The following is a 57,671-nucleotide window of genomic DNA, read 5'->3' as shown; positions in this document are numbered from 1 at the left end:
CAGATGCAACGAATGCCTATCGCGATGCCATTAGTAAGTTTTTAATCCAGCCAAGTAAAGTGGCTAGTGAAGTCGTTAAAGCAATCGAAACGAAGCCGCGCGAAGTAAATTTACCACGTATATTAGGCGTAACGAGCAAAATGTATGCAGTAGCACCGAAAGTTGTGGAATTTTTCGGAAGTAGTTTTTTTAATAAAAAATAATAGGTCATTTAATTTTAAAAGATACATAGTATGTATGATGCAGTAACCAACTTAATTGAAACGGAAATTTTCAATATGTAAAGGCATTCACGTGTAAGAAGCCATTTCTTCAAATGTAGCGGTGTCTTTGTAAAACTTGTAATAAGCCAATGTAAGTTTAGAAAAGTCGTATTTTAGGGAAGAAGTCAAACATATAATCTTAAAGAGAGAAGGTAAATACCGAAATGAAAAAAAGCGTTATAATCGGAATTATTGTCGCTATGCTTACAATTGGAGGAGGGGCAACAGCCTTTTTCATGTTTAATAAATCAGCGAAGCAACAATATTTTCTTGCAGAAACAAAAACAATGGAAAAATCAATTGAGCTTTTCCAACAGAAATATGCCAACGAATTTGAGTGGTATGATAAGTCGAAAAATGACAAAACGGAATATGTGATGGACCTATCAGCGAGTCCTGGTGAAGAGCTATCTGCCTTTTTAGATCCACAAATGCTTAATATTATTGAAAACTCTTCAATAAAAATGACGACACAATCGGATATGAAAAAAGGCGAAATCAAGGCAAAACTAGATGCAAATGTGATGGATATTGAATTAAATGATTTTATCGTGTACTTAACGGCTGAAAAATTATTGGTGTCAGTACCATTTTTACAAGATACTATTCAATTGAATGACAAAGATTTTGGAAACGTGATGCGTATGACCGATCCAAACTATGAAGGTCAAGAAACATTAGGACTCGATCAAATGGTAGGGCAAAACCCTGTATATTCAGACGAAATATCAGAGCATTTGAAAAAGGAATATTTGATGTATTTCTATAAGGAACTTCCTGAAGATGCCTTTACAGTTGGTAAAAAGGAAGAAATAAAAGTTGGTGAGAAAAAGTTAACGGGTGAAAAGGTTACAATGAAGTTAACAGAGCAACAAGTGAAAGACCTTTTCGTTAAAGTGTTAGAAAAAGCGAAAAAAGATGACAAATTAGATGAATTATTGAAAACGATGTATGAGCAAAGTACGGGCATGGCTGTAACGACGCTTGATATGGACTTCTCAGGTGAAATGGATACAATGTTTGACGAAATGATTCAAGGAATGAAAGATTCAAGCATGCCAAATGGTTTAACTTCAGAAATTTGGCACCAAAAAGATATAATTGTTCAACGTCATTTTGAGATGACATTTGGAGAAGAAACGGTTGTCATTGATGGCAAACAGTCAGTAGAAGATGCACAACAAATTTTTGAATATGAAATGGGCGATCAAACGGATAAAGTGGTGATTTCAGGTGATTTATCTTGGAAAGACCAAAAAGCGTTAGATACAATCACTGTCAAAGTGGATGGTGATGCGTCAATCCTGCAATACAATGGCGATGAAACATTAAAAGGTGATACACGTACGTTTACAAGAAAGGTTTCATTTAAAGATGAATATTCAAATTTTGCAATGGATTGGTCAGGAGAAGCAACACATGAAAAGGATCAGATGGCAGTGGATCATCAGTTTGCCATTGCAATGGATGAGAGCGAGCTATTCGGCTTAAATGTCAACCAAACGGCAAAAGTGATTAAAGAAGTGAAATTCGATGCAGGTGACAACGTAATCAATATTGGTGAAATGGACCAAGAGGCGTTCGACCAGTATTTTAACGAAACATTATTAGATCAATCAGAAACATGGTTAATGGAAAAGTCCATGGAATTTGAAAATTTGTTCAATTAAAGGAATCAGGTGATGACGATGAAAAACTTTGTATTTTTCACACATCAATACTTGAAACAAATGAAGAAGAAGTGGTGGAAGCTGCTTCTTCTTTTCGTGTTTCCATTGGTGATAATCGCACTTTCCTTCATGGCTCTATCATCAATTTTTGTGCAGAGTGAACAGCAAAAATTGTCGATTGCCATTGTGAATGAAGATACTTCAAGTGAAAGTCAGCTTTTAACACAATTGATTGTAACGATTTTGAAAGAAAATACATATATACAGGCAGAGCTTCTTTCAATGGAAGAAGCGGAAGAGCAGATAGAGCAAAATGACAGCACAGCCGCGATTGTTTTTCCAAGTCATTTTGCCGCGGATTTATATAAAGGCACTTCTGTAAAGCTTCACGTGCTCGGCAATCCACAGCAAAAAACGCAAAGTATGGTCGTCAATGAACTTGTAGAAACAATTGCCCGCTATATTGCATCTGCGCAGGCGAATATTTTGACGGTGTATCATTATGCAAAAGATACATCCATTTCACCTGAAGAACTGGAAAGCTTAAAGTTGGAGCTCCTAATGGATTTTACATTTTATACAATGGGGAAAAGCAAAATTTTACGCGAATATGAATGGATATTGCAGCCATTTGCAAACCCATTGCATTATTATTCCATTGCCATTTTATTTAGTTTAACAATCATTTGGTCGATTTTGCTGTTCGTATTTTTATCGAAGCAAACATCAAAAAGCTTACAAATGCGCTTGAAATTAGCGGGTGTTGCATTTTGGCAGGAGCATGCAGCGCGGATTTTCACGACATTTATGACGGTGCTTATCCTTTCAAGTGTCCTTTTTGCTATCGCACTATTGCAATTGGATATACAGTATTATGCGCTTGATTACTTAAGAATGTTCCTATTTGTTAGCTTGCTTATCTTATTAACGATCGTTGTATGTGCTATTTTCGATGTTATTTTCCATTCGGATAAAGTGAAATTACTCATGACATTCCTATTATGTGTAGTGCTTATTGCAGGAAGTGGCGCGGTTTTCCCGACGATTTATTTCCCATATAGCATGCAACAATTATTCCCGAATTTTTATACATTCGACATTTGGAAATGGCTGACGGATCTTATTTTTGAAGAACGTAATTATGCATCGTATACAAAAAGTGGACTGATGCTCATGTTGGCATTCGCTTTGTATAGTAGCATCATTTACGTAAAGGGGAGGTGGGCGCGTTGAAAACATTCCTTTTTACAAGAATGCTCCTGTTGAAAAGGCAGTCGGTTTCTATTTTACTTTGGCTATTGATGCCACTGATTTTAACGGTTGTGGTCGTACAATGGGGGAATGCTGCGGCCCGGGATGCGCAAATACCCATCGCGATTGTGGATGAAGATAATAGTGAGTTATCTCAAGCATTCATACAAGAACTACAGCAAATGGACCTTTTAGCCATACAATTAATGAGCAAACAAAAAGCGCTCTATGCATTAGAGAAAAATCAGCTGGATAGTGTATTTATTATCAAGCACAATTTTGAAATGCAATTGCGAAATAATAAACGCAACCAGTTGATCGAGGCCTATTCAACGAACCGTTCGTATTTTTACTTTGCAGTTAAAGAAAATATTAGTTCTCTTGCACAACGCAAGGCGACACAAGCAAAAGCAGCGCATGAAGTGAAAAACTTATTAAACAAATATGACAGTGATATCGAGTGGTCATTCGATGAAATCGTAGCACAAGGGCAAAAGCGTGAGGAACGCTATGAATTATTAACGGTGGATTTTTCCTATTATAATGAAAATGAATCTTCTACCCCTACCGAAAAACCCAATTTACTGGCTTCATGGGGCATTTGGGCATTTTTCACACTCATTTCAACCTTCTATTTATTCGATTGGGTCATAAAAGAATCGAATCATCCAGTCGTTGTGCGCTGGTTGCAAAGTAAAATTTCATACATCACGTATTTTTTCAGTACGCTAGCTGTTTATTTACTCGTTATGCTTGTTATTGATTTTTTGACGTATCGAATAATTGAAACGCAATTTATATGGTCGCAAGTTTTAGCGATTGTCGTTTTCCGATTGAGTTGTGTTGCGTTAGCTTTTTTCGTCGCTGTTCATTTAAAACAGGTGTTGAGCTATTATTTCATCACTCCAATACTTGCGCTACTACTTGCACTTCTTGGTGGTGCATTTATCCCAATGGAAAGGTTCTTTGCGAAATGGCCTATAATGAGTGAACTGAGTCCCGTTTATGCACTATTACAATGGGATGTTTCGCTCGTTTGGAGTGTTTTCATAGTGCTCATATGCATGTATGTGTATCGAAAGGAGTCGAACCGATTTGCTTGAAGTGAAAAATATTTCAAAAAAATACAGCAATCATGAAATTTTACTAAATGTTTCGATGCATATTGCTCGAGGTGAAGTGGTCGGGCTTGTTGGACAAAATGGGGCAGGGAAATCGACCTTTTTACAAATTGTCGCAACAGCAATGAGTGCCAATTCGGGTGATTTGATGCTAGATGGCCTTTCTTATAAGGACAATTTAAAAGTCATACGTCGCCAAATCGGCTATGTGCCACAAGAAGTTGCATTGTGGGAGCAGTTGACAGTTCGAGAAAATATGTCGTTCTTTGCAAAGCTTAGCTGGACTAAATTATCCGAGGAGCAGTGTCGTGCTATTTGTGTAAATATGCAATTACATGAATGGGATAAGCAAGTGAGTGCATTGTCTGGTGGCATGAAACGCAAGCTCAATATCGCATTAAGCCTTATTGACGATCCGCAACTTCTATTATTAGATGAGCCGACAGTAGGCATTGATTTAAAATCAAAAACAGAAATTGCACGCTTCCTCTCGCAGCAAGCAAAAGAACATCAAAAAATGATTCTTTACACGTCCCATGATATGGAGGAAATTACGACCTACTGTGACCGCGTTTATATAATGGGAGAAGACTCATTTTATTATGACTATTTGCAGGAGAAGGGGATTGCCATCGAAAAAATGTGAAATATCTTCACCCTCGATGACAAATAGCATGTAGCGTGATTGCTCAAATTTTAGAAAAAAGTGGATTAAAAGAGTGTTCTGAAAACGATTCAGAAAAACTGTTTTCAGATATAGCGAAAAAGTTAAAAAATTTATATAAATACAGTTGCGTTTATTTTTATTCCATGTTACTATTTGTGTATAAACAATTAAATTAATGTATAAACATACATAAAGGTGGAGGCAATTAACATGGCAAACAAAAAAGTAGTTCTTGCATATTCAGGTGGTCTTGATACATCGGTAGCAATTCCATGGTTAACAGAGCAAGGTTGGGACGTTATCGCAGTATGTCTAGACGTTGGTGAAGGGAAAGACCTAGAGTTCATTAAAAATAAAGCGCTTCAAGTAGGTGCTGTTGAATCATATATGGTAGATGCGAAAGATGAATTTGCAGAAGATTACGCATTAATTTCATTACAAGGGCACACTTGGTACGAGCAAAAGTATCCATTAGTATCGGCTTTATCTCGTCCATTAATTTCAAAAAAATTAGTTGAAATTGCAAATGAAGTAAATGCAGATGCAGTAGCACACGGTTGTACAGGTAAAGGAAATGACCAAGTTCGTTTTGAAGTTTCAATTAAAGCATTAAACCCAGATTTAGAAGTTTTAGCACCTGTACGTGAGTGGGGCTGGAGCCGTGATGAGGAAATCGAATATGCACAAAAGCATGGTGTTCCGATTCCTGCAACGCTTGACTCACCATTCTCAATTGATCAAAACTTATGGGGTCGTGCAAATGAAGCAGGCGTAATGGAAGATCCTTGGGTAGCACCACCAGAAGAAGCTTACGGTTTAACAGTTGCACTTGAAAACACACCGGATCAAGCTGAAATCATTGAAATTGAATTTGTAGAAGGTAAACCAGTTTCATTAAATGGTACAGCTATGAAACTAGCAGACTTAATTGAGAAATTAAATGAAGTAGCGGGTGCGCACGGTATTGGACGTATCGACCATGTAGAAAACCGTTTAGTTGGGATTAAATCTCGTGAAGTATACGAAATTCCAGGTGCACAAGTGTTACTAACAGCACATAAAGAATTAGAAGATATTACGCTTGTAAAAGAGCTTGCACACTTCAAACCAATGATTGAGCATAAACTATCTGAAATTATTTACAACGGTTTATGGTTCAACCCAATCCGTACTGCTTTAGAAGCATTCTTAAAAGAAACGCAAAAGTATGTAAATGGTACAGTGCGCGTGAAGTTATTTAAAGGACATGCGATTGTTGAAGGACGTAAATCACCAAATTCTTTATACTCTGAGGAATTAGCAACGTATTCAAAACATGACAAGTTCAATCACGCATCAGCAGTAGGTTTTATCGAGTTATGGGGTATGCCAACAGTTGTCGCGTCAGAAGTAGCAAAAAATAAATAACTTGATTCAGCCCTGGCTGAATCAAGTTAAGCCCCGGCGGATGTCACAGATTTTTAGAGGAGTTTTTTCGAGCGAGCTCGAAAAAATCTGGACACAATTACGCCGAGGCGTAATTGATTAAGTGAGTGAGCGATTCGCATGTCGAGTCGCTCTTACTTTTAAATAGGAGTGTATTGATATGGCAAAATTATGGGGCGGTCGTTTCCAAAAATCCGCAGAAGCTTGGGTAGATGAATTTGGCGCGTCAATTGGCTTTGACCAACAATTAGTGCTGGAAGATCTTGAAGGTTCAGTAGCACACGTTACGATGCTAGGTATACAAGAGATTTTACCGCATGAAGATGTCGAGAAAATATTATCGGGCTTGGCGCAATTAAAAGTAAAGGCAGAAGCAGGGGAGCTAGAATTTTCTGTTGCCAATGAAGATATCCATTTAAATTTAGAAAAAATGTTAATTGATTTAATTGGTCCAGTAGGTGGAAAATTACATACAGGGCGTTCTCGTAACGACCAAGTGGCGACGGATATGCATTTATTCTTAAAAAAACGTGTGCCTGAAGTAATTGGTTTAATTGAAAACTTCCAAAAAACAATTATTGAGCAAGCACAGCAACATGTTGAAACGATTGCACCAGGCTATACGCATTTACAACGTGCGCAGCCGATTTCGTTTGCGCATCATTTAATGGTTTATTTCTGGCAGCTAGAGCGCGATAAAGAGCGTTTCGGTGAGTCGATGAAGCGTATTGATATTTTACCATTAGGTGCAGGCGCGATGGCGGGTACAACTTTCCCAATTGATCGCTTAAAATCAGCGGAATTACTTGGCTTTAGTGAAGTGTATGCAAACTCTATGGATGCGGTAAGTGACCGTGACTTTATCGTGGAGTTTTTATCGAATTCAGCGCTGTTAATGACGCATTTATCACGCTTTGCGGAAGAGATCATCATTTGGTCTACGGATGAATTTAAATTTATCGAGCTAGATGATGCATTTTCTACAGGTTCATCAATTATGCCACAAAAGAAAAACCCAGATATGGCGGAGTTGATTCGTGGGAAGGCGGGTCGTGCGTTTGGTAATTTAGTCGGTTTACTAACGGTTTTAAAAGGGACACCACTTACGTATAACAAAGATATGCAAGAGGACAAAGAGGGCATGTTCGATACGATGGAAACGGTTCTCGGCTCGCTTAAAATTTTCGAAGGTATGGTGCGCACAATGACGGTCAATACGGCGCGTTTACATAGCGCGGTACATTCGGACTTCTCAAATGCGACAGAGCTTGCGGATTATTTAGCAACAAAAGGCATGCCATTCCGTGAAGCCCATGAAGTAACTGGGAAGTTAGTATTCACATGCATTCAGCAAGGCATTTACTTACTAGATTTACCGTTAGAGGAAATGCAGAAGGAATCGGATTTAATCGAGCAAGATATTTACGATGTGCTTGCACCAGAAGCTGCGGTAAGTCGTCGTAATTCACTTGGCGGTACAGGCTTTGCGCAAGTGAACATTCAATTACAAAAAGCAACCGATTTATTAGGTTAATTATGAAATCCCGTTCTGTATACGTTGGCAGAGCGGGATTTTTTTCATTTGACGGATAGCCGCAAAATTCGTGCGCGTACATATGACATAATAGAAAAAATTGAACTCCATTTGAACGATTTGGAAAAAATATGCGTCTAATGAGTAAGGGGGCGAAAATATGGAGCAGGATCTAGTGAAAAAGGCTGTTCGAGGTGATCAAGACGCGATTTTACAGCTCATTGCAAACGATGAAGACATCTTCTATCGCATGGCTTTTACGTATGTGAAAAATGAACAAGATGCACTTGATGTGATGCAGGACTTCACGTATAAAGCATTAAAAAAGATGCATACCGTCAAAAATCCAGAGTTTGCAAGAACATGGCTTGTGCGCGTGTTAATACATAGCTGCATCGACTTTTTAAGGAAGCGGCCACAAACCGTTCCATTGGAGGAGCGACATTTAGTTGAAAATGCTGTGCACTATGATGTGGAAAGGATGCTTACCCAGCTAACATTGCCTGAGCAGCAACTCGTTTATTTAAAGTATTTTGAGCAGCTGAGAAATAAAGAAATAGCGGAAATTCAACAAATTCCTGAGGGCACAGTGAAATCGAAAATTCATTATATTTTGAGAAAGTTACGCAAGCATGCAGGGGAAAGGGAGGATTGGCTATGAATGAGCAGCAAGATATTCCAGTACCGAAAGCGCAACTTCAACAAATCAGACAGGATATGCGTCAAAAAGTGAAAAAAGAGAAAAATCGTCGGCAAAGAATGCTATCATCCACTTTGTTATTTGTTGTGTTGTTTAGCTTCGTATTGAGTATTCGTATGTCACCGACCATTGCAGGCTATGTGTCGAAAATTCCGGGTTTTGAACCGATTGTCAGGATGATTGCATATGACAAAGGAATCGAAGCGATTATGAAAAATGAATATTTTGAAGAAATCCATTCAACGGCCAGTGCAAATGGTTTAATGGTATCAGTTATAGGCGTAATTGCTGACAAGTCGGGAATGTCAATTTTCTATGAAGTAGATGCACCGTTTGATATTGCGAAGGTGAAAACGAAGGAAGTGAATCTTCTCCAAGACGGAAAAGAGATTTTAGCTAGCAAGACGTATGGATGGTTTGAAAATGAACCAACTCAGCATGTAGAGGGCGTAATCGAGATTTCAAATAAAGCAGGTATGTCCTACAAATCAAAGGAATTTGAACTTATTTTCCAATTTGATGATGAAAAGCAAACGAAAATTCAACTCCCTTTTACATTAAAAAACAATATTCAACCAGAAAAAGTCATTGCTTACAATAAAGAAATAGATATCAATGGACAAAAGTTTACAATTGAAAATGTAAGAACTTCTCCTTTGCGCATTGCATTGGATATTGCAATTGATCGGTCCAATACGATGCAACTTTTAAAATTAGAGGATTTAAATTTAATTGATGAAAATGGCGATGTGTGGGGCACAATTCAAAATGGATTTAGTGCATCAGGCCATATTCGAGATGGCCGCTTTACAGTTTATATGCAAAGTAATTATTTTGAACAGCCGAAACAATTGACGCTTGCGATTGGCTCTGTATATGCCGTTCCGAAAGGGCAAGATTTTATAGAGGTAGATTTTACAAAGCAGAAGGTTGTTTCGAAGCCAGACTATTACGATTGGCCAATAGACGTTAACGGAAAAGAAGTGTCTATTCAAGGAGAGACGTTAGATCCTTATAGGGGAGGATTATTATACAAAGCTTCAAGTCATGGGGAAATTAACTATCCTTCTAGTGAAACATTTCGTTATGGTGAAGAACACTTTGAATCAACTTATACGTATGAAGAAGCAGAAGGATTAACGAAAATCGACATTAACTTTTATTCGAATATCATTGGAGAAAATATCGAAATTCCGATACCATTAAATGAATAGACATGCCGTTTTCCATTCAAAAAGCACGCTTACCCTTGAACTATTTCCAATAACACTTTAAGCTTAGAGCAAGTCTTGATTGGAAATGAGGAAAAAAATGATTTCACTAATTGTAGCACATGATAAAAACTATGTAATCGGCTATGAAAACGCGATGCCGTGGCATTTACCAGGAGATTTGCAATATTTCAAGGATATGACGATGGGCAAACCGATTATTATGGGAAGAAAAACATTTGAATCGATCGGTCGTCCATTACCAGGTCGTCGCAATATCGTCATTACACGCAATGCGGATTACCAAGCAGAGGGCATTGAAGTAGTAGGGAGCCTTGAAGCAGCACTGGCACTCGTAAAAGATGTAGAGGAAATTATGATTATCGGCGGTGCTCAAATATTCGAGCAATCCATGGCTATAGCTGATAAATTATACATTACAGAAATTCATCACGAGTTTAACGGGGATACGTTTTTCCCGAAATATGAAGCTTGGCACCGTACGTCTTGTCAGGAGCCAATCACTGCAAAAGAAGGCTACACATTCCGATATTGTATTTTTGAAAAATAATAAAACAGCTGCCCCAATCGTCGTATTAAACGAATGGGACAGCTGTTTTTATTTAAGGCTCAATCGCCGGTTTTTCTTCAAGATGTGCATTTAGCTTGGAGCTAATTTCTTGAAGCTCTTCGTCATCGAAAATATAGTACCACAAGCCATCTTTTTTTCGAACGCCATCACCTTTTTCGAATTGGAGTTGCTCAATATTTTTATCGAGTTTGCCATATAACTTTTGTAAATTTAAAATTTGTTTTTGAGAGAAGTTCATCGAAACATTATCACCTAGTACCTCGAAAATATCGTCAAGTTTCAATAGGATTGTCGGATTTTTGGCTTTTGCAAAAAGTGCCTCCAATAATTGCTTTTGACGAAGCTGGCGACCAAAATCACCGCGCGGATCCTCGTAGCGAATACGAGAGAATATTAACGCTTCATCACCGTTTAGCGAAATTTCTCCTTTTGGGAATTTATATTCATTACGGATTAATTCCATATCGTTATTCACTTCGATATTCCCAAGTACGTCGATGATGGATAAAAAGCCTTCCATATTGACCCCCACATAAAAATCGATTGGAATATCCAATGCTTCTTCAACTGTTGCAATGGACATCGGAATGCCACCACGCGCATAAGCATGATTGATTTTTTCTGTTGTACCGTTTCCGACAATTTCCACACGAGAATCACGAGGGATACTCAGCATTTTCATCGTACCTAAATCCGGATTGACCGTTACGACAATCATTGTATCTGTTCGACCTGTGTCATTTTCACGCTCATCAATGCCAAGTAATAAAACAGAGAATGGATCGATATGCGGTAAAATATCTGGGATTTCCTTAGCGATAGAATCTCCTGTAGGGTTCATTTTTGACATCGCATTTTGGAATGAATTGTAATAATAAAATACCGTTCCACCGAGCACAATGGCTAGTATTAAAACTGTCCATAATATAATTTTGGTCATTTTCGACCTTTTTTTATGGGTAGTACGCAATTTTTTTTCAGTCATTATCAGACAAAACCTTTCTACATTGAAATAAATTTTCACCTGTTAAAGACGAAATTTATTCGGCTAGGTTGCAGGCGCACGATATCCCGCTTACTATGCCGTATGTTTGATTATCCGATAAATCATTTAAATTGGAAAGGAATACACATTGAATCTTGTCTTTTTTCTTGAAACTAGCTGTATTCACTATAAATAATAATAAATACAACTGACCATACAACCACAGCCCATAATGACAAACAAATGCCAAATTGCATGATTATATGGCAAGCGCGTCCATGCATAAAAAATCGCACCGAATGTAAAAAATAATCCGCCTGCTAATAGCAGTAAAAAGCCATCCCATTGTAAATAGGCATAAATCGGTTTCACAGCAAAAATGATGAGCCAGCCCATTACTAAATACAGCAGCAGTGAAACGCGTTCAAAACGATGAATAAATAAACATTTAAACACAACGCCAAAAATTGCGAGCCCCCAAATAATACAAAGCAGCACAATACCTAAAGTGCCACCAATTGCGATTAATAAAAAAGGTGTATATGTCCCAGCAATTAATAAATAAATGGAAGAGTGATCCAATATAGCAAAAATTCGTTTGTACTTTTGAGGTGCACTATGTAAAAGTGTGGACATTAAAAAGAGGATGATTAATGTTGCACCAAAAATAGAATAAGAAACAACATGCATAGCTGTGCCATGTTGAGCAGCATATATAATTAATAATACACATGCTGGAATACTTAAAATGAACCCAAATCCATGTGTGATGGCATTCCAAAGTTCCTCTTTAAAATTTTTATAATCAAATGCGTTTTCATAGTGCATTTGCTTTCACGCTCCTTTTTTCGTTTCATCCAATAGGTGTTCAAATACATTTGATTTCATTTTAATATAAGAAACGGAGAGTAAATATTGTAATTTGTCATATTGTTATACTAGAATATGTCATGACGTAACTATGATAAATCATGGGTTTATTGAGTGACAAATGTCATCTTGGTAAATAATTGATTATTAATTATAATTAGGTGAAGAAATAAAAAGGATGTGTAAAAATTGGGACAAATTCATTTCGTAACGGATTCAACTTGTGATTTAACGGATGAGGAAATTAAGAAACATGGAATCCATATCGTTCCATTAACAGTACAAATTAATCGGGAAACGTATAGAGACCGCATTGATTTACAACCAGATACATTTATGGACTTGATGAACAGTGCAGAGGAGCTTCCAAAAAGCTCGCAGCCAGCTCCAGGAGTTTTTAAAGAAATTTATGATGAATTAGGAAAAGACGGCGCTCAAATCATTTCGATACATATGACAGGGAGCATGAGTGGGACAGTCCAGTCAGCTCGTCAAGCATCGGAAATGTCGGATTCAGATGTAACGGTTATTGACTCGCGTTATATTGCTTTTGCCTTAGCCTTCCAATTACGTGAAGCGATTCGTCTACGCGATGCAGGGGCAACGGTTGAAGAAATCGTAACAGCAGTAAATGAAGTACGTGAAAAATCTCGTTTATTTGTTGTGTTGAACACACTTGATAACATGGTAAAAGGCGGTCGTATTGGCAAAGGGAAAGCGGCAGTCAGTTCGTTATTAAATATTAAGCCAATCGGGCATTTAGATGCGGGAGAAGTAACAATCTGCGCAAAACCACGCAGTTATAAGCAAGTAATCAAATTTTTAATGGGCGAGTTTGAAAAAGATACGGCTGGCAAAACGGTCAAATCAATCGGAATTTCTCATGCAAATGCGATTGAAACATTAGTAAATCCATTAATCGAGCAAATTAAAGCGACAGGCTACGATAAAGAAATCGAAATTGCCTATACATCACCAGTCATTAGTACACATACAGGTGAAGGCGCAATTGGCTTTATGTATTACGCGGAATAATTATTCATCTTATAGAAGCGCTCTAACCTGTTTATTTGGTTAGAGTGCTTTTTTTGGAGGTAAATCGAAGCTGTTTAAGCTGAATCCATGCCCAATTCTATTTACCGAGGGGGCCTGTAGCTAAAACGAGAAGAAATATTAAGAAATTGAAGCAGTTCATTGTTCCAATCGGAGTAAAATAACTTATAATGGAATAATAAAGAATTGAAGGGGAAGTTAGTATGTGGCGATTTGTTTTCATCATCATTTTTGTGTTAAGTCTTGCGGGATGCTCGGTAACAATTGATTCGAAAAATAGTGAACCCAAAAGTGATGAGCTGAGTCAAGAACAGCAACAACCAGAAGAAACGAACGTGACTGAATCCGTAGCTGAGCAAGACAGTGAACAAGATCAGGAATCAAAAGGATTTGTTGAGTTACTTGAAAATGTTTTTAAAATAGATTGGTCTTCCCGAGTTGATATAGAGGCAAGAGATGTGAAGTATTTAGCGCTGGGGGATTCCTTAACAAGAGGTGTAGGGGACGAAACACAGGAATTTGGATATACGATCAGGCTTCAAAAGGAACTTGAAAAATGGCCTGCCGTTAAACAAGTGGAGCTGGATAATCGAGGGAAAAATGGTCGACGCAGCGATCAATTATTAGCGCTCTTGCAAAAGGGGCATTATGATGAAGAAATAGCGGAGGCAGACTTAATTACGCTGACACTTGGTGGTAATGATGTCATGAAGGTAGTAAAAAAGCATTTATTTTCAATGCAAAAATCAATGTTTGATAAAGCATTACCGAATTTTATGGTTAACTATGAAGAAATTATGGCAGAAATTCGTATGAGAAATCCGGAAGTCCCGATTATTTTGGTTGGTTTTTATAATCCCTTCTCTATAATTGTTGACGAAATTACACCATTCGATCCGATCATCTATGAGTGGAATGCAGATATTGAAAAGATGGCTCAACAAGATGAAAATGCATGTTTTGTTTCGATTGAAGATTTATTTACATCAAATGAGGACATGGTATATCATGTAGACTTCTTTCATCCGAATAGTGCTGGATATGATCGGATGACAACACGAATTATCGAAACGATGCAACAATGTAATATCGAGCAAATGTCGGATGGTTTATTTGGTTTTGAGGAGTGGGAAGAGTGAATAAATGGAAAATTGCATTTCTAATCCTTGCTGGAGCGATCATTTTCGCCGCAGCTGGACTTTTTTATTATGCCACGGCAGATGTGGAGCAGGCGGTCATAAAGGATCCTGTGTTTCCAGATGGCAATGTGTTAACGGTTGAAACAACTGCAAAGGAATTTGAATCGATTGCCAAAAAATATATAGGTGAGGAATTGAAAAAAACGCCAATCCAAGTAGAAATGGCGATTGAGGATAAAATTTATTTATACAGCACGTTGAAGGTCTTTAATGTGGAAGTGCCGATTCAAATGGATTACGATCCGGTAGTAAAAAACGGCAATATTGTTTTAAAGCAGACAGCTATACATGTAGGGAAAGCAAATATTTCGCCAAAAACGGTGTTGAAGCTTATAAAAGAAAATGTCGATTTCCCAGCTTGGATTACAGTTCAACCAAACGACGAGGAAATTTATGTGGATCTATCACTTATTAATATTGCGTCGGGTTCAAGAGTGCGTGCAAAAGAAATTGATTTAGCGAATGACAAAATATTATTAGAAGTAATTATTCCAAATGACAAGAAATAGGGAGGGGTTCGACGATGACAACACAATTTGCAACATTTGCAGGTGGCTGTTTCTGGTGCATGGTGAAGCCATTCGATGAGCAGCCAGGCATCAAAAGTGTCCTATCAGGTTACACAGGGGGACATGTTGAAAACCCAACGTACGAGCAAGTTTGTAGTGAAAAAACGGGCCATTTAGAGGCGGTACAAATTGCTTTTGATCCGGAAGTTTACCCGTATGAGCAGTTAGTGGAACTGTACTGGACATTAATTGATCCAACTGATGCAGGGGGGCAATTTTATGATCGTGGCCAATCCTATTCAACGGCGATTTTTTATGATAATGAACAGCAAAAGGAAATGGCAGAAGCATCGAAAGCCCGTTTGGAAGCGAGTGGGAAATTTCATGCGCCAATCGCTGTAAAAATCCTTCCAGCAAAAACATTTTATGTGGCGGAAGAATACCATCAACACTATTACAAGAAAAATCCGGCACACTACAATCGTTATTCAGTCGGTTCAGGCCGCGTAGCATTTATCGAACAGCATTGGGGGCAAAAATAATATGAATAAAGAACAGCGCTTAAAAGAATTAACGGAAATGCAATATTATGTGACACAGCAGCAAGGAACGGAGCCACCGTTTCAAAATGAGTTTGATCAGCTTTTTGAAGAGGGCATTTACGTAGACATCGTATCAGGAAAGCCATTATTTAGCTCAAAGGACAAGTATGATGCTGGCTGTGGCTGGCCTGCTTTCACAAAGCCACTAGATGCACCTGAAGTTTCAGAGCATGTGGATAGCTCACATGGCATGCGCCGAGTAGAAGTGCGCAGTAAAACGGCTGATTCGCATTTAGGACATGTTTTCCCAGATGGACCACAACAATATGGTGGTCTGCGTTATTGTATCAACTCCGCAGCGTTACGCTTTATTCCCGTTTCAAAATTACAAGCTGAAGGTTACGGAGAGTATTTGGTCAAATTTGAATAAAAGAAAAAACTGACGAGAAAGCCTCGTCAGTTTTTTTTGATGTTATCCGTTTAAACCTTAAATTCATTCACAACACTTCTTAAATCATCTGCCTGCGTAGCAAGTTCTACTGCTGAAGCGTTAATTTGCTGCATAGAAGCAGACCCTTGTATAGCAGCAGAAGCGCTTCTTTCCGTATTCGACGCCGTATTTTCTGCAATCGCTGTTACGTGCACGAAAGAGGCTGTCACATCATGGCTATTTAATAGGGTGTGCTCAATTTGCTGGACCATATGGCTTAAAATCGCCGATGTTGTTTCTGTTTGCTGCAAAATATTTTGAAGAGAATCCGTCGTTTCATTTGTTACCTCGACACCACGAATAACGGTTTGTACACCCGTAACATTTTGCTCAATAATCGAACTCACTTCACTTTGAATCGAGCCAACAATCGTTGAGACTTTTCTCGCAGCCAGTTGAGATTGTTCGGCTAATTTCCGCACCTCATCTGCTACAACTGCAAAACCACGTCCATGCTCACCAGCTCTTGCCGCCTCAATTGCTGCATTTAATGCCAGTAAATTCGTTTGTTCCGCAATGGCTGTAATGGTCCCAATAATGGAAGTGATGTCCGCTGATTTGCGACCTAATGCTTCAACCGTGGCAGACGTAGAAGCCATCGTTTCTTCAATATCTTGCATAACATTGGAAGAGTGCATAACGGATTGACTGCCAATGTATGCGGCATTTTTCATTTCAATCGATGCTTGCTGAACTTCATGTGCTTTTTCCGTTAATTCATGCATCGAATGTTCTAGCTTGCTCATTTCATTTGCTGCCACGCCAATACTCGTCATAATTTCTGTACTATCATTGGCGATGTCCTGCGTTGAATTGGCAATTGAATCAATTGTGTGCGAGTTTTCATCGGCTAAAGCCATTAGCTCCTGAGAACTGCCCGACACATTTTCCGCCAAGTTAGATACACGTTTCACTAATGTTGAAATGGAATCAATTAAAATATTTGTGGAATCTGCAATTTCCGAAAATTCGTCCTTAGTTTTAATGTGCACGCGGCGGGTTAAATCGCCACCAGCCTGTGCAATATCTAAAATCGAATGATTGATGGCATACGTATTACGTCGAATCGATTTAGATAAAACAATACTTAATGAGATCGTAATGAACACCGCAATTGCGGATAAAATGAAAAATGATATTTTCGATGCAAGTGCAAACGCTTCCAAATCTAAAATCGTTTCCTCGTTGTTTTGCTCTAATAATTGGATTAACTTTTCTGTATTTTCATCGATATAATTTTTGAAATTTTGACTTCCACTATTTTTGAATATACTTGCAGCGTTTTCATACCCATATTTTTGACGCACTTCAATCGTCGTACTAGAATAAGAAATATAATTCAAGTAAAATTGTTGAATCGAGCTTGCTGCTTTGGATTCTTCTTCTCGATTTTCAAGAGAAGTAATGATTTCTTCTAAATTCGTATCAATCTGTGATTTTGTCTTTTCAAATGCTTGTAAATATTTTTCGTCACCTGTAATTAAAAACGTTTGTTCATGACTGGTAAGCTTTGCAATATCACTTGCTAAACTGTTGATTTGCATCTGTTCTTTTAAGTTTTCATCGGCAAAGTCTCTTAGACTATTTTGCAAATTTGTAATATTAATATACGATAAAATTTGCATAGCAATAATGATTGCCAATAGTGTGGAGAAACTTAAAATGATTCGACCACGAATGGAGTGCAAGAAGAAAAATTTTGCATTCGTTTTTTTAGATGCTTTCTTGCTTTTTTTAACCTGATGTTCACTTTTTCTTCTCTTAAGCAAAAAACTCACCACTTTCTGAAAAATTAATGTTTTTATATCTTACTACATAAAATTCATAATTAATATATTTTATTGAATAATATGTAAACTTGGAGGAATTCTATTGGGAAAATCATTTTATCACTATGTTTTAACGTTTAGAGGGGGAGAATGGTCTGATAAAAAGACGAGATTTTCGGAAAGTATGTTCATTGACTCCGGGTTTCCGAAAAGCTCCGAAAACTTTGAAGAACTTTCATCCTATATTGAATGGCAGTCTAATGAGTATTTGACAACATCTGCTTTCGATGAACTATGGGATTTATATGCACAGAAGTATGATATTTAACGAGAAGGGTATATAAAAATAGATGTGAAACCATTAAATTGTTGTTAGGAGAGTGTTTTACAAAAAAAAAAACGGATAATTTAATAAAGAAAGACGTCTAACGATTGAATACCTATGCGAAAAAAAGTATAATTTATTATGAGTAAATAATGAAAAGAGGTAATTTTAATGAGCATTCATATTAATGCAAAACAAGGCGAGATTGCGGAAATCGTTTTACTACCAGGAGATCCACTTCGCGCAAAATACATTGCAGAAACATTTTTAGAAGACGTTGTTCAATACAATGAAGTTCGTAATATTTTAGGTTACACAGGTACATACAAAGGCAAGCGAGTATCTGTACAAGGTACGGGGATGGGTGTTCCATCATTCTCGATTTATGCAACGGAATTAATGCAAGAGTATGGCGTACAAAAATTAATCCGTGTTGGTACTTGTGGTGCCATCCAAAAAGACGTAAAAGTACGCGACGTCATTATTTCACAAAGTTCATCTTCAGATTCAAACATGAACCGTGTTATTTTTGGCGGCAATATCGATTTCGCACCAACAGCGGACTTTGACTTATTGTTAAAAGCTTATAACGCTGGTAAAGATGCAGGCTTAAACTTAAGAGTCGGAAATACTTTCACAGCAGACATGTTCTATTCGGATGAAGAACAAAATGAAAAGTTAGCGAAATATGGCGTATTAGCAGTTGAAATGGAAATAACAGCTCTATACACATTAGCTGCAAAATTCGGCCGTCAAGCATTAGGAATCTTAACAGTATCAGATCACATCCTAACAGGTGAAGTAACAACTTCAGAAGAACGTCAAACGACATTCAATGATATGATGGTTGTTGCACTTGAGGCTGCTATTCAAGACTAAGCGTAGCAAGGGTTTTAGAGGTTGAATTCTAATTCGATATTATTAGCAAGCGACCAAAAAGCGACCAACATCTTTTGAAAGTTCGAATTGAGCCTACTAGACAAGAAATTGTTTAGTGGGCTTTTTTTTAGTTGAATGAATCGGATAAGTGCTCGCAATTTGCTTCTGTTCGATTTGACATGTTTATATCTTCTTTGGTTTTAAGATGGCATTTCGCAAAATATCCAAGTAAAATGGTAGTAGTTATAATTTTCAGACTTAATGGATGAGATGCTTGAAGGAGGGGGGGTTATCAAAAGATTGTTTAAAATGTCTACTATGGCTGCTTTTTCTATTATTTTATTTGGATGTACTGACAATAAGGAAATTGATTCGAAAATAGAAGAAGTTAATTATTCAATAGAAGCATCGTTAAAAGAAAAATTCACCTACCTTGAAGACTTAAATGAAGAAAAAAGAAGTGCTTATGATGAATTTTTAGAAAGTGGTACGCTCACGCATCTTATAGATTTTACACCCGAAGAAATGGTTTTAATTCATATGAATTTGGTGATGAACCAAGAGTTTGATAAAATTTACAAAATCACTTATAACGGTGGACAAATTGATAGTAGCACAACGTTTGTTCAAGAGTATATCGAAATTGTATTATCAAGATTTGAACAAGATTTTTTAATGTATCGTCACTATGATTCAATTTCAACAATTGATGATGAAAGTAATGCGGATTTGAAAACTGTTAAAATGCAGATTACGCTAGGTTCTTCAACTTATGGTATAACCTTTGCTATGTTAAAAGAAGATGGTATTTGGAAAATGGATTACTATCATTTAATTAAATCAAACTTATAAATTATAAGGCGGAATTTTCAAAGATTCAATACTCAAAAATTCGTTTTTAGTTAGACTATTTACCTTATTTTTGAAAGCTATGATGGCGCTCATTTTTATTGTCCTAGAAGTATAAAATCATTATTTGAAGTTAGTAGGTGTGAGTGTGATTGAAGACAAGTACAAGATCACACAATGGCTTGAGAGTATTCTTATGAAGCCAATTGAACAAAATTAGTTCAAGTTAGCTCCAATGAACATACAGTGTAAGCTCAAGCGTTAAGGGAGTAATAGAAAAGAATAGCAAAGAAATGGGATAAACTAAGTGTGTATCTCGGATTTAATTTGAGATGAGCGTTTAAATAAGACTAAATAACAGTTATAGGTTGTAGTTCATGTAAGCCACAAAAGCTATTCTGTGGAGCTATAGGGACGACTGAGAGCCTTTCTATGAGTGAGGTTGATTCATTATGTTGTGTTGGTATGAACACTTGTGGTGTTTGTTCTGAACAGATGGTAGGGTGACGTGGTTAGCGATATTGAGGTGAGCTATTATGCTGTTGATAGGTGACCTGATCCATTCACACGAATTGAAATAGCTCATTAATGAACTATACTTGAAATATTGAGAGGAGAGAGGGAATATGGCAACGATTTATGAGCAATTGAAAGAAGTATTGGCAGGACGTGAAGGTGATATAGTAACAGCAACGGAAATGAAAGTATTACTAGTAACCAAATATGGTACGAATAAAGAAAGTATACTGTTAGGGGATTATTGCTATAACCGTTATAATGATGGTATTTTATTTACGAAACACTTATTTCAATATATTGACCGTAATATGTATAAATATTTAGGTGAAAACGCATTGTACACTGGACTTATTTTTCAAAAGAAGAATGGCGAAACAAGTGAGTGTATCGTGGGTGAATGGATTAACGGTGTAAAATATATGCAAAGTGAAGGTCTTAGTAAAGCACAAGTCATTCAATTGTATACACACTATAATGAAATTTGGCGTTATGAGTTACATATTTTACAAAGTAAGCCGACAGAGTTGCGTCATTTAATGGGACGTATTGGTGAATTTTTATGTGTGCTACAAACAGATGGAGAGCTAGCGTTAAATGTAAATGAGCGTGGTTATGATGTTATTAGTGCAAATGGTCGTAAAATTAGTGTGAAAACTACTGCTCAGACAAATGGTTTTATATCGATTAATCGAAATACATTTCATTTATGTGATGATGTATTCATTGTGCAATATAAAAATGATACATTCCAAGTGGTGTTTTTTGGAGAGAAAGAACAAATTATCGATAGCTGTCGCATTTATGAAAATACATATGAACTTGATATATCTAAATTAAAAAAATTGTAATGAGCATGGTTATACCTGTGGGCGTGGTTAGCGATATTGAGGTGGTGGATCTTGCTATATAAAGGTGACCTGTATCAACCACACGAATTGAAGTTACTAACGAAACGAGAACTTAATTGGACACCTAAAAACAGGTGCCCAAAAGTGCCCATTTAGAATCACTTATATTAAAATTGCTATACAGTTTTTGTTATATTCTTGTGAAAGTAATGAAGCTTTAAAATAGCTCAAAACTCTATCATACCAAGCATTAGGAATCCTAACAGTATCAGACCACATCCTAACAGGTGAAGTAACAACTTCAGAAGAAAGTCAAACAACTTTCAAGGATATGATGGTTGTAGCGTTAGAAGCGGCCATTCAAGACTAAGCACAGCATGGGTTTGTGAGTTGGAATAAATTTATAAGGGACATTAGCTTCTGAAAAGTCCATTTAGAACTCACTAGACAAGCAATTGTTTAGTGAGTTTTTTGGGGAGTGAATCAAAAAAAGAAAGTTGCATATTGCTTCTGTTCCATTGTTACATGCGAATACGTGTTTAGTGTCTCACATATATTAGCGTATCCTAGCTGTTCTTGAATGACTTTAATAGTTTAGCCCACGTCCTCAAGAAGACGATAAAGTGTTATAATATTGTAAGTTTAGGAGGGGTTAGAGGTGGAAGAAAAGTTTAAGTCTACTTTACAAGCGATTGTTAAAGGAACAAAGGATTATAAAATTACTTGGGAATACCTTTCAGATGGTTACTATAACACTATTGAAGATTATTATGATAGAAAATTCAAAAATGATGATAGAAAATTCAAAATGTCTTTTGATTCAGGATTCGAAGTGGCATATGAAGGATTATTATTTTTACTATTATGTATCGATGTAAAGTCTAAAAAACGAAAGAAAAAGAAGAACGAATCCAATGATAATAAACATTACTTAAATGATGTTGAAGAAATGTTTGAATTACGAATCTATCAATATGATGTAAGCGATAAACCGATTATTAGAACTATTGATTTTGAGTTAGAATCTACGTTGCTATTGTTTAACTCATTGGAAGAAAAGTATGAGCAAGAGCTTAAGCAATTATATTCTCTTGCGGCGGGCAGTGCTAGTGGAGCAGACAGAGTTATGGATAAAATAATAAATGAATTAGGAAATGAAAAAAATTTACCTTTATAAGAATTTCAGCACATCACTAATTTGTGGTGTGTTTTTTATGGTAACTCCCCCTTTTTAATTGAAAGTAACATAGAATATTCCCCCTATCTCAAATGTTGGGTTTATGATAACATATATCTGAATCTTTTAACTTTAGAAGATATGAAAGGAAGTGTAATAATTACATATGAAAAAAATATTGAAACCATTGATTAGTGGTATAGCCATTGGTGCCCTCTGTTTATCTATAAATATGGATAAAGATGTATTAGCTAATAATATTGCAAATACATGTGAGTATGATTCGGCATCGAAAGTAAACCCTGATTATTCCACAATGAACTGTTTGTTAACCGAAACAGCACGGAATTATAATGTTCCTCCTGAAATTGTGAAGGCAATAGCGGAAGGTGAAAGTGGGAATTGGCGTCATTTCGGTAGTAATGGTGAAGCGATTGTGACTGCTGATAATGGAATTGGCGTTATGCAAATTACAAACCAAGCTGGCTACGATCAAGATAGACTAAAAAGCGATCTTGTCTATAATATTAACGCGGGTGTAGAGACACTAGATAAAATGTTTAAGCGGAAAGATTTACCTACCATCAAGGGTGGGGAAAAAGATGTACTAGAACATTGGTACTTCGCTGTTATGGCTTATAACGGTACTAAGCCAGTAAATAGTCCAATTGTCCAAGCAACTGATGAAAAAAATAGTAAAGCCTACCAAGAGAAAATCTTCGGAATCATTGAGAAATTTGCAATGTTAGACTTAGCAGAGCTACATTTTTCAAGCGAAGATTTTCAATATGATTCTAGCAGTAGTGAAAATATTAAATTTACAACGATGAAGTTTAATTCAGAGTTACCATTAACAAAATCTAAGCATTATTTTGAAACAAATCAAAAAGTTAGTGCAACTACAACTGTTAATTTTAGAACTAAACCTAATAAGGATAGTGAATCTAAGGGTTCATTAAGTAAAGGGGAAATTGTTACTGTTACGGGCCCTTTTGAATATGATGAAGATTCAACGAAAAAAAACCATTTTGTTTGGTATCCTGTGAAAAGAAATGACGGGACAGAGGGGTATGTAGCATCGAGTTATTTAAACTACTCAACACCAACACCAACACCAACACCAACACCAACACCAACACCAACACCAACACCAACACCAACACCAAAGCCATTACCTCCAGTTACCTCTGCAAGTAATGACGTAGTAGTTGTCGATGGTGGGAAAGTAGTAAACGGCAGGACACTTGTGCCTATTCGTGTAATTTCCGAAGAGTTTAGATCAAAGGTAGATTGGAATCAAAAGTCAAAAACAGTAACAATTAATGACGGTATAAGCGAAGTTATTTTAACTGCAAATTCTAAAAAGATTACAGTTAATGGTCAACCAAAAATCATTGATGTTCCAGTTCTAGTTGAGAATGGAATGACTCTCGTTCCTTTAGTTGTTGCTAGTCCAAGCGGATCAAAAGCTTCATGGGATCAGAACAAGAAACAAGCTAGTATTTCATTTAATGGTATAACTGTTATTGTCAATGTCAATCTTAACAATTAAAATTAATCTAGCCTATTAACTAACGAGAGAAAGTTAACGCTTATCTCAAAAGCTGACCATATCATAACAGGTGGGGGAAAACTTTTAAAAAACGTCAAACGACATTCAACGATATGATGATTGTAGCGTTAGAAGCTGCTATTTAAGAATAGCAGTGTTTTCAAGGGTTTTAGAGGTTAATTCCTAATTTAATATTAAGGGCAAGCGACCAAAAAGCGACCAACTTTATAAAAGTGGTTGAAAAATGTCGCTTGCTCTTTTTTGTTCTCTGTTGATGCGACTTTGTGTGTTCAATGGGTTGGTACATATAGGGGAAATATGATAAAACCCTGCAAGGACGCAAAAAAATATGTAAAGCGGGTGAATAGTTAGTGATGGCTCCTCTAGCTGACACAGTGGCGACGATCAAAAATGAAATTAACGAGCGACATGAATCGTTTTCTGTGAATTAAGTGAATCATTTTACTGTGGGGTGTGAATGATAAAACAGTAAATAACCGTTTATTCACTGATGCATCGAAAGGGAGTTTGAAATGGAAAAAGAGAAGATTATTGAAAGATTAAGCGATATTAGATACGAGCTAATGAAAATAGAAAATGAACTATTTGAAATTTATGGAGTTGAACCAAATAGCCCTGGTGCAACTTTATCCGATATTTCTTATCATGTTGCAAACCTTACTGAAAATATAAAAACCAATTATTAACCTTTTAGTCGAAACTGACTGTAACTAGCAAAGTGTAACGGGCTTTTAAAGGGGGGTGACGAGATTGTGAGAAGAGTTGGAAGTGCTATTTACATAGGCGATCCAATCTAAAGCATTAGGGTTCAAGTATGTAGTTGCGTCCATTATGCCTGAATTTTTCCTAGGGGGGCTAAATGAACTTTGTTTATGTATGCAAGCCTTTAACATAATTTCAAATCGATAGCCATATAAAATTAGAGACAAACAATAAAAGGATGGTTTATTGACGCATGGCTGGTTAATCGGATTTTTTTCAACTTTTGTGGGAATTGGTGTAGGTGGAGTTATTGCAAGTTTTTTTAATGGTTTTAAGCGAAGTATCGGTACTATCTATGCGGTATGTACGGGACTGATCTTAGGGTTATTAAGTTTCGAAATCGTACCTGAGGCTATACAACTAGGAAATTGGAGTGTTTTTTTCTTAGGCTTCTTTGCTGGAGTTATTTTATTTAAGCTAATCCATTTGGGATTTCATAAGAACCCGATCATCTCAACAGAATCACGTAAACAACATAATTTACGAATCGGATTATTCTTAGCATTAATTATTGCTATTCACAATTTTCCTGTAGGAGTGGTTTTTGGGACGAGTGAACATTCACAATTTAGCCTAGTATTATTACAAGCGTTAATATTGCACAATATTCCAGAGGGGATGATATTATTTACACCATTATTTATTGCTGGAATAAGCTATTCTATGTTGTTTCTACTCTCTATTATCATTGCTGTTCCTGTAGCACTTGGGGCATTAATTGGGGAGATGATAGGCCAGCAAAACAATTTAATATGGGCATTCTTAATAAGTTTGACAGTAGGAACGATTTATATGGTTACGATAAAGGAAATCCTACCAGAATCAATTAGGCAATCATCCAATAGGTATAGTTTACTGTTTACATTAATTGCATTCTTTTTGATGGGTGCATATCTGATTTACTATTAAGTTTGAGATAAAAGCTGCTCCAATAGTGAATTAATGTAAATGGAGTTCACATGGAGGAACGAGTGAGCATATGACTAAAGGATTTACATATATGTGGTGTATTTACCACGCAAGCCTCTAAGGTGATGGATTAGACTTTTCAAAATAGGAGAAGATTAACCTTATTGTTTTTTGTGTTTTAAATATTCTGAATTTTATAAATGTCCCGTGGATATGATAATGACGGAAAAGGACTTACATGATGAATTGATATTCAGAATCACTAGTCCTATCCATAAAGGTTATTTTAATATTTTCTATTGTCTAGTTAGTTGAATCTTTAAAAAATTACGCCCGTTTATTTACTCCTCGTAGCAATTGATAATCTATGTTTTCGTAAGCCTAAACCGATACACCATGTTACAACAATCATCAAAATTAAAATGATGATAAATTGACTATTTGGAAAGTTATCTTTCAGAGTAGATTTGATTAAGCCCGCACTTCCAAAATAAAAAAGTAATAAAGTACCTACGCCAAATAATATATAAATCAAAGCATCTTTTAAGTTCACATACAGCCCTCCAATCAATTATTATCATAGATGAAGGCGTGAATATTTGTTAAAAATCAACAATCGCCTTCGTTAATTATTTTGCTTTTTATATTTTTTATTTGTAGAAATAAATAATGCAGTAGCTACTATAAAAATACCTGTACATAACCACATTGTAATGCCATTCCATTCACCATCAAAAATTGTTATATTGCTTAAAATCACAAAATGCATGAGACAAATTGAAATATAGAGTCCTCGCATAGTAATCCTCCCTTATATCATTTTTGTAACGCACTGAAAAGTATACAGTTATTTTTTCCGAACGAAAAATCCAATTGAAAATGGTATGAACATTAATATATATGCACTAAATATCATCATTGTGCCGCTATATACAAACGGTAATAACTTCGCTGCCCCATAAATAAATGGGAGCATATAGTTTTGTGAGAATCCTGCAATATTTATATTCCTCGAAACATCATCTAATAAAATAAATTGCCAAATGAATAGAGTAAATGAAATCAGCCATAAAGAATTTCCTATCAAAAAACTTTTCCATTTCGATATATTCCAATTTGAAAAGCGTATACCAACAAAATACCAAAAAACAAGGAATACTAATTGCATAATGAAGGGATATAAAGGTAATATCATAACATTTAGCAAATATCCATATAAAAACGGCACTAATATTAACAGTAGATCAACAATATAATATTTGAGTTGTTTGATACTTAACGTTGCCTCCTGCCTTATATTAATTGAGTAGTAATCCATAATTTAAATGAAATTGTAACATAGTATGATATTAGTTGGTAGATAGATGGAAAAATTGTAATCGGGAGGTATATTCCAATTTGCTTCGAGCAACGAACTTCCACATATATAGTGTCCCGATAGCCCATATTCGCAAGATTATAAAGAAAGGTATGCTGAAATTACGGTAGCGCATCGAGAATTTGTTGGGGATTTTATATCATTACTTTTTAAAAGTAATGATATAATTACCATTATATGTGAGAATGAATATAAAACAATTAACATTTAATGATTTGCAAAGTTACTTGGCGGTCTAGTTCAATATTTTTGCTTGAAAAATTACAGGAAGAGGTAATTTTAATGAAACATATTTATGCTTTTGAAAATAAAGACGATTTCGATAGATTTCAGGATATAATTGAAAGATTTACTCAAAAGTTACTGAAGTTTCAAAACGAATTAGAACAAAATTATGCTTTGAAGGATGTACCAAAAGGGATCGTTTGGACTTCAGAACAATTAGCAACAAATATATTTTCCCAAATAGCTATACCTGCATTTACAAGAAAAGATATTATCTATATTTCCCCCGATTTAACAAGTTGGAGGAAGCTATTCATTAGTCAATTAGAAGGACAAGAAAATAATTACCCAAATATAAAAGCGTTTTATGAAAATATGTCGGAAAACCATATATTTACTATAGTTGGACAAGAATTAACCCATCACTCAGATTTATTTATTGATGAGTTTGATGATGAGAGGGAAGACAGCATTTGGTTTGAAGAAGGAATGTGTGAGTATTTACCAAGGAAAATTTTATTAAGTGAAGTTGAATTTAACGAAATAACAAAAATAGAGTCGGAAATGGTAGAAATATTTAAAGGTCAATATGGTAATCATTCCTTAGATGATTTTGGAACGTCCAGTTATCATGGGAGTTTAACAAGTATAATGTTTGATTATTGGCGTAGTTTTCTCGCTGTAAAGTATTTAGTAGAGGAACGTGCAAATCATGATGTAAAGATGGTTTTTGATCAATATCATAAATGGGATAAGGAAGGTAGAAAAGTACCTTTAACAAACCATTTCAAACTAGATTCCTTGTTCAACTAACGAGGATTTTAGTGAGTTTTCATAACGAGTGAGGCATTTAATGAAAATTATAAAACTATCTTTTCTTTTACTATTCATCGGTTTAATTTTAGGTTCTCATGCGACACCTGCAATGGCTATTCGCTGGCATGTCTTTTTTATGGGGTATCCAATTGAGGCAATTAAAGCTGATATTGTAGAGTTTGACTATTTAAATAATGATCAAGATGAAAATTCGCAAGGTTTTAAAATGATCAATCCGCCAATCGAACGCGCAACTCAAGGCGAATTAGATACGTATTTAGTTTCGAAAAAATGGCTATTTTACTTTGCTAAATTTGAAAAAGATATATGATGTAAAAGATTTTCAAATTCACATGTATCCATAATCCAAGCGCTATTGCCATGCTTAAATTCGAATTATTTTGAAAACCTCAAAAAGCGCAAACCCCAGTTAACTCAAGGGTTTGCGCTTTTTGGCTTATCTATTTAAACATATTGATTGTCGTAATGATAATCGGCATACCGAATACGTCGATTAAGAAAGCGCCTACAATGGGTACAATTAGGAATGCTTTACGTGATGGACCATATTTAGCAACGACTGCTGACATATTGGCCATTGCGTTTGGTGTGGCTCCTAGTCCATGCCCAAGGAAACCTGATACCATTATTGCTGCATCGAAGTTTTTGCCAAGTACGCGGAAAAGAACGAACACAGCAAAGAATACGATGAAGAATACTTGTACGAAAACGATTACAAATAGCGGTAAAGCTAAGTCTGCAACTTCCCATAATTTAATACTCATTAAGGCCATTGATAAGAAGATACCTAATGAAATATCACCAATTAAATTGATTTCTTTCATGTTGATGATATCAGGGTTGAAGCGGTCAACGATGTTACGAACAATCACAGCTACGAACATTGCGCCTACATACGCTGGCAATACGAAGCCTGTTAGTGATGAGAACCAATCGCCAAGATACGTTCCTATAGCCATACTGAAGGTGATTAAGAAAACTTGTAACATAAATGATTTTTCAGTTACTGGATGTTCTGCTTTTTCAACATATACTTCAGTTTCATCAGATGAAGGTTTTAGATCATATTTGCGAATTAAGTATTGAACTACTGGACCCCCAACAAGTGCCCCAGCGATTAAACCACAAGTCGCTGCAGCCATACCGATTGAGATAGCTGAAGGTACGCCTAAAGCTTCGATCGTTTGCCCATAAGCAGCAGCAGATCCATGTCCACCTTCCATTGACACAGCTCCTGCCATCACACCGATTAATGGATCAAGTCCCATAACCTTTGCTAATGAAACGCCAATTACGTTTTGCATTAAGGCTAAAAATCCACAAGCGATCCAATAAATAATAAGCAGTTTCCCGCCCAGTTTAACAAGCTTAAAACTTGCACCAAGCCCAATTGTCGTGAAGAATGTAATCATGAAAATGGATTGAAGTGAAGTATCTAACGTAATTTCAATAATGTCGAAGCTTTTTAATAGTGTTGCGATAATCGCAAATAATAAGCCCCCAACTACAGGTGCTGGAATACAAAATCGATTTAAGAAAGGAATCCTATTTACTAAAAAAGTACCAATTAAAAATAATGTTACGGCTAAGCATAGTGTTGTAATTTGATCGAATGTCATAAATTTCCTCCTCTGTCTAATCGCTGCTGTTCATAATGACTTCGTTGATAAAATAAGCGCCTAATTTTACTGTTTGATTATTAATATCTAGTAAAGGATTAACCTCACAAATACTAAAGCTAACTGTGTTTTTATGCGCGGCCATTTGACGTAAAATTGCCCGAACTTTTAAAGCGGATAAGCCAAATGGGGATGGTGCACTAACACCAGGTGCTTCAGCAGCATTAAGAACATCCATACAGAGCGTAACGAGCAATACATCGTGTGCATCCATAAATTCGTTTAATGCTGTAGGAAATGTTGTAGAATCCAATTCTTCATCTAAAAAGTAGCGTACATTGTATGTATCAGCTGTGTTAAATAAGGCAGTTGTGTTGCCATATTTTTGAATGCCGCATACGAAATAATGGGTATTTGGATCCTCATCTAAAATTTGCTTAAACATGGTTCCTGATGAGGTTTGTGCTTCATAAGAACGCATATCAAAGTGAGCATCAATATTAAGGAGGCCAATGGAAGCGTTAGGACCAACTGCTTTACGCACTCCTAAGTATTGCCCATAAAGCGTTTCATGTCCACCCCCAAGTACGATTGCTTTGCCATAAGTTAAAATGGTAGAAATTTGATTTCCTAATTCTTGTTGGGCACGTTCTAATTCATTGCCTTCACAAACGATATCGCCAAAATCAATTAAAAGATTTTTGTGGGACGGTTTTCGCCAAGGAATAGAGGCAAGTTGCTTTCGTAAGGCAAGTGGCGCGTCCTTTGCCCCAACATTGCCGTTATTTCGGCGCACACCTTCATCACATGAAAATCCGATTAATCCAATGGCTCCTTTAATTGGTTCAGATGCGATTTGAACAATTTGATGATAACGAAAGTATGTATCGTCCGTATCATGATCGATACGTCCTTGCCAAACAGTTGAATCCGCTTTTTTATACATAATGACCTCTCCTTTTTTAATGAACATTATATTAATATTATATTTCTTTGTATTTATAATAACAAATATTAATTTTTTATCTTATAATAGCATTAAACTATAAATGAGGTGGCAATATGGACTTAAAGAAGATGTATTATTTTGCTGCGATTGTCAAATATCAAAGCTTTTCAAGGGCTGCAAACGCTTTGCATATTTCACAACCTTCATTAAGTAATGCAATCAAAACGCTTGAAAAGGAAATCGGTGCATTACTAATTGAACGTACTACAAAACAATTTCAATTAACGGAATTAGGGAAACAATTTTATGAGCGTTCCATCCGTTTAATTGCTCAATTTGAAGTAATGGAAACCGAATTAAAGGAGTTTGCAGAAGGGGAGCATATCGAAATAAAATTAGGTATGATTGAATCCGCGAATTACTGGTTTTCGCAGGTAATGATTGCCTACCAACAACAATACCCACACAATAAAATTACACTGATGGATACACTGTATAACCAAACGGTACGCGAGGCATTGTTGCGTCTAAACGTGCATGGGGTTATTACAAACCAACATATTATTGATCATGAAATTAAAAGTGAATTATTGTATAACGAGCCGTATGTCATCTTAACTAGAAAAGAGCATCCATTTGCATCACAGGAAATCATAAAGCTTGCCGATTTTGCGAAAGAAACGTTAATCATCGGGATGCCTGAATTTCAAACGAGTGCACAAATATTAAAAGCTTTTGAACAGGAAAATGTGACACCGCATATCCAATATAAAATAGAGCGATTTGAAATGATCAAAATATTAGTAGAAGAAGGGCTAGGGATTGCGATTTTACCTCAGCATTATGTAGCCCAGCCTTTGCCAAAATCCTTAATGACCCACCAAGTGCAAAGTGAGTTTTTAAATCGTAACGTCTACTTATGCACGATGAAAGATCGTACATTCCCAGAAAGTATCGTAAAGTTATTTGAACTGATCAAAATGCATTGAGTAGAGTGGAAATGAGAACCGTTTTCTCCCTAAAAAAAACCCCTTTTCACATATGGAAAAGGGGGCGCTGCACTAGCTTTCTTAATCTTGATCTGGGAGAATGCGGTCTTCCGTTTCTATATCAAAGAAATGGGCTTTGTTCATATTCAATGCCAATGTCAGAACTTCACCTGGTTTCGCATCAGTGGAAGCATCGACACGGGAAATAAATGTTTGTTCCTCGATTTGGGCGTAAAGAATGGTTTCAGCGCCGAGTAATTCCGCTACTTCTATTGTTACATCGACTTTGGAACTTTGAGAAGCTTCAATTGAAGTAAGGTCAGTATGGAAATCTTCCGGACGAATGCCCATCGTAATTTCTTTGTTTACATAGCCTTGCGCACGTAAATAGGTCATTTTTTGTTCTGGGATGGAAAGTGAAACATTGCCAATCGTCATTTTTCCATCTAATAGCGTACCTGTGAAAAAGTTCATGGCAGGTGAACCGATAAAGCCGCCGACAAAAACATTTTTCGGTTTCTCGTACACTTCTTTTGGTGTCCCAACTTGTTGAATAATTCCGTCCTTCATTACAACAAGTCTCGTTGCCATTGTCATTGCTTCTGTTTGGTCATGCGTTACATAGATCGTTGTAGTTTGTAAGCGTTGATGCAGTTTCGTGATCTCCGCACGCATATGAACACGAAGCTTGGCATCTAAATTTGATAGTGGCTCATCCATTAAGAAAACTCGTGCATCACGAACGATGGCACGACCTAATGCAACACGCTGACGTTGACCACCTGATAGAGCTTTTGGTTTACGATTCAAATAGGGTTCCAAATCCAAAATTTTAGCAGCTTCCTTTACGCGACGGTCAATTTCATCTTTTGGAAGTTTTCGTAATTTCAAGCCAAACGCCATATTTTCATACACACTCATATGTGGATAAAGGGCATAGTTTTGGAAAACCATCGCGATATCACGGTCTTTAGGCGCAACGTCATTCATCCGCTTGCCATCGATTAACAATTCACCTTTTGAAATTTCCTCCAACCCAGCTACCATACGCAGTGTTGTTGATTTTCCACAACCTGAAGGACCAACGAAAACGATAAACTCTTTATCTTTAATCTCAAGGTTAAAATCCTTTACCGCAGTTACATCTTTATCATAAATTTTAAAAATATGTTCTAATTTTAATTCAGCCATTAATCATATCCCCCTTAAAAATGAAAGCGTTTTACATAGTGTAGTAGAAAGTAACAGGAAATGTAAATGTTCAATTTGCACAAAATATCCACCTTGTTTATAGGGCACTTTGTACAATAATGCTCACATAAGTTCAAAACCTCTTAATTACGGTAAAGAAATTAAGAGGTTTTCTTCGTCATTAATGGAATCGCAAGCGCTAAAAATGCTGCATTGGAGAACTCTCGGCAGTCAATACCTGTTTTATTAATGAATTTATCAAATCGGTATTGCAAGCTATTCCGATGGATATGCAACCTTTTAGCGGCTAAAGAAGCGTTCAAATTATATTGCAAAAACACTTTTAACGTATGGAGCATTTCCTCGTCTTGAAGACTTTCTATTAAATAATAGGACAGTAGTTTTTGATCGATTAAATGTGTTGATGTAATGAGAAGTTTAGGGAAGGCTTCATAAAATAGTACTGTTTTTTCTTGTTCAATATAAGGAAGAAGCTCTTGAAAGCATTGTTTTTCCATACTAAATTTCTCTTTTAACAACATATCCGCTTTATGTAATTGTCCGATAAAACTATATATCACAACAAGAAAATCACTCGTCAATGTGTCGCTTAACTGGATAAATTCCTCTTTATCAAAAATACTTTGCGGTTTTTCCTCAATAATAATCCCGTACATATTGTTAACCCATAGAACGATCGGTTGCTGAAAAGCCCCTTTAATAGCTTCTTCAAAGTTAATCGGGTCAGCAATTGGTTGTTTCGATTGAAAATAAAAAAAACGAATCGATTCAACATCTTCCGAAAAAGGGAAGTCGTTTGAATGACCAAATAAAAATTGTTGCCATTTCAACTGAACAATCGTGTTTTTTGAATTCGTTTCTGTGTCCTCAATTAAAAGAAATAATGTTCGTAAAAGGTTTAGCTCGACCTCAGTAATCGCTGTTTTTAATAGGCCAAAAGTTTGCCCATCTTCTGTTTGGAACCAATAGTTCTCCGTGTCTTCTGGAATGAAATCAGTCGTAAAAGCCATGTGGAAATAGTCTGCTAGTTTCTTTATCATATGCGCTCCTTCTTTCATGGAATTACTCACCGTACTTTTTATAAATTTGCTTGAAAAGGAGAACTTTGTCAATGGAAAGAGAAGGGTAGAATTTGTTTTGAAAATAATTTCCTAAAATTAAAAATATTTAGAAAATTATTTACATATTTTAAAGTCTAGTATATGATTACTTGTAAGCGTTAACAAGGAAAAAATGGAAGGGAGCGTTATAACCTCAAAGAAATAGTTTGTTACTACATTAATTTTAGGTGGGATTAGAGTGAACTTAGAAAAATTTAAAGGAATATTTCCTGCTTTTTATGCTTGTTATGATGATGTAGGAGAAGTTTCAGAAAATCGAACGAAAGAATTATGCGACTACTTGTACAATAAAGGGGTTAATGGACTTTACGTTGGTGGTAGTTCAGGAGAATGCATTTATCAAAACCTCGAAGAAAGAAAAGCAACTTTAAAATATGTTGCTGAAAGTTTAAGAGGGAAATGCACGTTAATCGCACATGTTGGCGCACCATCTACTAGAGACAGTGTGATTCTAGCACAATATGCAAATGAATTAGGATATGATGCGCTATCTGCAATTCCACCAATCTACTTCAAATTACCTGAAAGTTCAATCTATAAGTATTGGTCTGAAATTATGGATGCAACCGACTTGCCATTTATTATTTACAACATTCCGCAAACGACGGGATATAGCCTTTCACTGCCATTATTTAGAAAATTAATAGAGAATAAAAAGGTAATTGGCGTCAAAAATTCCTCAATGCCTGTAATGGATATTGAAAGATTCAAGGCGGTTGAAGAAAATGTAATCGTCTTTAACGGACCTGATGAACAATATGTTGCGGGAAGATTAATTGGTGCGGATAGTGGCATAGGTGGAACATATGGAGTGATGCCAGAACTTTTCTTAATGGCTGAAAAGTTTGTCTCGACAGGAAACTTTAATGATGCGAGAAAAATACAAAAGGATATTAATGACATTATTATCGCGTTATGTTCCTTAAATGGTTCGATGTATTCGGCTATTAAAGAAGTTTTAAAGTTAAGTGGAGTAAATATCGGAAGTGTTCGAGGGCCACTAGAGCCAGTAACCGGGGAAGACTTGATTAAAATTAATGATATTAAACAGATGATTGATCAAGCGATATCTTCTTATGTAAAGGTAACCAAATGAAAAGAAGAATCGTATGTTTTGGAGATTCCAATACATGGGGATTTAATGCAAGAACGAATGAAAGATTTCCAGAAGGGGTTAGGTGGACAAGCCGATTAGCTGAAATGTTAGGGGATGCGTTTCAAGTTATTGAGGAAGGATTATCAGGGAGAACAAGTGTAATCGATGATCCATTATTTGAAGGGTTAAATGGTTATGATTACATCCATCCGTGCTTAATGAGCCATGCACCTTTAGAGCTTGTCATTATTATGCTTGGTACAAATGATACGAAAGAAAGGTTTCATTTAACTTCTTATAATATCGCACAAGGAATTGCTAGACTTTCACAAAAGGCAAAAACTACTCCGGCAGCTTCAAAGGGAGGCTTTCCAAAAGTGTTAGTTATTGCGCCTCCTCCTATTGAAAAAGAATACTACGAAACAGAAGTAGGACCTTCAATGGGAAGGGATTGTCATCTTAAATCAGAGGAAATGCCAAAGTATTTAAAAGAATTATTGGCTACTCAAGATACAGAATTTCTAGATACAAAGGGACTCGTACCAATGAATAACATTGATTTTATGCATCTTGATGAAGAAGGGCATAAGCTATTATCACATCTAGTATTTCATAGAATCAAAAATATTTTATCAGATTAATTGGATGAATAAGGGGGAAATGTTCATGTTTAAAAAGCGTTTTTTGACAATGGGGTTAGCAACTGGTCTTGTACTATCAGCTTTAGCAGGTTGTGCAGAAAAAGAGTCGGGTAATTCGGAGGTGGATTCTGATTCAGGTAAAGAAGTGGAACTTAGAGTTTGGTTAACACCGCAGTGGAAGGGTGTTTTAGACGGTTCTGAAGAGGGAGCCGACTACGATAGCTTCTTCAAACATGCAGCTGAACGATTTGAAAAAGAATATAAGGATCACAATGTAAACGTCAATGTTGAAGTTGTTGCAGGTGATCAAAGGGACGAGCTATTAAATGTAAATCTGAATGGTGGGACGCCTCCAGATGTGTTCTTTGAAAGTGTATTCGCTATGGGAGATTATGCTCACCGAGGCGCTTTAGTTCCGATAAATGATATCGTGGACGATGCAGCAAAAAATGATATCGCTCAAAACTACTGGGATAATGTGACATTCGGTGATGATGTTTACTTCTACCCATTCTCACAAAACCCAGGAACTTTTGCTTATAACGCGGAAATGTTCGAAGCGGCAGGACTTGAGAAGTACATTGGTGGAGAAGAAGAAATTAAGACTTGGACTCTAGCTGAGTATGAGGAAATCCTTAAAGCATTAAAAGAAAACCTACCTAAGGAAAAATATTCAAATGCATACCCAATGGGCTTATTCGCTCTAAATAATCAAGGGGATACGTGGAATCTTGCTTATTTAAGAATGTTTGGGAATCAATTCTTTGATAAAGATGGTCAGCTAGTGATTAATGATGAAAATGGTGCGAAGGCGGCAAGCTGGATGAAGAAAATTTACGACGCTGGCTATACAAACCCTGGTGCAGAATCAGTTTCTTCAAATGATGTAAACGCGATGTTCCAAAATCAACAGTTAGCAATTAGCTTTACAAATGCGATTTTATTCAATAACGCTAAGGCTGATATGGAAAGTGGAAAAGCACCTAAATTTGATATTAGACTGGCGAACATCCCATCTGAAAGTGGCGATCCATTATCATTCACTTATGTGACAGGAGCAGCTGTTTTTGATACAAAAGACGAAACGAGAATTCAAGTTAGTAAGGATTTCGTGAAATTTATGTCAACAGATCCAGAACTTGTGAAGGCTTCTAAAAATGGTGTGCCAGTAAGAAATTCTGTTGTGGAAGAATTTAGTGCAGAAAATCCTTTCTTCGCAGCATATGCTGCAAACGCGCCATACGTGTTTAACTTTACTGGAAATGTACCAGGATACAGCCAATTAAGACAAGTTCTATATCCAGAACTACAAGCTTTATATACAGGTGCAAAAACAGCCGAAGAAACAGTGGAAGGCTATCAAACAAAAGGCAATCAAGTAATTGAAGAAGCAAAAGCAAACTCAGTAATTTATAAATAAACTTCTTAAAGTATATAACTTTACATCAATTTAAGCCCCTTTATTGGGGCTTAAATTGTAGAAAGGTAAATGATGCGCATGAAAATCATCAAAGAGTCTAATAAAGAAAATCTCACGGGCTATTTATTTGTCGCACCTCAAATTTTACTTTTTTTAATCTTCCTAGTTTATCCGATTATAGAAGGAATTCGATTAAGTTTATTCCAAATTAACTATCAAGATGAAGTATTTGTTGGATTGGACAATTACCGAAAACTATTTAGTGATCCTGTCTTCATTCAATCGACGATTAACACAGTCATTTTTGTTGTATTTATTGTCGCATTAACTGTTGTTTTCGCCATGTTTGTATCTGCAGCGGTGTTTGATAAAAATGCGAAATATGTGTCATTTATAAGAGGGGCATACTATATCCCTGTCATGGTTTCGATGGTCGTAATGAGTATGATTTGGAGCTTTTTACTAAACCCTGCAAATGGACTCATTCCTTTTGTAGCAAGGGAATTGGAAGTTGTATCCGTGAATTTTTTAGGTGATACAAGGTTAGTATTACCTGTCATTATTTTCGTAACTTTCGCGACGAATGTAGGGCAAGCAATCATCTTGTACATAGCATCTATGATTGGCGTCCCAAAGGAGCTTTTTGAAGCGGCGGAAGTAGATGGGGCAAGTCGAATGAAAGTAATCTTTAAGATTATCATTCCAATGGTCAAGCCAACTACCCTTTACATTATTATTATGAACATTATTGCCGTACTTAAGATATTTGTTGTCATCCAACTATTAACGGGTGGAGGGCCAAATAATGCCTCAACAACGCTCATGTACTACTTATACAATAATGCATTCAAATATAATCAGCTTGGTATTGCTTCGGCAGTCGGTGTCATTATGTTCTTAATTACATTAGTTCTATCGATTCCACAGCTTAGAGCCATGTTTAAGAAGGATTAGGGGTGATCAAACATGTTTAAAAAGAAAGCTAAGAAGAGAGAAAAAATTGATATCGTATTCAATATTATTGTCATATTTTTTGCTATTCTAAGTTTGTTTCCGCTTTACTGGCTTGTAACAAGCTCTTTTAAGAATAGCGCGGATGTTGTTAAAATGCCGCCAGATTGGTTCCCAAAGACCTTTACTTGGAGCAATTATGCGGATGTTTTTAGCAATCAGCCTGCTTTTACATGGGCGTACAATAGTTTAGTTGTCGCTTTAGTTTCTACGTTTGCCTTAATCATCGTCAGTGCCCTAGCAGCCTATGCCTTTTCAAAGCTAAAATTTAAGGGGAAAAATATTCTTTTCATTATTTTTATTTCAAGTTTAATGATTCCAAAAGAAGTGATGATTGTTCCTTTGTTTCGAATTATTCAAGACTTCGGTATGGTCAATACGTTAAGTGGAATGATTTTCCCTAACGTCGCAACAGCTTTTGGGGTATTTTTACTAAAAGGATTTTTTGATACAATTCCTGATTCTTTAAGGGAAGCGGCAAAAATCGATGGGGCGAGTGAGTTTAAAATTTTTTATAAAATCATGTTACCTTTAGCAAAACCAGGGATTGGTGCATTATTTATTCTTAACTTTGTTCAAGTGTGGAATGACTATTTATGGCAGCTTGTAGTTGGACAATCTAAAGATTCAAAAACGCTCATGGTAGGAATAGCAACATTGATGCAAGATTTAAATCCAAACTTTGCTTATAAAATGGCCGGAGCAACAGTTGCAGCCATTCCTATGTTACTAATATTTATTTTCTTCCAGAAGTATTTTACAAAAGGAATTACGCTTGGATCGGATAAGTAATATTTTTTACGTGGAGATGTATGTATATGAATAAAAAACAGGAAACTTTTAGTCGCATTCATGGCCAATTAATCGTTTCATGTCAGGCACTTCCTGAAGAACCCCTTCATAGCCCTTTTATTATGAGTAAAATGGCTTATGCCGCAATGCTTGGAGGGGCAAAGGGGATTCGAGCAAATAGTGTGGAAGATATTAAAGAAATGAAAAAGGTCGTTGAGCTGCCTATCATTGGAATTATAAAGCAGGTGTATGAAGGGTCGGATGTATTTATAACACCGACTAATAAAGAGATTGAACTTCTTTATCATGAAGGTGTAGATATTATTGCACTGGATGCGACGAAAAGAATTCGACCGGATGGAAAGACAATCAGTGAAGTGTTCCCTGAAATTAGAGAAACGTATAAAGAGCAAATTTTTATGGCGGATTGCTCGACTTATGAAGAAGCGAAAGAGGCCTATGAACTAGGATTTGATTGCTTAGGTACAACGTTAAGTGGCTATACCGAATATACAAAAAATCGGTCATTACCTGATCTACAGTTAATGGAACGATTAGTTCAAGATTTCCCAATCCCAGTCATTGCAGAAGGGGGAATTTGGACGCCTGAGGAACTGAAGCGCGTGTTCGAAGTAGGCGTTCATACAGCAGTCGTAGGTACAGCAATTACGAGACCAATGGAAATTACAAAGCGATTTATTTCTGCAATGAAAGATGAATGAATAGGAAAAATATTTTACCGAATAATTCCTTTATTAAAAGGGATTATTCTGCATGAAAAGATAGGTGTAGAAGGTGATTAAAATGAAAATATTGGCAGCCGATATTGGTGGAACATCTATAAAAGTTGGCATCTCAAATAAAGAGGGCAAGATTGAGCTATTTAAAGAGTTCGACACAGAAAGTAAAAAAGGTGGAAAATATTTAGTTGAAAAACTAATTAAGATAATAAGCGAATACGAGGACTTTGATGCAATTGGTATAAGCACTGCTGGGCAAGTAGATAGTATAGAAGGTTCGATCATTTATGCGAATGACAATATTCCTCATTATACAGGTACACAATTAAAGAAGATTTTAGAAAATCAATTTAACGTTCCTGTAAAAGTTGAAAATGATGTATACGCAGCCGCTTTAGGAGAACAAAATTTCGGAGTTGCGAAGGAGTTTAATGATTTTCTTTGTTTAACTTATGGTACAGGTATTGGTGGTGCCATCGTCATGAATTCTGAAATTTATAGAGGACATAACGGTCTGGCGGCAGTATTTGGACATATCATTACTCACCCTTTTGGAAATCAGTGTAACTGTAGTAAGGCTGGGTGCTATGAAACATACGCTTCGGCAACCGCTTTAATCAAGAGGGCAAAGGAAATACATCCCGATTTAATAAATGGTCGCATGATTTTTGAAAGATTAACTGAGGGAGATAAAAGCCTCGAAATCGTTCTTAACGACTGGGTGGAAGAAGTAGCGGTAGGTCTCACTTCCCTTGTTCACATTTTTAACCCTCCAGCAATTATTATTGGTGGTGGCGTGATGGAGCAGGAAAGTGTGGTCAATATGGTATCAAGTAAAGTTCGAGAGTTAACGATGGAGTGCTTTTCAGATGTGAAAATTATGAAAGCTTCCCTTGGAAATAAAGCGGGTCTTCTTGGTGCAGTCTCTCTACATTTAAAATGAAAATAAAGGAGTTCCCACATGGCAAACCAAGATCTATTTTCACTTATTCATTCAAGGTACAATTCATTTACGAACACAGAAAAAAAAGTAGCTGACTATATTCTTGAAAATATTAAAGAGGTTATTTACATGTCTATCACGGATTTGGCAGATGCATGTAACGTAGGGGAATCCAGTGTTTTTAGATTTTGCAAAACGATGGATTTAAAAGGATACCAAGAATTTAAAATTGTATTAGCTCATAGTATTTCTCTTGATGACGAAACCCCACAACTTTCTAGCACCATTACAATGCAGGATACAATTGGAGAACTAGCATCTAAAGTGCTCTCTTCAAATATCAATGCAATGACAGAGACGTATAACTTAATGACAGAAAATGATATTTCCGATGCGGTTGAAAGTATGGTTCAAGCGGAAAGAATTCATTTTTTTGGGGTAGGTTCCTCCTTAATGACCGCAATGGAAGCGAAAAACAAGTTTATGAGGATTACGAATAAAACGGAATGCTCCATCGATTCACATCTTCAAGTGATGTCTGCGGCTTTAATGACAGAAAAAGATGTAGCTGTCCTCATTTCCTATTCGGGTTCAACAAAAGATACGATTGAAGTGGCAAAAGTAGCAAAAGAACGCGGCGCAAAAATTATTTCTATTACTAGATTCGCAAAATCTCCTTTGACCAGTTACTCGGATATTACATTACTTTGCGGTGCGAATGAAGGCCCGCTTCAAGGTGGGAGTTTAACTGCAAAGATCGCACAACTGTATCTTTTAGATTTACTCTACTTTGAATATTTTAAAAGAACGAATCAGGAAGCAGTTCACAACAAAGAACGAACTGCAAATGCGGTTATTGAAAAGATGCTGTAAAGTGGAAACCTATGAATTTAGTTATTTAAACTGTTACGGGAAGTCATGTCCTTTTTGGCTGCTCGTAATAGTTTTTATATACAAAATATGACTTAGAAAGCTGCTTTTTTTTAACCTGTTTTATCTGAATATTCAAAACTGTAAATTTGGATGATAGCATGGTGTAATCAAGCGACCGGGTGATATTTTGAAATAAAAAATGAGGAGGAAATACTTTGAAAAAAGGATTATTCGTAACGGCAATTGCATCAATGTTGATTTTGAGTGGGAATGTTGGTGGGAAAGTGAGTGCAGCTGATGGTGAAAAATCGGTAGAAAGAATCGTTTGGGAACATGCAGGAGCGTTAGAGGCACAAAAGGGATTTGATAAAAATATTGGAACAGCAGGTGTGTTAGCAGGGGCTTATAAAGATTATGTCATCGTTGGTGGAGGGGCTAATTTCCCTTATGAATCCGTTTTAAATGGGGGAGCAAAGAAACATTATTCCGATATCTATGTATTAAAAAAGAGTAATAATCAATTAAAAATGGTCGAGCATACGAATCTTACTCATGAAATTGGCTATGGATCTTCCGTAACAACAGATGCAGGGGTTTATTATATTGGAGGTAGCCCTGAAAAAGAATACGCAGATGATATTACGTTGCTAACAGTAGACAAAAAAAATAAACTAAACGTTAAAAAAGTAGGCGATTTACCATTCACGATTAGTGATGGGGTTGCGGCTGAAAACGATGGGAAATTGTACATTGGACTTGGCAAGCAAAATGGGAAAGAGAGTAATAAATTATATGAATATGATTTAAAAACTTCAAAAACGCGTGAATTAGCAACAATACCAGGAGAAACGGTGCGCAATCAAAGTGTGGCTCAAATATTAAATGGACACTTGTACGTATTTAGTGGTGGGGGCTCCATCGCGTATACAGATGGCTATAAATACAATATCGAAAAAAACACATGGTCAAAAGTTTCATCAGTAAAAGTGGGTAAAAAAGAAATTTCTTTATTAGGTGCAAACTCAGTCAAATTAAATAAAGACGAAATGATGGTAATTGGCGGATTTAATAAAGAAGTATATGACCATGCCGTAAAAAATTTAGGCACATTACAAGGCGATGACTTATTAGCTTTCAGAACAACTTACTTTAATACGGACCCTGTTGATTTTAACTGGAATAAAGATATTTTAATTTATAATGCGAAAAAGGATACTTGGAGATCAGTAGGAAAAATTCCATTTGATGCGCCTTGTGGAGAAGGGCTAGTTTTAATGAAAGATACGATTTATTCGATTAATGGCGAAACGAAGCCAGGGGTAAGAACGAATGCTATTTATTCAGGAACAATCCTTTCTAAGTAGCAATTACGACCAACGTATATAAAAAAATAGGCATCTCCATCCATTTCACGAAGGAAGTTTCAAGGTATCAAAAAGAACATGATAAAATTGGGGCATCCTTACTACAAGAAGTTGACAGACAAGAGTTAAGAAGAATTTTTGGGATGAAGTTGATTGAATTCGTAAATGCATTAATCGATAATTTAGAAACAAAAATAAAAGTAAATACATCTATTGAAATAGAAAGAATAAAAAAGCAAATAGAGGAAATGTAACACTAATATGATACCTGTAGTTAGGACACTTGAAAAAGAGTGTCCTAACTACAGGTATTTTTTATACACCAGACTTTCAAGAAAAAAGGACGGACTAGAGACGATAAGGCGTAACGAGGAACTTTTTACACAAGCCTGTTTGATCTAAACTACAGATTGCTGAAAATTGATCATTCATCATTCATCATTCATAAATTGGATAAAATCATCTTTATAAAAAGCATTGAGGACACATGGTTGTTTTTCCTTGTTTTCTAAAAATTTATGTTCCTGAGGAAACTCATTTTCAACGTTCAATCGAATAAAGGGCAATTTTTGTTGGGCCTTTTGAGAACGAATATTGATATTTCTTGCGCCTGCAAACACGACATCTAATTGGAGTTCTTCAAATGCTATTTTTAACATGTCTATTTTAGAAAGTAAATTGTATCCTTGTCCCCAATATTCATAGCCAATCCAACTACCGATATGACAACTATTCTTTGCTCGATCGATGAACATTAAAGAGGAAACACCAATTAATTTTCCTTCCTCATTTAAAATGAGACGTGAAACGGTTTTACCATTCTTTTCATCTTCTAACATACGGTAATTAAATTCTTTTGTATCCTCAATCGTTTGCGTAGGTAACCCAAGTGCATTTTTTACTTCTGGTGCTTGTGATAAGCGATGAATATCATATGCAAATTGATTATCATGCTGGATTAATTTGATTGTTTTCATAAAACTTTTCTCCTATCTAATTCACTACTAACCTAAAAAACTTAATTAAGGAATTATATCATAATAATACGAAGGTCGTTACGGCAACAAGTAAGATTGACGATTTCCCTTCATGAAAAGAGAATCTCTAGAAGGTACCTATAAATAGTTGTCCGTTGTGTCTAGTCTTAAAAGTGGACGAATACCCCCCAATAAAAAGATATGTGTTACCTTCAGTTTTTAGACAAACCCGCGGCCTATCAAAAAAATGATGTTTTTATTCCAAGCTCAAGTTTTAGTATGGACACATCTGTATCAATACAAGATGAAAAATTGATACAATAAATCGTATTGACATATAACAGTTTTGCATGATAAAATCATTGCGGATTAAATGATTACATAAATTTGAAACGTTTCATTTTTGGGGTGATTTTATTGGCAGCGACGATAAAAGATATAGTTGCAATGACCGGATTGTCTTTAGGAACAGTCTCTAAGTATTTAAACGGTCATCAAGTGAAGGAGAAGAACAGGGCACTTATTGAAGATTCGATAGAACAACTAGATTTCAATGTGAACTTATTTGCACGAGGGTTGCGTACGAAATTATCGAGTAATATAGGTTTTATCGTGCCATCATTAGAGCTAACGTTTTCGACAAAAATTGTAGCAATCATCGAAAAAATTTTGGCCGAGCATGGCTACACGGTAATCATCTGTGTTGTAACAGGCGATTCAAAAGTAGATCAAGCGAAGTTGCAAAATTTAGTCTATCAAAAAGTCGATGGCCTATTAGTCATTCCACATGCCAATCATCAATTTTTACAGCAATGGTTAGAGGTTATGGTGAAATCGATTCCAATCATTGTTTTGGACCGTTTGTTCAACTCGAGTACTGTGCAGCATTTTGTTCTTGTAGATAATGCAAATGCAGCATTTAAGGCAACCGAGTTGTTAATAAAAGCGGGGCATCGTGATGTGGGGATTATATTGGGTGATAGAGGTGGTTATACTTCGGATGAACGTCGAAAGGGTTATTTACAAGCATTGGATCATTATCATGTCCCAATTAAAGACGAATACCAAGTTTACGGAAAATACCTTAAAGTTGAAGGGTATAAAGCCTGTGAACAACTTTTAAAGTTACCTAATCGACCTACAGCTATTTTTGTGACGAATTATGATATGACCTTAGGGGTTTTAGAATGTTTGAATGAACATATTTTACAAGTATATGAAGACATTTCGTTAATTGCCTTTGATTTAGATGAAATATCAAAAGTGATAAAACCTAACTTGGCAATCGTTACGCAGCCAGTAGAAGAAATCGGCTATTATACGGCGGAAGAAATATTGAAAAGTTTGAAAGGCAATCATGCTAATCCAGAAATAAAAATATTGGAATGTTCTATTCAACAAGGCGCTTCGATAAAAGAAATAAATTAGTATTTCTTTTATCGCTAAAAATGAAACGTTTCATTTTCTAGGAAAAGAAGCAAACATTTACAACTAAAACAGCTATTTTGTGAGGAGAATAACAGTGAAGCAAGGAATTAAACATGACTTTACTCTATTAGCACTTTTACTTATTCCTGTAGGGGTGTCACTAAGTGTAGTCGGATATCAATTATCATCCATTCTTAAATTGCCGGTGTACTTAGATTTAATCGGAACCACGTTAGTAGCAATGATTGCGGGACCTTGGATTGGACTCATTACCGGGGGCCTCGGAAACTTAGTAAACGGGATGTTAAATCCAACTTCGATTCCATTCGGATTTGTATCAATTTGTGTTGGGTTAGCAACAGGTTACTTCTCAAAATGGAAGATGTATACGAACGTAGTAGGCATCGTGATTGCGGGTGCACTAGGAGCCGTTATTGCAGCTATGTCTTCTGCAGTCGTTGTCGTTTTATTATTCGGTGGTGTTACAGGATCAGGTGTTGATTTGATTACAGCAACATTTTTAGCAGCAGGACAGCAAATTTGGACATCGGTTATCTCAACAAATATTATTTCTGGAACGGTCAATACGATTATTAATATGGCAATCGCTTTGTTCCTAATTAAACGCATTCCACCTAGATTTTTAGTGAAATTAAACTACGGTTGGAACTATATTCCGAAGAAGCTAAGAGAGGTGTTTAAGCAAAATGACTAATGCTATTCAAAAGCTGTATCCTTCAACGAAAATGAGCATCGTATTAGCTGTTATTCTATTTACGTTAATGATGCCAGGTTACATATCTCAATATAGTGTTTTCCCTATATTTATCATAATTGCTTTTATATCAGGGGTAGGAACTAAGTTTTTATCTGCTTTTATAAAATCAATATTTGTACTCGCGCTATTTATTTTTGTTTTCCAATGCTTCTTAATTCCTTCAGATACAGTTATCTGGTCGAAAGGGATTTTAACGCTTTACAAAGAAGGCCTAGAAGCTAGCTTATTGATGACATCTAAAATCATTGCGATTAGCTCAAGTTTAATTTGGTTTTTCTTAGTAACGCCAATTAAAGATATGATGTTTGCTTTAGAAAAAGCAGGATTTTCAAAAAAGTTCACGTTCGTCATTTATTCAACGATTCAATTAATCCCTCAAATGAAGAAATTGTCACAAACCATTTTAGAGGCCCAAAAGTCTCGTGGTATTGAGACAGAAGGTTCTTTAATGATCAGACTAAGGGCGTTTTTACCGATGTTAGGGCCACTCGTTTTATCATCGATTCAACAAACGGAAGAAAAGGTTTTAGCGTTGGAAGCACGTGCATTTTCGGCAACTGTTCGTAAATCGAGCTATTATCAAATGAGTAAAAAGCCAGTTGATTATTTAGTGGTCAGTGTGATTTTCATCGGCTTTATGATATTCGTATGGTGGAGGTTTTTTAAATGAGTATGATAACAATGAAGAATGTTTATTACCAGTATCCGTTAGAAAAAGAACAGGTGCTTAAAAATATAAACTTATCGATTGAAAAGGGAAAAGTGTATGGACTCGTAGGGCATAACGATGCTGGGAAAACGACACTGTGTAATGTGATTCGCGGATTTATCCCAAGCTTTTACCGTGGCAAGCTGACAGGTGAAATTGAACTAGATGGGAAAGCTATTCAAGAGTATTCAATGGGTGATTTAGCTACAAAAATTGGTTATTCGTTTCAAAATCCTTTTACACAAATTTCTGGCGTGAAAGAAACTGTATTTGAAGAAATTGCTTACGGATTGGAAAACTTAGGAACTGCACCTGAAGTGATTGGTGAAAAAGTACGTGAACTAATCGCGATGTTTAAGTTGGAAGCGCTTCAAGAAAAGAATCCTTTTGAATTATCAGGTGGTCAAAAACAACGTGTAGCTTTAGCAGCTATTATCGCTTTAGATCCTGAAGTAATTGTGATTGATGAACCAACTTCTCAGTTAGATCCTCAAGGTACAGAGGAAATATTTAAGATTATTGATTTGATGAAGAAAAAAGGGAAAACGATTATTTTAGTGGAGCATAAAATTGATTTAATAGCCGCTTATGTAGATGAAGTCATTGTGATGAGTCAAGGTGAAATTAAAATGATTGGTAAAACATCAGAAGTTTTTACTAATAAAGAAGTATTGACATATGGTGGTCAGTTGCCCCAAGTAGCGCTACTTAGCTTAGCTTTGCAGGATGCGGGTATTACAATGCCAACCATTCCAATTACGCTAGAGGAAGCACAACAGGCAATCGAGAAAATTCTTATAAAGGGTGGTAAGTCATGACTTTTCTACAGTTAAAAGATGTTAGTTTTACGTACCCAAATGGCTTTCAAGCTGTTCAACATATAAATATGCAATTTGATTTAGGTGAATCTGTAGCGATTATCGGACAAAATGGTGCCGGAAAAACGACTACCGTTAAATTAATGAACGCGTTGTTAAAGCCTACATCAGGTGTAGTCCTGATTAATGGTGAAAATACGAGTCAATTTACAACGGCTCAAGTTTCTAAAAAAGTAGGGTATGTGTTTCAAAATCCAGATGATCAGATTTTCCATAGTGACATTTATAGTGAAATTGCTTTTGGCCCGAAAAATCAAAAGTTATCTGCGAGTGAAGTGAAAGAGAAAGCACTACATGCGGCGGAACTATGTGGTTTGACGAAATGGTTGGAAGAACACCCATATAACCTCCCTTATGCGATGCGAAAATTTATTACGATTGCAGCAGTAATTGCTATGGACACAGATATAATTATATTAGATGAACCTACAGCGGGGCAGGACCGACACGCAACAAAGCTTTTGGTAGACCTAATAAACCACTTAACGGCTCAAGGTAAAACGGTTATAACGATTACACATGATATGGAGTTTGTAGCGAATCATTTTAATCGAGTAATTGTTATGGCAGAAAAGCAAGTGCTTCGCGATGCCAATGCGAGAGAAGTATTCTGGGACCATGAATTACTTGGGAAAAGTCATTTAAAACAACCGTACATTAGTCAATTAGCCTATTCACTCAATCTAAATGAGCCAATTATTACGTTAGACGAGATGGTATCAGCTATAAAAAGGAGAATCAATTCATGAGAAATATCATTATTGACTGTGATCCAGGCCATGACGATGCGATCGCTCTACTAGTAGCCCTGGCAAATCCAGAAAAATTAAATGTATTAGCCGTAACGACAATTGGCGGGAATCAAACAATAGAAAAGGTCACTAAAAATGCAAAAAATATATTAGCATATGTTAATGCGAATGTGCCACTAGCTATAGGACAAGAAGGACCATTAGTGAAACCTTTGAATACTGCTCCAGAGGCACATGGTGATACGGGAATGGATGGTCCTTATTTTAAAGATAATAATTATCCAATTGTGAGTGACAATGCAGTTTTATATATGTATCAAACAATTATGGCACAAGAAGGACCCGTAACGTTGGTCGGTTTAGGCCCGTTAACGAATATAGCACTTCTATTAAAAACGTTCCCAGAAGTGAAATCAAAGATCGAAATGATTAGCTTAATGGGTGGTGGCATTCGCCGAGGAAATATGACCACAACAGCTGAATTTAATATTTATGTAGATCCAGAAGCAGCGAAAATTGTCTTTTCATCAGGAGTGCAACTTGTGATGTCGGGCTTAGATGTAACAGAAAAAGCGTATGTAACGCTTGATGAGATCGAGTCACTTCAAAATCGTGGTGAAGTTCATCAATTAGTTTACGAGCTACTTAAATTTTACAACGAATCGGGCAAACAATTTGGATTTGTGGATAGCCCAATACATGATCTATGTGCGATTTGCTATTTATTAGATCCTACAATGTTTACAGGGAAACGTTATCATGTAGATGTTGTAACGGATGACTGTATGACAAGAGGAATGACGATTGCGGATCGCCGTTTAAAGCCAGCACAAGTAGAGAACATACTTGTCCTTGAAGATATTGACCGAGAAGCATATGTGCACAGCTTATTTCAGGCGCTAGCACGATTAGATAATATTTAACGGAGAAAATTCGAGATAATTTATAAGGAAGGAGGAAAATAAAATGGAAGGGATCGTAATAGTAGGGAGCATGTCGACTGACTTTGTTGTCTCTACTTCAAAAAAACCAAAGCAAGGAGAAACCGTTATTGGGGACTCTTTTGAAATGACGTTTGGCGGAAAAGGGGCCAATCAAGCTGTAGCAGTTGCCCGATTAGGTGGACAAAGTGGATTAATAGGTCACATTGGAAGTGATCATTTTGGTAAAGAAATTTTGACCAATTTAATAGACAACGGCGTGGATGTTTCAGGCATTGATGTTGTGAATGGTATACCTTCAGGTTCAGCACATATTATACTAACGGAACAGGATAATAGCATTGTTGTCATAGAAGGTGCAAATGCCTACACAAATGCAGGTTGGGTCGAAAAAAATATAGAGAAAATCATCAACAGTAAGGCTGTTCTGATTCAGCATGAAATTCCAAAAGAGGCTGTTGAAACAATCATCGATATTTGCTTCACTCATAAAGTTCTTTGTATATTGAATCCAGCCCCGGCGAGAGCAGTAACACAAAGTGTATTGGGTAAAGTGAACTATTTAATACCGAATGAACATGAAGTAGAGGCATTATTTCCAAACTTAACAGTTGAAGAAGCATTGCAATCCATGCCAAATCAGCTGATTGTAACATTAGGTGAACAAGGCGTTGCATTCCATGACGGAGAAAAGGTCGTGAACGTGAATGCGTATAAAGCAACACCAGTGGATACTACAGGCGCAGGGGATACGTTTAGTGGGGCATTTACGCAAGCCATCACGAGCGGTAATTCACTTCTTGAAAGTATTAAAATTGGTAATTTATGCGCTGCCATATCAATTGAAAAGTTTGGTGCGCAAGGTGGAATGCCATTACTAAAAGATTTAAAACAAGATGCCCGTTTTCAAGCGAACTGGATGCTTTAAATAAACTGAAACTCGTTATAGAACGATTCAATATTTCAGTTGAAAATGAAACATATAATAGGTAAGGGAATGAACGAAACGTAAATTCGGTCATTCCCTTTTTTATATATAATTTTAAAATTAAAGAAAAAGTCCATTGCGCTGAAAAAGTCTTTCTATTATAATCAGAAAAATCATATTATTTTTAAAGAAAGAGAAAAGGGGAATAATCATGGTCAATGTGACGCTTTTTATTATTACGTGTGTGCTATTAATTATTTTGCCAGGACCTGATACGGCAATTGTGACGAAAAATACAGTTGTTGGTGGGCGTAACGCGGGTATGCAAACGATGATCGGCTCGTGTATTGGCTTAGTCATTCATACGGTTGCGGCGGTTGCGGGTTTGTCGGCCATCATCGTAAAATCAGCTGTCGCATTTTCGATTTTAAAATACGTTGGTGCAGCATATCTTTGTTATTTAGGGATTCGGACATTAATGAATATGCGTGCAAAGAAAAATCAAGTGGATGAAGAAACGCTCGTCGTTGCGAAGGGCAATTCGTTTTTTAAACAAGGATTTATTACGAATATAACGAATCCGAAAGTTGCGGTATTTTTCCTTACATTTTTACCCCAGTTTTTAGCACCAGGCAGTGAGCCATTTTGGTCATTTTTATTGATGGGCGTCATTTATACAGTGCTAACGTTTCTTTGGTTTCTTCTCTATGTATTTTTACTTGGAGTTATCCGCAACTTCATGAAACGTCCTGCAACGCAATCTGTTATTGAAGTGCTGACAGGGAGTGTATTAATTGGCTTTGGGATGAAGCTTGCATTGGAAAAATCTAATGGATGATACGGACAGTGATACTAGCAGCTATAAAGCTAGTGTCGCTGTTTTTTTGTGAAAATATTAGGGAGAACGAATAATTCTGGTGAGTCATATATTAAAGGAAAACAAAGGAATCGACGAAATTTAGGAGTGTGGGTATGTCAGTGATGACTGGGCGACAGTATATAGACCGTATTGATGCATTGAAGACATATATTTCGATTGACGGAGAGGTTGTGACGGGGAAGGTTTCGGAGCATCCAGCATTCAAAGGGGTTATGCAAAATCAGGCAAAGCTTTTTGATTTACAGCATAAAGATGGGCTTAATGATAGGATGCTGTATTTGTCTCCAACGAGTGGTGAAAAGGTTGGAATGTCTTTTTTACAGCCAATAACGAAGGCAGATTTAGTGAAGAGAAGGCATGCAGCCCGGGAATGGGCATTATCGCATCAAGGTTTTATGGGACGCAGCCCGGATTATATGAATACGACATTAATGGCACTTGCATCAGCTGCAGATTTTTTGAAAAATAAACCGAATTGTTTTCCAGAGCATTTACTTCAATTTTATGAATATGCACGTGAACAGGATTTGACGATGACCCATACATTTATCGAGCCACAAGTAAATCGACAAAAGTTTTATTTTGAAGATGAAGAAGTAACGATTGCAGCAAAAATAGTCGATAAAACGAGTGAAGGTTTAGTTATTAAAGGGGCGAGATTGCTTGCTACTCAAGGAGGGATTACTGATGAGTTGCTAGTAATATCGATGAATGGCTTTGATGAAGAAAGGAACTTTTGTTTTTCGATTCCGAGTAATACGGGAGGATTGAAGTTTCTTTGCAGACAATCTTTTGTTGGAGGAGCGTCCACATTTGACCATCCACTAAGTACTCGCTTTGAAGAAATGGATGCGATTGTCGTATTTGATGACGTTGTTGTACCATGGAATCGCGTCTTTTACTATGAAAATATAGCAGTAGCCACTCAGTTTATGAATGTCAGTGGATTTCAAGCATTTAGCTTACACCAAGTATTATCGCGACAAATTGCTAAGACTGAATTTGTTTTAGGGGTTGTGCAATCGATAGTCGATACGATCAATATTGGCGATTATCAGCATGTTCAGCAAAAGGTCGTGGATGTAATTGTCGCTTTAGAAACGATGAAGGCGTTACAGTTAAAGTCAGAGGAAGAGGCAAAGCGAGATGGATTCGGCTATTTGCGCCCAGATCATCCGACACTGCAAGTAGCGATTCAAATTTTTCCAAAGGTATATCCAACCTTTACAGAAATTATTCAATTGCTCGGTGCGAGTGGTTTAATGTCCATTCCGACTGAGAAAGCCTTTCAAGCAGATGATGGTGATTTGGAGCAGTATTTACAGTCAGCTCTTGATGGTGGGGAAGCGCGGGTGAAGAAATTTAGACTCGCTTGGGATTTAACGATGAGTAGCTTTGGCACACGGCAAACGTTATACGAACGCTTTTTCTTCGGGGATCCAGTGCGTTTATCGAGTGGTTTATATCAATCGTATAGCAGAGAGCATCTTGTTAAGCGGGTGGAAGATTTTTTACGGAAGTCGTAGTGGGTTTTAAGTTAAAGGGATAGTTTGTGAAATCGTCATGATTTTCGCAAGCTATTTTTTTGTGGTTATCCGTCAAAATGGTGGTTCAATCCGTTACATTTTGATTCATATCCAACACTTTTTTTATTCTATCCATCACTTTCAACATTCTATCCGTTTGCCCCATAAATATCGTTAACATTCCTATAAGTTTATCCGGCATTCTTATTGAAATATATTGACAATCTTGAATTACTAAAATTTTGACCTCTTTCCACATTTAATCATAACTATGCTACAATAAAATTAATATATATAACAGTCAGGTTATATTATTTAAACTAGTAATTAAAATGCTTTTATGGGAAATAATGGACCATTGTCAAACATGTACTTGACTTAAAATAACCCCCACTATATGTAAGCGCATGGTATAGTAAGCGTCCGATTGTAGGGGGATTTGTTGGCAAGTACAGGCTATGGTGTGGAGCCAAAAAAGGAGAGGTTTTATTAGTCATGTTTAAAAAAAATTTCGGTAAGTACCTAGCAACTTTCTTGGTGTTACTTTTACTTACCCCTGTTTTGACAAATCAAAAGGCTACAGCTGATTCACTACCTAAAAATGAAATGCGTGCAGCCTGGATTTCATCAGTCTTGAACATTGATATGAAGGCAGGTATGACGAAAGCTCAATATACGCAATGGGCTCAAAGTACTTTAGACAAATTAAAAGCTGCTAACTATAATGCAGTTATTTTTCAAGTTAAGCCATTAAATGATGCACTGTATGCGTCTGAGCTTGCTCCGTGGTCATCGTACATAACTGGCAAAAAACAAGGGACCAACCCAGGTTTTGACCCTTTGCAAATCATGCTAGACGAAGCACATAAGCGAGGATTAGAACTACATGCTTGGGTAAATCCCTATAGGGTCACGATGGCTTCGCAAACTTTGTCGGATCTAGCAGCTGACAATGTAGCGCGTAAAAATCCTAGCTGGGTAGTGAAATATGGTAAACAATACTACTTAAATCCTGGTTTGCCAGAAGTTCAAAATTACTTAGTATCAACGATCGAAGAATTAGTAAGCAACTATGATATCGACGCTGTACATATGGATGATTACTTCTATCCTTATAAAATTAAAGGTGAAACGTTTCCAGATCAACAAACTTTTAAAAAGTATGGTAGCTCATTCAATAAAATTGAAGACTGGCGCCGAAATAATGTGAATGAATTAGTGGGAAATGTATATGCAAGCATAAACGAAATTAAACCACATGTTCAATATGGCATATCTCCGTTTGGCATTTGGCGCAACAAAGGGCAAGATGCTACTGGAAGTAACACAAATGGGATGAGTAATTACGATGATCTCTATGCGGATACAAGACAGTGGATGAAAGATGGCAATATCGATTACATTACTCCCCAAATCTATTGGTCTAGAAGTAATAAAGCAGCCAATTACTCTGTTTTATTAGACTGGTGGGGAAGAGAAGTTGAAACGTACGCAAAAGTCCACCCTGTTAATCTCTATATTGGCATGGCCGATTATAAAGTTGGCAATGACTCCGACGTTGCATGGAAAAATAAGACGGAACTTACCAACCAAGTAATCGCCAACAGAGCAAATAAAAATACCCAAGGACAAATGCATTTTTCACTAAAAAGCATTAACAATAACGCTCTTGGATATGCTCCTTATCTAAAACAGCAACTATACAATTATAAAGCTTTAACACCTGCAACTGTTTGGAAAGACTCAACTGTACCTTTATATCCAACCGATGTTAAATTGAGTAAAGAGTCTTCCGGCATGAAGCTTACGATTACAGATGAAAATAGTACGCAGCCAAGAAAATATGTAATATATAGATTTGATGGCACAAAAGAAGGATCATATGAAGGCGTTAAAAATATAGTAGACGTAGTTTATAACACACAAGGGAATACTGTTTATGTAGATACTACTGCAAACAAGCATAAAGTATACACGTATGGCATAAAGTCAATATCTGCAACAGGTGTGGAAAGTAAAACTGCCTTTGTTCTACAAGATGGACAACCTATGTTACCAGTAGCTGAAGAGCCAGAGTAACTCCAACGAGCCAACCATACTATGAGGCGATTATGAAACTTCATTAAGCGGGTATTGTAGACGGTTCGAACGGGGCATTCAATCCAAACGAATCGCTAACGCGTGCACAACTGGCAAAAATACTTGTACTCGCATTTAGTATCACACCAGGTGGGACAAGTACCTTCCTGGATGGCCAGTGACATGCGCACAATTTGCGTTAATTTTGTATCGCATATACGAAATGCTTACGGGCGGGCCATACAGCCCAACACAAATTGCTCCATTTGGTGACATCGACAAGTATGATGAAGAAACAAAAAATGTGATTTCTATGTTGCATGAACTTGGCATCGCAGACGGCTCAGAAGGAAACTTCATGTCAGGCAAGCCAATCACACGTGCACAGGCAGCGAAAATACTTGTGAACACGGCAAAGATAGTAGAACAATTAAAAGTTAGTAACTAAATTACAGGGCATCTAGAAGCTGAAATATCAGTTTTTTAGATGCCCTGTTTTTTCTATTACATCATGAGCTGGGCAATTATTTTACAAAATAGTCCTTTTCTCTTATTTTTAAAATATTTTATTTTTTTAACCTAAATTTAACCTTTGCTATTTATTCTTAATAAGAATGACGCAAGATGAGTGTTTTATTTTGGATAGTTTTTATCTTTTTGAAGATAAATATATGTACCATTAACATTTGTCAGTATTGCACAATCAATTCCTATCTTATAGCGGAGGTGAGACGCTTAGAAGAGATAAGTATCTAAATATAAAAGAAAGGGAGGTTCGAAAAGGATAATTTTAGGTTTTGTTACAGAGGTGTTGATAGAGTACGAATCTAGATACTGTTAGTTGAAGCACAGACTAATAGAGTTGTTTATAACAACGTTCAAGGAGGGATAGTAGATGAAGAAAAATAAATGGGCAGGATTAGTGGTAATAATTCTCTTGTTATCTGTAATCGTACCTGATTTTGCACCACAAGCTACAGGGGGTACAGTAACAAAAACCTATACAGCCACCGCAGATACGATGCAACTAAATGGCCAAGCGGAATATAACGGTATTTATGATAATGACGGTGATGGTTATCTTTATGTCGGCATGAGCAATAATGACGGCTTCACCAATGTGCGGAATAGAATGGGCTTAACCTTCGATCTAGGGGCGCCAGAGGGGACTATCGTGTCAGCAGAGCTGGTTTTGACGATTGCTAATGTTCTCAGAGCTCCTAATCATATTTTGTATATGGAAGTTAGGGGCTCTGCTGCGAATGCATTGGACCATAATTTCAATGGTACTTTCCCCTCTGTAGATACGAAAAGCCCCTATGCAGATAAATTCATTGCGAAGAGCACTGCTGAGGTGCCGATGGGTACTTATCTTCAGAATCAGACAATTACGCTTAATGTAAAGAGTGCTGTCGATGACTTTACAGATGCTTCTGATCGCAAAATAACCTTTATACTTAACGGGAATGAAGCAGATGCGGATAGCGGGAAATTTTTATTTTATTCCACGGAAAGCTCGAAAGCTGCATACCGCCCGAAACTGGTTGTTACTTATGAGACTGGACATGTCAATACTCCTCCTACAGGTTCTTTCACGATTACTGAAGGAGCAGCGACAAGAGCAAGTACAGTCAATCTATCCGTAACGGGATCAGATCCTGACGCTGGTGATAGTGTTACCCATATGAGATTTGCGGATAGCGGGGATAATTTATCCACAGCATCTTGGTTGCCTTTCAGCAATACAGCAACATACAGTCTAGGAGGAGGAGATGGAGCGAAGACTATCTATATGCAGTTAAGGGATTCCAACAGTGGGTTCTCAGCAAATTCTTCTCAAACCATTCTATTGGATCAGACAGCCCCAACAGGTACACTGATCATTAATGATGGTGCCACATGGACGAATTCGGCTACAGTAACTTTGAAAGGGATCTATACGGATGGAAGCGGCTCAGGAGTTGAGCAGGCGCGCCTTTCTAATATTAATGGTACTTGGCAGACCAGTTGGTTCAGTATCGCTGACCTGAACGGGAGGTCATGGGTCCTATCGGCTGGCGAGGGAGCTAAGACCGTATATGTACAATATAAAGATAAAGTTGGTAATACGAGCAGTTCAACTATTAGCAGTACGATCACAGTAGATACAATAGCTCCTGTTATTACGAATGTAGTGAATAACAAAGCATATAACAGCAAAGTTAATCCTCTATTTAATGAAGGCAGCGGATTGCTTAATGGGAGTCCCTATACCAGTGGTACAGATATTACGCAGGATGGAACGTATACGTTGGTTGTCACCGATCCAGCAGGCAATAGTGCGACGGTGACCTTCAAGGTTGATGCGACATCACCTGTTGTGTCGGGATTAACGAACGGTGGAATATACAATACGGTCAAAACGATTACCTTTAACGAAGGAACTGCAACCTTAAACGGATTAGCTTTTGTTAGTGGTTCACAGGTTGCTTTAGATGGTGTGTATACTCTGGTCGTAACGGATGAGGCTGGCAATGTAACGATGATAAACTTCACAATAGATACGACAGCTCCGATTGTAACCGGTGTGACAGATGGAGGGGTATACAAAAGCAAGGTAACGCCTAGCTTTAATGAAGGAACAGCGACGTTGAATGGAGCAGTTTTTATTAGTGGTACAGATGTAGAACAGGATGGAGTGTATACCCTAGTTGTAACAGATACAGCCGGCAATGTTACGACAGTAACCTTCACAATAGACACAGCACTACCTCCAGACACGATAGCCCCGATTGTAACAGGTGTGTCAGATGGAGGGATATACAAAAGCAAGGTAACGCCTAGCTTTAATGAAGGAACAGCGACGTTGAATGGAGCAGTTTTTATTAGTGGTACAGATGTAGAACAGGATGGA

The 57,671-nt window shown here is 36.6% G+C and carries 56 protein-coding genes and 2 pseudogenes (1 of these 58 running past the window's edge); 48 read left to right on the top strand and 10 right to left on the bottom strand.

From position 1 onward, the window contains the following. From ACQKIH_RS14065 to ACQKIH_RS14020, 10 genes are all read left to right on the top strand, one after another. Positions 1-203, top strand: the 3' portion of a protein-coding gene (locus ACQKIH_RS14065) for an SDR family NAD(P)-dependent oxidoreductase (protein ID WP_427767031.1). It extends 544 nt beyond the left edge of the window; only the last 203 of its 747 coding nucleotides appear in the window; its start codon lies beyond the left edge, outside the window; it ends in the stop codon at positions 201-203. 224 nt (positions 204-427) lie between these two features. Next, the gene (locus ACQKIH_RS14060) at positions 428-1,933 is read left to right on the top strand and encodes a hypothetical protein (protein ID WP_427767029.1); all 1,506 of its coding nucleotides are present in this window, start codon (positions 428-430) and stop codon (positions 1,931-1,933) included. Positions 1,934-1,945: 12 nt separating this feature from the next. Then, positions 1,946-3,166, top strand: a complete 1,221-nt coding sequence (locus tag ACQKIH_RS14055; protein WP_427767027.1) for an ABC transporter permease — start codon at positions 1,946-1,948, stop codon at positions 3,164-3,166. Next, positions 3,163-4,287: an ABC transporter permease gene (locus ACQKIH_RS14050; RefSeq protein WP_427767025.1), complete on the top strand. Its 1,125-nt coding sequence runs from the start codon at positions 3,163-3,165 to the stop codon at positions 4,285-4,287. The genes ACQKIH_RS14055 and ACQKIH_RS14050 overlap by 4 nt, the downstream gene beginning before the upstream one ends. A 1-nt stretch (position 4,288) precedes the next feature. Beyond that, a complete protein-coding gene (locus ACQKIH_RS14045; RefSeq protein ID WP_427767176.1) occupies positions 4,289-4,951 on the top strand; it encodes an ABC transporter ATP-binding protein in 663 nt (220 codons plus the stop codon). A gap of 231 nt (positions 4,952-5,182) precedes the next feature. After that, on the top strand, positions 5,183-6,379 hold the full coding sequence (locus ACQKIH_RS14040) for an argininosuccinate synthase (RefSeq protein ID WP_057985074.1): 1,197 nt from the start codon (positions 5,183-5,185) through the stop codon (positions 6,377-6,379). A gap of 178 nt (positions 6,380-6,557) precedes the next feature. Then, positions 6,558-7,931, top strand: a complete 1,374-nt coding sequence (gene argH, locus ACQKIH_RS14035; RefSeq protein ID WP_427767022.1) for an argininosuccinate lyase — start codon at positions 6,558-6,560, stop codon at positions 7,929-7,931. Positions 7,932-8,091: 160 nt separating this feature from the next. Next, on the top strand, positions 8,092-8,592 hold the full coding sequence (locus tag ACQKIH_RS14030; RefSeq protein ID WP_427767019.1) for a sigma-70 family RNA polymerase sigma factor: 501 nt from the start codon (positions 8,092-8,094) through the stop codon (positions 8,590-8,592). Further along, complete coding sequence (locus tag ACQKIH_RS14025; RefSeq protein ID WP_427767016.1) at positions 8,589-9,845, top strand: DUF4179 domain-containing protein; 1,257 nt, start codon at positions 8,589-8,591, stop codon at positions 9,843-9,845. The genes ACQKIH_RS14030 and ACQKIH_RS14025 overlap by 4 nt, the downstream gene beginning before the upstream one ends. Positions 9,846-9,942: 97 nt before the next feature. Beyond that, positions 9,943-10,413 carry a dihydrofolate reductase gene (locus ACQKIH_RS14020; protein ID WP_427767013.1) on the top strand — a complete coding sequence of 157 codons (471 nt, stop codon included), beginning with the start codon at positions 9,943-9,945 and terminating at the stop codon, positions 10,411-10,413. 52 nt (positions 10,414-10,465) lie between these two features. On the opposite strand, the gene ACQKIH_RS14015 is transcribed toward ACQKIH_RS14020, so the two are convergent. Both ACQKIH_RS14015 and trhA read right to left on the bottom strand, forming a co-directional pair. Further along, entirely contained in the window at positions 10,466-11,374 is a 909-nt protein-coding gene (locus ACQKIH_RS14015; RefSeq protein ID WP_427767011.1) for an LCP family glycopolymer transferase, read from the bottom strand. A gap of 231 nt (positions 11,375-11,605) precedes the next feature. Beyond that, complete coding sequence (gene trhA, locus ACQKIH_RS14010) at positions 11,606-12,247, bottom strand: PAQR family membrane homeostasis protein TrhA (RefSeq protein WP_427767009.1); 642 nt, start codon at positions 12,245-12,247, stop codon at positions 11,606-11,608. A gap of 231 nt (positions 12,248-12,478) precedes the next feature. Here trhA and ACQKIH_RS14005 point away from each other — a divergent pair, with 231 nt between their 5' ends. The 5 genes from ACQKIH_RS14005 to msrB all read left to right on the top strand — a co-directional run bounded on the left by ACQKIH_RS14005 (position 12,479) and on the right by msrB (position 16,022). After that, complete coding sequence (locus ACQKIH_RS14005; protein WP_427767006.1) at positions 12,479-13,324, top strand: DegV family protein; 846 nt, start codon at positions 12,479-12,481, stop codon at positions 13,322-13,324. Between the two features lie 221 nt (positions 13,325-13,545). Beyond that, the gene (locus tag ACQKIH_RS14000) at positions 13,546-14,481 is read left to right on the top strand and encodes a GDSL-type esterase/lipase family protein (protein WP_427767003.1); all 936 of its coding nucleotides are present in this window, start codon (positions 13,546-13,548) and stop codon (positions 14,479-14,481) included. Further along, entirely contained in the window at positions 14,478-15,050 is a 573-nt protein-coding gene (locus tag ACQKIH_RS13995; RefSeq protein ID WP_057985092.1) for a YpmS family protein, read from the top strand. The genes ACQKIH_RS14000 and ACQKIH_RS13995 overlap by 4 nt, the downstream gene beginning before the upstream one ends. A gap of 14 nt (positions 15,051-15,064) precedes the next feature. Further along, positions 15,065-15,592: a peptide-methionine (S)-S-oxide reductase MsrA gene (gene msrA, locus ACQKIH_RS13990; RefSeq protein ID WP_427767000.1), complete on the top strand. Its 528-nt coding sequence runs from the start codon at positions 15,065-15,067 to the stop codon at positions 15,590-15,592. Position 15,593: 1 nt separating this feature from the next. Further along, the gene (msrB, locus tag ACQKIH_RS13985) at positions 15,594-16,022 is read left to right on the top strand and encodes a peptide-methionine (R)-S-oxide reductase MsrB (RefSeq protein WP_427766997.1); all 429 of its coding nucleotides are present in this window, start codon (positions 15,594-15,596) and stop codon (positions 16,020-16,022) included. Between the two features lie 50 nt (positions 16,023-16,072). Here the strand turns inward: msrB and ACQKIH_RS13980 are convergent, their stop codons facing one another. After that, on the bottom strand, positions 16,073-17,851 hold the full coding sequence (locus ACQKIH_RS13980; RefSeq protein ID WP_427766995.1) for a methyl-accepting chemotaxis protein: 1,779 nt from the start codon (positions 17,849-17,851) through the stop codon (positions 16,073-16,075). A 103-nt stretch (positions 17,852-17,954) separates the two neighbouring features. On the opposite strand from ACQKIH_RS13980, the gene ACQKIH_RS13975 reads away from it, so the two are divergent. The 9 genes and pseudogenes from ACQKIH_RS13975 (at position 17,955) to ACQKIH_RS13935 (ending at position 25,692) form a co-directional block, all read left to right on the top strand. Further along, entirely contained in the window at positions 17,955-18,179 is a 225-nt protein-coding gene (locus ACQKIH_RS13975) for a YozE family protein (RefSeq protein WP_057985099.1), read from the top strand. A 168-nt stretch (positions 18,180-18,347) separates the two neighbouring features. After that, the gene (gene deoD / locus ACQKIH_RS13970) at positions 18,348-19,055 is read left to right on the top strand and encodes a purine-nucleoside phosphorylase (protein WP_427766993.1); all 708 of its coding nucleotides are present in this window, start codon (positions 18,348-18,350) and stop codon (positions 19,053-19,055) included. A gap of 261 nt (positions 19,056-19,316) precedes the next feature. Continuing rightward, positions 19,317-19,907, top strand: a complete 591-nt coding sequence (locus tag ACQKIH_RS13965) for a hypothetical protein (protein ID WP_427766990.1) — start codon at positions 19,317-19,319, stop codon at positions 19,905-19,907. A 623-nt stretch (positions 19,908-20,530) separates the two neighbouring features. Then, positions 20,531-21,271 carry a DUF7225 domain-containing protein gene (locus ACQKIH_RS13960; RefSeq protein WP_427766987.1) on the top strand — a complete coding sequence of 247 codons (741 nt, stop codon included), beginning with the start codon at positions 20,531-20,533 and terminating at the stop codon, positions 21,269-21,271. A 244-nt stretch (positions 21,272-21,515) separates the two neighbouring features. Further along, positions 21,516-21,641: pseudogene (locus ACQKIH_RS13955) on the top strand (purine-nucleoside phosphorylase); the annotation flags it as partial. Between the two features lie 288 nt (positions 21,642-21,929). Continuing rightward, positions 21,930-22,448: a hypothetical protein gene (locus tag ACQKIH_RS13950; RefSeq protein WP_427766985.1), complete on the top strand. Its 519-nt coding sequence runs from the start codon at positions 21,930-21,932 to the stop codon at positions 22,446-22,448. A 232-nt stretch (positions 22,449-22,680) separates the two neighbouring features. Then, positions 22,681-24,000, top strand: coding sequence for a stalk domain-containing protein (locus ACQKIH_RS13945; protein ID WP_427766983.1), 1,320 nt, complete (start codon positions 22,681-22,683; stop codon positions 23,998-24,000). Positions 24,001-24,533: 533 nt separating this feature from the next. Beyond that, positions 24,534-24,707, top strand: coding sequence for a hypothetical protein (locus ACQKIH_RS13940; RefSeq protein ID WP_160320448.1), 174 nt, complete (start codon positions 24,534-24,536; stop codon positions 24,705-24,707). Between the two features lie 262 nt (positions 24,708-24,969). Further along, on the top strand, positions 24,970-25,692 hold the full coding sequence (locus ACQKIH_RS13935; protein ID WP_427766980.1) for a ZIP family metal transporter: 723 nt from the start codon (positions 24,970-24,972) through the stop codon (positions 25,690-25,692). Positions 25,693-26,029: 337 nt separating this feature from the next. On the opposite strand, the gene ACQKIH_RS13930 is transcribed toward ACQKIH_RS13935, so the two are convergent. After that, complete coding sequence (locus ACQKIH_RS13930) at positions 26,030-26,245, bottom strand: hypothetical protein (RefSeq protein ID WP_427766977.1); 216 nt, start codon at positions 26,243-26,245, stop codon at positions 26,030-26,032. Between the two features lie 72 nt (positions 26,246-26,317). Next, a complete protein-coding gene (locus ACQKIH_RS13925) occupies positions 26,318-26,491 on the bottom strand; it encodes a hypothetical protein (RefSeq protein WP_169793438.1) in 174 nt (57 codons plus the stop codon). A gap of 861 nt (positions 26,492-27,352) precedes the next feature. Between ACQKIH_RS13925 and ACQKIH_RS13920 the strand changes: the two genes are divergently transcribed. Continuing rightward, complete coding sequence (locus tag ACQKIH_RS13920; protein ID WP_427766974.1) at positions 27,353-28,108, top strand: hypothetical protein; 756 nt, start codon at positions 27,353-27,355, stop codon at positions 28,106-28,108. A gap of 40 nt (positions 28,109-28,148) precedes the next feature. Next, positions 28,149-28,442, top strand: coding sequence for a hypothetical protein (locus ACQKIH_RS13915; protein ID WP_057985148.1), 294 nt, complete (start codon positions 28,149-28,151; stop codon positions 28,440-28,442). Positions 28,443-28,572: 130 nt separating this feature from the next. Here ACQKIH_RS13915 and gltS read toward each other — a convergent pair whose 3' ends face one another. Further along, the gene (gene gltS, locus ACQKIH_RS13910; RefSeq protein ID WP_057985150.1) at positions 28,573-29,751 is read right to left on the bottom strand and encodes a sodium/glutamate symporter; all 1,179 of its coding nucleotides are present in this window, start codon (positions 29,749-29,751) and stop codon (positions 28,573-28,575) included. Between the two features lie 16 nt (positions 29,752-29,767). Next, positions 29,768-30,697: a formimidoylglutamase gene (hutG, locus tag ACQKIH_RS13905; protein WP_427766970.1), complete on the bottom strand. Its 930-nt coding sequence runs from the start codon at positions 30,695-30,697 to the stop codon at positions 29,768-29,770. A gap of 116 nt (positions 30,698-30,813) precedes the next feature. Here hutG and ACQKIH_RS13900 point away from each other — a divergent pair, with 116 nt between their 5' ends. Next, positions 30,814-31,689 carry a LysR family transcriptional regulator gene (locus ACQKIH_RS13900; protein WP_057985154.1) on the top strand — a complete coding sequence of 292 codons (876 nt, stop codon included), beginning with the start codon at positions 30,814-30,816 and terminating at the stop codon, positions 31,687-31,689. Between the two features lie 81 nt (positions 31,690-31,770). Here ACQKIH_RS13900 and ACQKIH_RS13895 read toward each other — a convergent pair whose 3' ends face one another. Beyond that, positions 31,771-32,880: an ABC transporter ATP-binding protein gene (locus ACQKIH_RS13895; RefSeq protein WP_057985156.1), complete on the bottom strand. Its 1,110-nt coding sequence runs from the start codon at positions 32,878-32,880 to the stop codon at positions 31,771-31,773. 161 nt (positions 32,881-33,041) lie between these two features. After that, the gene (locus ACQKIH_RS13890; RefSeq protein WP_427766966.1) at positions 33,042-33,941 is read right to left on the bottom strand and encodes a PucR family transcriptional regulator; all 900 of its coding nucleotides are present in this window, start codon (positions 33,939-33,941) and stop codon (positions 33,042-33,044) included. A gap of 259 nt (positions 33,942-34,200) precedes the next feature. Here ACQKIH_RS13890 and ACQKIH_RS13885 point away from each other — a divergent pair, with 259 nt between their 5' ends. From ACQKIH_RS13885 to ACQKIH_RS13845, 9 genes are all read left to right on the top strand, one after another. Next, entirely contained in the window at positions 34,201-35,118 is a 918-nt protein-coding gene (locus ACQKIH_RS13885) for a dihydrodipicolinate synthase family protein (RefSeq protein ID WP_057985160.1), read from the top strand. Further along, positions 35,115-35,759, top strand: coding sequence for a GDSL-type esterase/lipase family protein (locus ACQKIH_RS13880; protein WP_427766963.1), 645 nt, complete (start codon positions 35,115-35,117; stop codon positions 35,757-35,759). The genes ACQKIH_RS13885 and ACQKIH_RS13880 overlap by 4 nt, the downstream gene beginning before the upstream one ends. Before the next feature lie 25 nt (positions 35,760-35,784). Next, complete coding sequence (locus ACQKIH_RS13875) at positions 35,785-37,179, top strand: ABC transporter substrate-binding protein (protein ID WP_427766961.1); 1,395 nt, start codon at positions 35,785-35,787, stop codon at positions 37,177-37,179. A 78-nt stretch (positions 37,180-37,257) separates the two neighbouring features. After that, the gene (locus ACQKIH_RS13870) at positions 37,258-38,133 is read left to right on the top strand and encodes a carbohydrate ABC transporter permease (RefSeq protein WP_201784983.1); all 876 of its coding nucleotides are present in this window, start codon (positions 37,258-37,260) and stop codon (positions 38,131-38,133) included. 12 nt (positions 38,134-38,145) lie between these two features. Continuing rightward, on the top strand, positions 38,146-38,982 hold the full coding sequence (locus tag ACQKIH_RS13865) for a carbohydrate ABC transporter permease (protein ID WP_057985167.1): 837 nt from the start codon (positions 38,146-38,148) through the stop codon (positions 38,980-38,982). Between the two features lie 26 nt (positions 38,983-39,008). Then, positions 39,009-39,704, top strand: a complete 696-nt coding sequence (locus tag ACQKIH_RS13860; protein ID WP_427766957.1) for an N-acetylmannosamine-6-phosphate 2-epimerase — start codon at positions 39,009-39,011, stop codon at positions 39,702-39,704. 82 nt (positions 39,705-39,786) lie between these two features. Continuing rightward, complete coding sequence (locus ACQKIH_RS13855) at positions 39,787-40,665, top strand: ROK family protein (RefSeq protein WP_427766954.1); 879 nt, start codon at positions 39,787-39,789, stop codon at positions 40,663-40,665. A gap of 18 nt (positions 40,666-40,683) precedes the next feature. Beyond that, positions 40,684-41,538, top strand: a complete 855-nt coding sequence (locus ACQKIH_RS13850; RefSeq protein WP_057985173.1) for a MurR/RpiR family transcriptional regulator — start codon at positions 40,684-40,686, stop codon at positions 41,536-41,538. A gap of 215 nt (positions 41,539-41,753) precedes the next feature. Then, positions 41,754-42,902 (top strand): cyclically-permuted mutarotase family protein, encoded by a 1,149-nt coding sequence (locus ACQKIH_RS13845; protein WP_427766951.1) that lies wholly within the window; start codon positions 41,754-41,756, stop codon positions 42,900-42,902. A gap of 431 nt (positions 42,903-43,333) precedes the next feature. Here the strand turns inward: ACQKIH_RS13845 and ACQKIH_RS13840 are convergent, their stop codons facing one another. Next, on the bottom strand, positions 43,334-43,879 hold the full coding sequence (locus tag ACQKIH_RS13840; RefSeq protein WP_427766949.1) for a GNAT family N-acetyltransferase: 546 nt from the start codon (positions 43,877-43,879) through the stop codon (positions 43,334-43,336). 417 nt (positions 43,880-44,296) lie between these two features. Between ACQKIH_RS13840 and ACQKIH_RS13835 the strand changes: the two genes are divergently transcribed. The 12 genes and pseudogenes from ACQKIH_RS13835 to ACQKIH_RS13780 all read left to right on the top strand — a co-directional run. Then, complete coding sequence (locus tag ACQKIH_RS13835; protein WP_427766946.1) at positions 44,297-45,307, top strand: LacI family DNA-binding transcriptional regulator; 1,011 nt, start codon at positions 44,297-44,299, stop codon at positions 45,305-45,307. Positions 45,308-45,401: 94 nt separating this feature from the next. Next, positions 45,402-46,022, top strand: coding sequence for an ECF transporter S component (locus tag ACQKIH_RS13830; protein WP_057985184.1), 621 nt, complete (start codon positions 45,402-45,404; stop codon positions 46,020-46,022). Next, a complete protein-coding gene (locus ACQKIH_RS13825) occupies positions 46,015-46,755 on the top strand; it encodes an energy-coupling factor transporter transmembrane component T family protein (RefSeq protein ID WP_427766944.1) in 741 nt (246 codons plus the stop codon). Before ACQKIH_RS13830 ends, ACQKIH_RS13825 begins: the two co-directional genes overlap by 8 nt. Continuing rightward, the gene (locus tag ACQKIH_RS13820; RefSeq protein ID WP_427766941.1) at positions 46,752-47,612 is read left to right on the top strand and encodes an energy-coupling factor ABC transporter ATP-binding protein; all 861 of its coding nucleotides are present in this window, start codon (positions 46,752-46,754) and stop codon (positions 47,610-47,612) included. The genes ACQKIH_RS13825 and ACQKIH_RS13820 overlap by 4 nt, the downstream gene beginning before the upstream one ends. Further along, the gene (locus ACQKIH_RS13815) at positions 47,609-48,421 is read left to right on the top strand and encodes an energy-coupling factor ABC transporter ATP-binding protein (protein ID WP_427766939.1); all 813 of its coding nucleotides are present in this window, start codon (positions 47,609-47,611) and stop codon (positions 48,419-48,421) included. Before ACQKIH_RS13820 ends, ACQKIH_RS13815 begins: the two co-directional genes overlap by 4 nt. Beyond that, positions 48,418-49,347 (top strand): nucleoside hydrolase, encoded by a 930-nt coding sequence (locus ACQKIH_RS13810; protein ID WP_427766936.1) that lies wholly within the window; start codon positions 48,418-48,420, stop codon positions 49,345-49,347. Before ACQKIH_RS13815 ends, ACQKIH_RS13810 begins: the two co-directional genes overlap by 4 nt. Positions 49,348-49,390: 43 nt before the next feature. Then, entirely contained in the window at positions 49,391-50,293 is a 903-nt protein-coding gene (rbsK, locus tag ACQKIH_RS13805) for a ribokinase (RefSeq protein ID WP_427766934.1), read from the top strand. 211 nt (positions 50,294-50,504) lie between these two features. Continuing rightward, positions 50,505-51,131 carry a LysE family translocator gene (locus ACQKIH_RS13800; RefSeq protein ID WP_427766931.1) on the top strand — a complete coding sequence of 209 codons (627 nt, stop codon included), beginning with the start codon at positions 50,505-50,507 and terminating at the stop codon, positions 51,129-51,131. A 134-nt stretch (positions 51,132-51,265) separates the two neighbouring features. After that, positions 51,266-52,699 carry a 4-hydroxyphenylacetate 3-monooxygenase, oxygenase component gene (gene hpaB / locus ACQKIH_RS13795; protein WP_427766929.1) on the top strand — a complete coding sequence of 478 codons (1,434 nt, stop codon included), beginning with the start codon at positions 51,266-51,268 and terminating at the stop codon, positions 52,697-52,699. A gap of 561 nt (positions 52,700-53,260) precedes the next feature. After that, entirely contained in the window at positions 53,261-54,778 is a 1,518-nt protein-coding gene (locus tag ACQKIH_RS13790) for a glycoside hydrolase family 10-like protein (protein WP_427766927.1), read from the top strand. Between the two features lie 178 nt (positions 54,779-54,956). Continuing rightward, positions 54,957-55,226 carry an S-layer homology domain-containing protein gene (locus tag ACQKIH_RS13785; protein ID WP_427766924.1) on the top strand — a complete coding sequence of 90 codons (270 nt, stop codon included), beginning with the start codon at positions 54,957-54,959 and terminating at the stop codon, positions 55,224-55,226. A gap of 1,236 nt (positions 55,227-56,462) precedes the next feature. Next, a pseudogene (locus ACQKIH_RS13780) lies at positions 56,463-57,671 on the top strand (hypothetical protein); the annotation flags it as partial.

Source organism: Solibacillus cecembensis (assembly GCF_050272495.1).
Lineage (GTDB): Bacteria > Bacillota > Bacilli > Bacillales_A > Planococcaceae > Solibacillus > Solibacillus cecembensis.
Note: the sequence above shows the minus strand (reverse complement) of the source record. Positions and strands in the feature narration are given on the sequence as shown.

Excerpts from the sequence above, each read along its gene's own strand:
- ACQKIH_RS14060 (WP_427767029.1), top strand. The coding sequence starts at position 428 with ATGAAAAAAAGCGTTATAATCGGAATTATTGTCGCTATGCTTACAATT.
- ACQKIH_RS14055 (WP_427767027.1), top strand. The coding sequence starts at position 1,946 with ATGACGATGAAAAACTTTGTATTTTTCACACATCAATACTTGAAACAA.
- ACQKIH_RS14040 (WP_057985074.1), top strand. The coding sequence starts at position 5,183 with ATGGCAAACAAAAAAGTAGTTCTTGCATATTCAGGTGGTCTTGATACA.
- argH (WP_427767022.1), top strand. The coding sequence starts at position 6,558 with ATGGCAAAATTATGGGGCGGTCGTTTCCAAAAATCCGCAGAAGCTTGG.
- ACQKIH_RS14030 (WP_427767019.1), top strand. The coding sequence starts at position 8,092 with ATGGAGCAGGATCTAGTGAAAAAGGCTGTTCGAGGTGATCAAGACGCG.
- ACQKIH_RS14025 (WP_427767016.1), top strand. The coding sequence starts at position 8,589 with ATGAATGAGCAGCAAGATATTCCAGTACCGAAAGCGCAACTTCAACAA.
- ACQKIH_RS14020 (WP_427767013.1), top strand. The coding sequence starts at position 9,943 with ATGATTTCACTAATTGTAGCACATGATAAAAACTATGTAATCGGCTAT.
- ACQKIH_RS14015 (WP_427767011.1), bottom strand. The coding sequence starts at position 11,374 with ATGACCAAAATTATATTATGGACAGTTTTAATACTAGCCATTGTGCTC.
- trhA (WP_427767009.1), bottom strand. The coding sequence starts at position 12,247 with ATGCACTATGAAAACGCATTTGATTATAAAAATTTTAAAGAGGAACTT.
- ACQKIH_RS14000 (WP_427767003.1), top strand. The coding sequence starts at position 13,546 with ATGTGGCGATTTGTTTTCATCATCATTTTTGTGTTAAGTCTTGCGGGA.
- msrA (WP_427767000.1), top strand. The coding sequence starts at position 15,065 with ATGACAACACAATTTGCAACATTTGCAGGTGGCTGTTTCTGGTGCATG.
- msrB (WP_427766997.1), top strand. The coding sequence starts at position 15,594 with ATGAATAAAGAACAGCGCTTAAAAGAATTAACGGAAATGCAATATTAT.
- deoD (WP_427766993.1), top strand. The coding sequence starts at position 18,348 with ATGAGCATTCATATTAATGCAAAACAAGGCGAGATTGCGGAAATCGTT.
- ACQKIH_RS13965 (WP_427766990.1), top strand. The coding sequence starts at position 19,317 with ATGGATGAGATGCTTGAAGGAGGGGGGGTTATCAAAAGATTGTTTAAA.
- ACQKIH_RS13960 (WP_427766987.1), top strand. The coding sequence starts at position 20,531 with ATGGCAACGATTTATGAGCAATTGAAAGAAGTATTGGCAGGACGTGAA.
- ACQKIH_RS13945 (WP_427766983.1), top strand. The coding sequence starts at position 22,681 with ATGGATAAAGATGTATTAGCTAATAATATTGCAAATACATGTGAGTAT.
- ACQKIH_RS13940 (WP_160320448.1), top strand. The coding sequence starts at position 24,534 with ATGGAAAAAGAGAAGATTATTGAAAGATTAAGCGATATTAGATACGAG.
- ACQKIH_RS13925 (WP_169793438.1), bottom strand. The coding sequence starts at position 26,491 with ATGCGAGGACTCTATATTTCAATTTGTCTCATGCATTTTGTGATTTTA.
- ACQKIH_RS13920 (WP_427766974.1), top strand. The coding sequence starts at position 27,353 with ATGAAACATATTTATGCTTTTGAAAATAAAGACGATTTCGATAGATTT.
- ACQKIH_RS13915 (WP_057985148.1), top strand. The coding sequence starts at position 28,149 with ATGAAAATTATAAAACTATCTTTTCTTTTACTATTCATCGGTTTAATT.
- gltS (WP_057985150.1), bottom strand. The coding sequence starts at position 29,751 with ATGACATTCGATCAAATTACAACACTATGCTTAGCCGTAACATTATTT.
- hutG (WP_427766970.1), bottom strand. The coding sequence starts at position 30,697 with ATGTATAAAAAAGCGGATTCAACTGTTTGGCAAGGACGTATCGATCAT.
- ACQKIH_RS13900 (WP_057985154.1), top strand. The coding sequence starts at position 30,814 with ATGGACTTAAAGAAGATGTATTATTTTGCTGCGATTGTCAAATATCAA.
- ACQKIH_RS13895 (WP_057985156.1), bottom strand. The coding sequence starts at position 32,880 with ATGGCTGAATTAAAATTAGAACATATTTTTAAAATTTATGATAAAGAT.
- ACQKIH_RS13890 (WP_427766966.1), bottom strand. The coding sequence starts at position 33,941 with ATGATAAAGAAACTAGCAGACTATTTCCACATGGCTTTTACGACTGAT.
- ACQKIH_RS13880 (WP_427766963.1), top strand. The coding sequence starts at position 35,115 with ATGAAAAGAAGAATCGTATGTTTTGGAGATTCCAATACATGGGGATTT.
- ACQKIH_RS13875 (WP_427766961.1), top strand. The coding sequence starts at position 35,785 with ATGTTTAAAAAGCGTTTTTTGACAATGGGGTTAGCAACTGGTCTTGTA.
- ACQKIH_RS13870 (WP_201784983.1), top strand. The coding sequence starts at position 37,258 with ATGAAAATCATCAAAGAGTCTAATAAAGAAAATCTCACGGGCTATTTA.
- ACQKIH_RS13865 (WP_057985167.1), top strand. The coding sequence starts at position 38,146 with ATGTTTAAAAAGAAAGCTAAGAAGAGAGAAAAAATTGATATCGTATTC.
- ACQKIH_RS13860 (WP_427766957.1), top strand. The coding sequence starts at position 39,009 with ATGAATAAAAAACAGGAAACTTTTAGTCGCATTCATGGCCAATTAATC.
- ACQKIH_RS13855 (WP_427766954.1), top strand. The coding sequence starts at position 39,787 with ATGAAAATATTGGCAGCCGATATTGGTGGAACATCTATAAAAGTTGGC.
- ACQKIH_RS13850 (WP_057985173.1), top strand. The coding sequence starts at position 40,684 with ATGGCAAACCAAGATCTATTTTCACTTATTCATTCAAGGTACAATTCA.
- ACQKIH_RS13840 (WP_427766949.1), bottom strand. The coding sequence starts at position 43,879 with ATGAAAACAATCAAATTAATCCAGCATGATAATCAATTTGCATATGAT.
- ACQKIH_RS13825 (WP_427766944.1), top strand. The coding sequence starts at position 46,015 with ATGACTAATGCTATTCAAAAGCTGTATCCTTCAACGAAAATGAGCATC.
- ACQKIH_RS13820 (WP_427766941.1), top strand. The coding sequence starts at position 46,752 with ATGAGTATGATAACAATGAAGAATGTTTATTACCAGTATCCGTTAGAA.
- ACQKIH_RS13815 (WP_427766939.1), top strand. The coding sequence starts at position 47,609 with ATGACTTTTCTACAGTTAAAAGATGTTAGTTTTACGTACCCAAATGGC.
- ACQKIH_RS13810 (WP_427766936.1), top strand. The coding sequence starts at position 48,418 with ATGAGAAATATCATTATTGACTGTGATCCAGGCCATGACGATGCGATC.
- rbsK (WP_427766934.1), top strand. The coding sequence starts at position 49,391 with ATGGAAGGGATCGTAATAGTAGGGAGCATGTCGACTGACTTTGTTGTC.
- ACQKIH_RS13800 (WP_427766931.1), top strand. The coding sequence starts at position 50,505 with ATGGTCAATGTGACGCTTTTTATTATTACGTGTGTGCTATTAATTATT.
- hpaB (WP_427766929.1), top strand. The coding sequence starts at position 51,266 with ATGTCAGTGATGACTGGGCGACAGTATATAGACCGTATTGATGCATTG.